Annotated in this window: 49 protein-coding genes, 1 tRNA gene and 1 pseudogene (1 of these 51 running past the window's edge); 30 read left to right on the forward strand and 21 right to left on the reverse strand. The window is 65.8% G+C overall.

What is annotated here, in order from left to right:
- From AWC31_RS23640 to AWC31_RS23700, 13 genes and pseudogenes are all read left to right on the forward strand, one after another.
- Nucleotides 1-214: pseudogene (locus tag AWC31_RS23640) on the forward strand (mammalian cell entry protein); the annotation flags it as partial.
- Nucleotides 211-1266 carry an MCE family protein gene (locus AWC31_RS23645; protein ID WP_085146393.1) on the forward strand — a complete coding sequence of 352 codons (1056 nt, stop codon included), beginning with the start codon at nt 211-213 and terminating at the stop codon, nt 1264-1266. The pseudogene AWC31_RS23640 and the gene AWC31_RS23645, both read left to right, overlap by 4 nt.
- The gene (locus AWC31_RS23650) at nt 1259-2305 is read left to right on the forward strand and encodes an MCE family protein (protein ID WP_085146394.1); all 1047 of its coding nucleotides are present in this window, start codon (nt 1259-1261) and stop codon (nt 2303-2305) included. Before AWC31_RS23645 ends, AWC31_RS23650 begins: the two co-directional genes overlap by 8 nt.
- Nucleotides 2302-3420, forward strand: coding sequence for an MCE family protein (locus AWC31_RS23655; protein WP_085146395.1), 1119 nt, complete (start codon nt 2302-2304; stop codon nt 3418-3420). Before AWC31_RS23650 ends, AWC31_RS23655 begins: the two co-directional genes overlap by 4 nt.
- Nucleotides 3420-4682, forward strand: a complete 1263-nt coding sequence (locus AWC31_RS23660; protein ID WP_110775237.1) for an MCE family protein — start codon at nt 3420-3422, stop codon at nt 4680-4682. The genes AWC31_RS23655 and AWC31_RS23660 overlap by 1 nt, the downstream gene beginning before the upstream one ends.
- Nucleotides 4679-5929, forward strand: coding sequence for an MlaD family protein (locus AWC31_RS23665; RefSeq protein ID WP_085146397.1), 1251 nt, complete (start codon nt 4679-4681; stop codon nt 5927-5929). Before AWC31_RS23660 ends, AWC31_RS23665 begins: the two co-directional genes overlap by 4 nt.
- 14 nt (nt 5930-5943) lie before the next feature.
- A complete protein-coding gene (locus AWC31_RS23670) occupies nt 5944-6588 on the forward strand; it encodes an Rv1363c family protein (RefSeq protein ID WP_085147251.1) in 645 nt (214 codons plus the stop codon).
- Between the two features lie 11 nt (nt 6589-6599).
- Complete coding sequence (locus AWC31_RS23675) at nt 6600-7394, forward strand: RsiV family protein (RefSeq protein ID WP_085147249.1); 795 nt, start codon at nt 6600-6602, stop codon at nt 7392-7394.
- Nucleotides 7395-7431: 37 nt separating this feature from the next.
- On the forward strand, nt 7432-7764 hold the full coding sequence (locus tag AWC31_RS23680) for a type II toxin-antitoxin system Phd/YefM family antitoxin (protein WP_085146398.1): 333 nt from the start codon (nt 7432-7434) through the stop codon (nt 7762-7764).
- A 116-nt stretch (nt 7765-7880) separates the two neighbouring features.
- Complete coding sequence (locus AWC31_RS23685) at nt 7881-8924, forward strand: ABC transporter substrate-binding protein (protein ID WP_207626418.1); 1044 nt, start codon at nt 7881-7883, stop codon at nt 8922-8924.
- The gene (locus tag AWC31_RS23690; RefSeq protein WP_085146399.1) at nt 8921-9724 is read left to right on the forward strand and encodes an ABC transporter ATP-binding protein; all 804 of its coding nucleotides are present in this window, start codon (nt 8921-8923) and stop codon (nt 9722-9724) included. Before AWC31_RS23685 ends, AWC31_RS23690 begins: the two co-directional genes overlap by 4 nt.
- Complete coding sequence (locus tag AWC31_RS23695) at nt 9717-10556, forward strand: ABC transporter permease (RefSeq protein WP_085146400.1); 840 nt, start codon at nt 9717-9719, stop codon at nt 10554-10556. The genes AWC31_RS23690 and AWC31_RS23695 overlap by 8 nt, the downstream gene beginning before the upstream one ends.
- An 8-nt stretch (nt 10557-10564) precedes the next feature.
- Nucleotides 10565-11902, forward strand: a complete 1338-nt coding sequence (locus tag AWC31_RS23700) for an LLM class flavin-dependent oxidoreductase (RefSeq protein ID WP_085146401.1) — start codon at nt 10565-10567, stop codon at nt 11900-11902.
- Between the two features lie 102 nt (nt 11903-12004).
- On the opposite strand, the gene AWC31_RS23705 is transcribed toward AWC31_RS23700, so the two are convergent.
- Nucleotides 12005-12496, reverse strand: a complete 492-nt coding sequence (locus AWC31_RS23705; RefSeq protein WP_067858972.1) for a YajQ family cyclic di-GMP-binding protein — start codon at nt 12494-12496, stop codon at nt 12005-12007.
- 109 nt (nt 12497-12605) lie between these two features.
- Here AWC31_RS23705 and AWC31_RS23710 point away from each other — a divergent pair.
- From AWC31_RS23710 to AWC31_RS23725, 4 genes are all read left to right on the forward strand, one after another.
- Nucleotides 12606-12688 (forward strand) — tRNA-Tyr (locus tag AWC31_RS23710).
- 113 nt (nt 12689-12801) lie between these two features.
- Nucleotides 12802-15018, forward strand: a complete 2217-nt coding sequence (locus tag AWC31_RS23715; RefSeq protein ID WP_085146402.1) for a 6-phosphofructokinase — start codon at nt 12802-12804, stop codon at nt 15016-15018.
- A 60-nt stretch (nt 15019-15078) separates the two neighbouring features.
- Nucleotides 15079-17790: a cation-translocating P-type ATPase gene (locus AWC31_RS23720; RefSeq protein WP_085146403.1), complete on the forward strand. Its 2712-nt coding sequence runs from the start codon at nt 15079-15081 to the stop codon at nt 17788-17790.
- Between the two features lie 18 nt (nt 17791-17808).
- A complete protein-coding gene (locus AWC31_RS23725; protein WP_085147255.1) occupies nt 17809-19095 on the forward strand; it encodes an acyltransferase family protein in 1287 nt (428 codons plus the stop codon).
- Here AWC31_RS23725 and AWC31_RS23730 read toward each other — a convergent pair.
- The 3 genes from AWC31_RS23730 to AWC31_RS23740 all read right to left on the reverse strand — a co-directional run bounded on the left by AWC31_RS23730 (nt 19055) and on the right by AWC31_RS23740 (nt 23049).
- Nucleotides 19055-20215, reverse strand: coding sequence for an acyltransferase family protein (locus AWC31_RS23730; RefSeq protein WP_085146404.1), 1161 nt, complete (start codon nt 20213-20215; stop codon nt 19055-19057). The genes AWC31_RS23725 and AWC31_RS23730 overlap by 41 nt on opposite strands.
- 12 nt (nt 20216-20227) lie before the next feature.
- Nucleotides 20228-21190: an L-lactate dehydrogenase gene (locus AWC31_RS23735; protein WP_085146405.1), complete on the reverse strand. Its 963-nt coding sequence runs from the start codon at nt 21188-21190 to the stop codon at nt 20228-20230.
- 65 nt (nt 21191-21255) lie between these two features.
- Entirely contained in the window at nt 21256-23049 is a 1794-nt protein-coding gene (locus AWC31_RS23740; RefSeq protein ID WP_085146406.1) for an SLC13 family permease, read from the reverse strand.
- A 162-nt stretch (nt 23050-23211) separates the two neighbouring features.
- Between AWC31_RS23740 and AWC31_RS23745 the strand changes: the two genes are divergently transcribed.
- Nucleotides 23212-25554, forward strand: a complete 2343-nt coding sequence (locus tag AWC31_RS23745; protein ID WP_085146407.1) for a glycoside hydrolase family 65 protein — start codon at nt 23212-23214, stop codon at nt 25552-25554.
- A 26-nt stretch (nt 25555-25580) separates the two neighbouring features.
- Here AWC31_RS23745 and AWC31_RS23750 read toward each other — a convergent pair whose 3' ends face one another.
- The gene (locus AWC31_RS23750) at nt 25581-25859 is read right to left on the reverse strand and encodes a hypothetical protein (RefSeq protein ID WP_085146408.1); all 279 of its coding nucleotides are present in this window, start codon (nt 25857-25859) and stop codon (nt 25581-25583) included.
- A 16-nt stretch (nt 25860-25875) separates the two neighbouring features.
- A complete protein-coding gene (locus AWC31_RS23755; RefSeq protein ID WP_085146409.1) occupies nt 25876-27030 on the reverse strand; it encodes an inorganic phosphate transporter in 1155 nt (384 codons plus the stop codon).
- A gap of 483 nt (nt 27031-27513) precedes the next feature.
- Between AWC31_RS23755 and AWC31_RS23760 the strand changes: the two genes are divergently transcribed.
- Complete coding sequence (locus AWC31_RS23760) at nt 27514-28329, forward strand: cutinase family protein (RefSeq protein WP_085146410.1); 816 nt, start codon at nt 27514-27516, stop codon at nt 28327-28329.
- A 17-nt stretch (nt 28330-28346) separates the two neighbouring features.
- Here AWC31_RS23760 and AWC31_RS23765 read toward each other — a convergent pair whose 3' ends face one another.
- Entirely contained in the window at nt 28347-30095 is a 1749-nt protein-coding gene (locus AWC31_RS23765; RefSeq protein WP_085147257.1) for a DUF7159 family protein, read from the reverse strand.
- Nucleotides 30096-30240: 145 nt separating this feature from the next.
- Here AWC31_RS23765 and AWC31_RS23770 point away from each other — a divergent pair, with 145 nt between their 5' ends.
- Nucleotides 30241-31896 (forward strand): DUF7937 domain-containing protein, encoded by a 1656-nt coding sequence (locus AWC31_RS23770; RefSeq protein ID WP_085146411.1) that lies wholly within the window; start codon nt 30241-30243, stop codon nt 31894-31896.
- Between the two features lie 127 nt (nt 31897-32023).
- On the forward strand, nt 32024-33895 hold the full coding sequence (locus AWC31_RS23775) for a serine/threonine-protein kinase (RefSeq protein WP_085147259.1): 1872 nt from the start codon (nt 32024-32026) through the stop codon (nt 33893-33895).
- 3 nt (nt 33896-33898) lie between these two features.
- On the opposite strand, the gene AWC31_RS23780 is transcribed toward AWC31_RS23775, so the two are convergent.
- Nucleotides 33899-34123 carry a hypothetical protein gene (locus AWC31_RS23780; RefSeq protein ID WP_085146412.1) on the reverse strand — a complete coding sequence of 75 codons (225 nt, stop codon included), beginning with the start codon at nt 34121-34123 and terminating at the stop codon, nt 33899-33901.
- Nucleotides 34124-34600: 477 nt separating this feature from the next.
- Between AWC31_RS23780 and AWC31_RS23785 the strand changes: the two genes are divergently transcribed.
- Nucleotides 34601-36295: a TROVE domain-containing protein gene (locus AWC31_RS23785; RefSeq protein ID WP_085146413.1), complete on the forward strand. Its 1695-nt coding sequence runs from the start codon at nt 34601-34603 to the stop codon at nt 36293-36295.
- 52 nt (nt 36296-36347) lie between these two features.
- Here the strand turns inward: AWC31_RS23785 and AWC31_RS23790 are convergent, their stop codons facing one another.
- The 3 genes from AWC31_RS23790 to AWC31_RS23800 are packed head-to-tail and all read right to left on the reverse strand — an operon-like array spanning nt 36348 to nt 38519.
- Nucleotides 36348-36896, reverse strand: coding sequence for an Rv0361 family membrane protein (locus AWC31_RS23790; RefSeq protein WP_085146414.1), 549 nt, complete (start codon nt 36894-36896; stop codon nt 36348-36350).
- Nucleotides 36897-36905: 9 nt separating this feature from the next.
- A complete protein-coding gene (locus AWC31_RS23795) occupies nt 36906-37622 on the reverse strand; it encodes a hypothetical protein (RefSeq protein WP_133060219.1) in 717 nt (238 codons plus the stop codon).
- A gap of 15 nt (nt 37623-37637) precedes the next feature.
- Nucleotides 37638-38519, reverse strand: a complete 882-nt coding sequence (locus tag AWC31_RS23800) for a hypothetical protein (RefSeq protein ID WP_085146416.1) — start codon at nt 38517-38519, stop codon at nt 37638-37640.
- Between the two features lie 212 nt (nt 38520-38731).
- Between AWC31_RS23800 and AWC31_RS23805 the strand changes: the two genes are divergently transcribed.
- Nucleotides 38732-39949 carry a DUF7159 family protein gene (locus AWC31_RS23805; protein WP_085146417.1) on the forward strand — a complete coding sequence of 406 codons (1218 nt, stop codon included), beginning with the start codon at nt 38732-38734 and terminating at the stop codon, nt 39947-39949.
- A 95-nt stretch (nt 39950-40044) separates the two neighbouring features.
- On the opposite strand, the gene AWC31_RS23810 is transcribed toward AWC31_RS23805, so the two are convergent.
- On the reverse strand, nt 40045-42009 hold the full coding sequence (locus AWC31_RS23810) for an SNF2-related protein (RefSeq protein WP_085146418.1): 1965 nt from the start codon (nt 42007-42009) through the stop codon (nt 40045-40047).
- A gap of 121 nt (nt 42010-42130) precedes the next feature.
- Between AWC31_RS23810 and AWC31_RS23815 the strand changes: the two genes are divergently transcribed.
- Nucleotides 42131-42499 (forward strand): DUF1801 domain-containing protein, encoded by a 369-nt coding sequence (locus AWC31_RS23815; RefSeq protein WP_133060220.1) that lies wholly within the window; start codon nt 42131-42133, stop codon nt 42497-42499.
- A gap of 73 nt (nt 42500-42572) precedes the next feature.
- On the opposite strand, the gene AWC31_RS23820 is transcribed toward AWC31_RS23815, so the two are convergent.
- Nucleotides 42573-44948 carry a lysylphosphatidylglycerol synthase transmembrane domain-containing protein gene (locus AWC31_RS23820; protein ID WP_085146420.1) on the reverse strand — a complete coding sequence of 792 codons (2376 nt, stop codon included), beginning with the start codon at nt 44946-44948 and terminating at the stop codon, nt 42573-42575.
- A gap of 246 nt (nt 44949-45194) precedes the next feature.
- Here AWC31_RS23820 and stpK7 point away from each other — a divergent pair, with 246 nt between their 5' ends.
- The gene (gene stpK7, locus AWC31_RS23825) at nt 45195-46994 is read left to right on the forward strand and encodes a serine/threonine protein kinase StpK7 (protein ID WP_085146421.1); all 1800 of its coding nucleotides are present in this window, start codon (nt 45195-45197) and stop codon (nt 46992-46994) included.
- Here stpK7 and AWC31_RS23830 read toward each other — a convergent pair whose 3' ends face one another.
- The gene (locus tag AWC31_RS23830) at nt 46995-47663 is read right to left on the reverse strand and encodes a sensor domain-containing protein (RefSeq protein ID WP_085146422.1); all 669 of its coding nucleotides are present in this window, start codon (nt 47661-47663) and stop codon (nt 46995-46997) included. It lies immediately after the preceding gene.
- Nucleotides 47664-47879: 216 nt separating this feature from the next.
- Here AWC31_RS23830 and AWC31_RS23835 point away from each other — a divergent pair, with 216 nt between their 5' ends.
- Nucleotides 47880-48089, forward strand: coding sequence for a hypothetical protein (locus AWC31_RS23835; RefSeq protein ID WP_085146423.1), 210 nt, complete (start codon nt 47880-47882; stop codon nt 48087-48089).
- 152 nt (nt 48090-48241) lie between these two features.
- Here AWC31_RS23835 and AWC31_RS23840 read toward each other — a convergent pair whose 3' ends face one another.
- Entirely contained in the window at nt 48242-49087 is an 846-nt protein-coding gene (locus AWC31_RS23840; RefSeq protein ID WP_085147261.1) for an NYN domain-containing protein, read from the reverse strand.
- Between the two features lie 119 nt (nt 49088-49206).
- Here AWC31_RS23840 and AWC31_RS23845 point away from each other — a divergent pair, with 119 nt between their 5' ends.
- Nucleotides 49207-50331, forward strand: a complete 1125-nt coding sequence (locus AWC31_RS23845; protein ID WP_085146424.1) for a fatty acid desaturase family protein — start codon at nt 49207-49209, stop codon at nt 50329-50331.
- Here the strand turns inward: AWC31_RS23845 and AWC31_RS23850 are convergent.
- The gene (locus AWC31_RS23850; RefSeq protein WP_085146425.1) at nt 50249-50674 is read right to left on the reverse strand and encodes a DUF6194 family protein; all 426 of its coding nucleotides are present in this window, start codon (nt 50672-50674) and stop codon (nt 50249-50251) included. The two genes, AWC31_RS23845 and AWC31_RS23850, sit on opposite strands and share 83 nt — an antisense overlap.
- Nucleotides 50675-50736: 62 nt before the next feature.
- On the opposite strand from AWC31_RS23850, the gene AWC31_RS23855 reads away from it, so the two are divergent.
- Both AWC31_RS23855 and AWC31_RS23860 read left to right on the forward strand, forming a co-directional pair.
- On the forward strand, nt 50737-51474 hold the full coding sequence (locus AWC31_RS23855; protein ID WP_110775239.1) for a MerR family transcriptional regulator: 738 nt from the start codon (nt 50737-50739) through the stop codon (nt 51472-51474).
- A 57-nt stretch (nt 51475-51531) separates the two neighbouring features.
- The gene (locus AWC31_RS23860) at nt 51532-52782 is read left to right on the forward strand and encodes a KasA/KasB family beta-ketoacyl-ACP synthase (protein WP_085146426.1); all 1251 of its coding nucleotides are present in this window, start codon (nt 51532-51534) and stop codon (nt 52780-52782) included.
- On the opposite strand, the gene AWC31_RS23865 is transcribed toward AWC31_RS23860, so the two are convergent.
- The 5 genes from AWC31_RS23865 to AWC31_RS23885 all read right to left on the reverse strand — a co-directional run bounded on the left by AWC31_RS23865 (nt 52776) and on the right by AWC31_RS23885 (nt 57224).
- A complete protein-coding gene (locus AWC31_RS23865; protein WP_085146427.1) occupies nt 52776-53660 on the reverse strand; it encodes a cyclopropane mycolic acid synthase family methyltransferase in 885 nt (294 codons plus the stop codon). The two genes, AWC31_RS23860 and AWC31_RS23865, sit on opposite strands and share 7 nt — an antisense overlap.
- Nucleotides 53661-53681: 21 nt before the next feature.
- A complete protein-coding gene (locus AWC31_RS23870) occupies nt 53682-54563 on the reverse strand; it encodes a cyclopropane mycolic acid synthase family methyltransferase (protein WP_110775272.1) in 882 nt (293 codons plus the stop codon).
- Between the two features lie 221 nt (nt 54564-54784).
- Nucleotides 54785-55141 (reverse strand): hypothetical protein, encoded by a 357-nt coding sequence (locus AWC31_RS23875; RefSeq protein WP_133060221.1) that lies wholly within the window; start codon nt 55139-55141, stop codon nt 54785-54787.
- A 53-nt stretch (nt 55142-55194) separates the two neighbouring features.
- On the reverse strand, nt 55195-55689 hold the full coding sequence (locus AWC31_RS23880; protein ID WP_133060222.1) for a hypothetical protein: 495 nt from the start codon (nt 55687-55689) through the stop codon (nt 55195-55197).
- Between the two features lie 98 nt (nt 55690-55787).
- Nucleotides 55788-57224, reverse strand: coding sequence for a BamB-related PQQ repeat family beta-propellar protein (locus tag AWC31_RS23885; RefSeq protein WP_165766052.1), 1437 nt, complete (start codon nt 57222-57224; stop codon nt 55788-55790).
- A gap of 372 nt (nt 57225-57596) precedes the next feature.
- On the opposite strand from AWC31_RS23885, the gene AWC31_RS23890 reads away from it, so the two are divergent.
- Nucleotides 57597-57671, forward strand: partial view of a hypothetical protein gene (locus AWC31_RS23890; protein WP_110775273.1) — the beginning only. The gene runs 255 nt beyond the window's last position; only the first 75 of its 330 coding nucleotides appear in the window; it begins with the start codon at nt 57597-57599; the stop codon falls past the right edge of the window.

A 57671-nucleotide genomic window follows, 5' to 3' on the forward strand; every position in this document is an offset into this window, starting at 1 on the left:
ACCCGCACCCGCGCCGCCACCCGGTCCACCGCCCCTACTTCCGGCGGAGGCCGCACCCGCTTCGTTCGGCGGCAACGTCGGGCCGGTCGGCAGTGTGCAGGAACGTGCGCAACTCAGCGTCATCACCGGTCAGCCAGCCTCGACGGCCACCCAGTTGCTGCTCGGCCCGGTGGCGCGGGGCATGACCGTGTCCATTTCTGAGGAGCCCCGATGAGGTACCGCGGCGCACTGATCGGCCTGTCGCTGTTCATGGTGGTGGCGGTGGCATTGACCTGGCTGGTCTACGTCACGCTGCGCCGTGACGTGGCCGGTAAGACGGTGCCGTACGCCGCGATGTTCACCGACGTGTTCGGCTTGCGCGAAGGCGACGACGTCCGGATGGCGGGCGTGCGGGTCGGCCGGGTGGAAAGCGTTGAGCTCCAAGGCGATCTGGCCAAGGTGTCGTTCGTCGTGCAGAGCGACCAGCAGGTGCTGGGCACCACCGTCGCCTCGGTCACCTACCAGAACATCGTCGGGCAGCGCTACCTCGGACTGTCGTTGGGCAAGCTCGGCGACCCGGGACACCTGCCGCCGGGCAGTGTGATTCCCGTCGAGCGCACCGATCCGTCCTTCGACGTCGATACGCTCCTCAACGGCTACGAGCCGTTGTTCAGCGTGCTCGACCCGCAGAACGCCGACAACCTCACCAAAGGCGTCATCCAATCACTGCAGGGCGACGAGGGCTCCATCACCGCGCTGGTCGACCAGACCAGCAAGCTCACCGAATCGTTCGCGGGGCAGGACGAACAACTCGGCGAGGTGATCACCGATCTGAACGTCGTGACGGCCAACCTGGCCCGCCACAACGACGACCTGGACCACATCATCGGTGAAGCCCGAACGGTGGTGTCCACGTTCGACGCCCGGCGCCCGCAGTTGGTGGATTCGATGGGCTCGATCGCCAAGGTGGTGCGCCAACTGTCGACGATCTCCGACGAGGTCTACCCGTCGCTGAACGAACTCGTCACGCGCGAGCCGGGGTTCGCCGCGCACATGGTGGGCCTCGAGCCGCAGCTGGCGTTCACCGGCGCCAACCTTCCGCTGCTGCTCAAGGGATTCGCGCGCATCACCAGTGAGGGCACCTACGCCAACGCCTACGCGTGTGACCTCAACATCCAGGGTTTCTTCCCTGGCCTCAACGACGTCGTGCCGATCATCGTCGATGCCGCAACGCCCGGCAACAAGGCGCAGTACACCCCCAAGTGCAGGAACATGGCCAATGGCTGATCAAACACCCAAGCCGCGGCGCAGGCGCCCGCCCCTGGAGAACCGCAACCGGACGTTGTTGGGAGTCATTGCGGTAGCGGTCGTTTCGGTGCTCGTGGCGACACTGCTGTTGATCAAGGTCGCCAACATCGGCTATCGCGAGTACACCGCGCAGTTCCTTCAGGCGGCGGCCCTGCGGCCGGGCAACCCCATCACCGTCGCCGGAATCCCGGTCGGCGAGGTGATGAGCATGAAGCTCGCGGGCGATCATGTCGAAGCCGCTCTCAAGGTCCGCAATGACGTTGCGCTCGGCGAGGACTCGCGGGCCTCCATCAAGATCACCACGATCCTGGGATCACGCTACCTGGCGCTCTACCCCGAAGGATCGGGGTCGTTGCCGGACAACACCTTTGGCCTCACTCATACCGAGGTGCCCTACGACCTGCAGGAAGCCCTGGCCGACGTGACCAGAACATACGAACAGGTCGACACCGACAAGTTCGCCCAGTCGCTGGCCATCCTGGGTGAGCAGATGAAGACTCTGCCGCCAGTGGTACCGCAGGCGCTGGAGAACACCCACACGCTGTCGACGATCATCGCGCAGCGCCGCGACCAACTCGGTGAACTGCTCAAGACCACGGAGCTCATCAGCACCACGCTCCGCCGCCAGCAGGCGACGATCGGAAACCTGGTGAACCAAGGCAATTCGCTGCTCGGCGAGTTCGTCGCACGGCGTGCTACGTTCCACGCGATGATGGACGCGCTCACCAATCTCGTCCAGACGTTGAGCAACATCGTCATCGACGACCGCCCCGAGCTGGAGGAACTGCTGCGCAATCTGCGTGAGCTGTCCGGCATGCTCGGCCAACACGACGATCTGCTGCGCAGCATCCTGCAATCCGCCCCGATCGCATTGCGCGGCCTTGCCAACGCGACCGGCACCGGCAACGCCGTCGACTTCAACGCCACCAACGGCCTGCTGATCGACTCGTGGATGTGCGCGATCAGCGGTCGGGCCAAGCAGTTCAACATGCTCCAGTACTTCAAGGACTGCAAATGAGAATCGGAAAGTCCCGGCTCGTGGTCCTGGGTATCGCCGCACTCACCGCGGCGGCAGTGGCCGTCACGGCGGCAGTGATCTACACCAAGGATCAGCTCGACACCATCTCTGTGACCGCCCAGTTCGACAGCGCGGCAGGCCTTTACGAAGGCAACACCGTGGCGGTGCTCGGGATGCCCGTGGGCAAGGTCACCAAGATCACCCCGAAGGGTGGCTACGTCGAAGTCGACTTCACCGTCGACCGGGACGTCAAGATCCCGGCCGACGCGCAGGCGGTCACCATCTCGAATTCGATCCTGACCGACCGGCAGATCGAACTGACCCCGCCCTATCGCGGCGGCGACGTCTTGGCCGATCACGCCACCATCGGATTGCACCGTACCCAGACCCCGGTCGAATTCGCCCGGGTGCTGGACGTTCTCGACAAGCTCTCGGTTTCGCTGCGGGGCGACGGCAAGGGCGACGGCCCGGTGGCAGACGTCGTCAACGCCAGCGCCGCGATCGCCGACGGGAACGGCCAGCGGATGAAGGACGCCCTCGGCGAGCTGTCGAATGCGTTGCGGCTGAGCGCCGACAAGGGCACCGTGACCAGAGACCAGCTCACCACGATCATCCGTAATCTCAGTTCGTTGTCGGAGGCAACCGCCCGTAACGACGCGACGATGCGCGAATTCGGTTCGTCGGTGCGTGCGCTCAGCCAGATCCTGGCCGATGAGGATCTGGGCACCGGGACCACCGGTAAGAAGATCAACGAAGTGCTCACGCATACGGCCGAAGTCCTCAACACCCACCGGGATGCGATCAAGGACATCGTCGCCAACGGCGACACCGTCCTGACGACCGCGGTCGATCACGAGCGTGATCTCGCCGAGTTCCTCGATGTCGCGCCGATGACGCTGGACAACCTGTACAACGTCGTCGACCAGAAGAACGGCGCGCTGCGGGTCAAGGTGCTCACCGATCGGGTGTTGTTCGACAACCAGTTCATCAAAGAGATCTGCAACGTCATGGGGCTGCGGCAGTTGGGCTGCAGCACCGGCACATTGCAGGACTTCGGGCCGGACTTCGGAATCTCCAACATGCTCGACGGGCTTGCGGCGATGGGACAGAGGTGATGGGTAGAGATCGGATGCGACGGGCGCCCGTGGTGCTCGCACTGACCGCATGCCTCGTGGTCTCAGGGTGTGCCACGGAAGGTTTGGCGAGCCTGCCACTGCCCGCACCGGGTGTCGGGTCGGGCGGCTATCGGGTGACGGCGGTGTTCTCCAATGCGCTCAACCTGCCCGCCAACGCGAAAGTGAAACTGGCCGGCGCGGACGTCGGCCAGATGGAGTCGATGGTGGCGCGCAACTACACCGCGGTGACCACCCTGCGGATCATGGACGGGGTTCGGTTGCCGCAGGGCAGCACCGCCGAACTGCGTTCTGCCACACCGTTGGGCGATGTCTTCGTCGCCATCAAGCCACCGAGCCCGGCCGACCCGGATGCGCCGTTGCTGAAGGACGGCGACACCATCCCACTCGAATCGACCGCGGCGGCCGCCACTGTCGAATCGGTGCTGAGCTCGGCGGCGGTTCTGGTGAACGGCGGTGCGGTGCGCAACTTCACCAACATCATCAACGGTTTGGGCAAGGCGACCGGCGACCAGGGCCAGGCGTTCGGCAATCTCATCCGCAAGACCAACCAGACCCTCGGCACGCTCAACGGCAGATCCGAACAGATTTCGACGGCGATCACCGAGACTTCGCTGCTGGTCGAACAGCTCGAGGCCAAGAACCAGACGATCAGTGAGGTGATGGCGCAAGCCCGTCCGGCCACCGACACCCTGGCCGCCCACACCACGCAGATCGCCGATCTGGTGGAACAGGTCGGCGATGTGTCCGACCAGCTGCGCGAGTTCCCGTCGATCGCCGGTACCGACACCAGTGGCCGCAGTGTGATCGCCGATGCGAACACGGTCGCGGCGGCATGGAACGACGTCGTGCTGACCCCCGACGCCACCCTGTATGCGCTCAACCGGCTGATGCCCCCGCTCGTCAAGGGCACGACCAGCAACGCGATCGCGGTGAACGCGAGTATCGATCGGTTGATCCTCGGGCATATCCCGGACATCGGTTTCGCCGGAGACCCGGGCCTGCACGGCCCCAAGTGGCACAACTGGCATCAGCTGGTTGGCGCATTCAGGTACACGCTGTTGCGCCTGCAGGAAAAGGTCGTCGGCAGGGGGCCCGCCGTTCCGCAGGTGCCGGTCATACCCAGCCCGACCGAGCCGGGCCAACTCGAGGTCGCACCGCATGCGGGGGGACCGGTTCCGGCGGCGCCGCCACCGGAACCGGTCCCGGTGCCCGGCCCGCTTCCTGCCGAGGCGCCGCGATGATCGGCACCGCGGCCGACCGACTCGTCGGCCTCGTCCGGTACGGCTACCGGCGCCGGGCGTGGCTGTCTGCGGCCGGCCTCGTCATGGTCCTGGTGGTGGCGACCGGCTATCTGCTGTTCGGTGCGCTTCGGGTCAACCCGTTCGCGTCGCAGTACAAGGTGACCGTCCAACTGCCCGAGTCGGCCGGCCTGCTGCCCAATCAGGACGTGACGTTGCGCGGTGTGCCGGTCGGGCGCGTGCAACAACTCGACATCACCCCGTCCGGCGTCAACGCTCTGGTCAATGTCAAATCGACCGTGAAGATCCCAGAGTCAAGCGCCGTCCGGGTTTCCGGCCTGTCGCCGGCCGGCGAGCAGTACATCGACTTCGTGCCCGAGTCGGATCGGGGGCCGTTCCTCGCCGACGGCAGTGTGATCGCACTCGGTAAGGCCACCGTGCCGGTCAGTCTCGCGGAGCTGCTGGCCAACGCCGACGGGGCACTCGCTCAAACCGATACGGACAAGCTCGAACTCATCAGACGGGAGCTGAGTCTCAGCGACGCCGGTCCCCAGAAACTTGCGGACATCATCGACGGCGGCACGTTCCTGCTTTCCACGCTCGACTCGGTGTTGCCGGAGACCAGCAGCCTGCTGCGCAGCAGCCGTTCGGTGTTCACGCTCATCGCCGACAAGAACGCCGGAATCGACGTTGCGTCAGACAATCTCACCGAGTCGTTCGTGGGTATCAACAAGATGCGCGACGGCTACCGCAGGCTCACCGACCAGGCGCCGGGAACACTGACCTCGGTCGACAATCTGTTCATCGACAACTCCGACACCATGGTGCAGCTGCTGGGCAACCTGACCACGACGTCGCGGCTGCTCTATCTGCGGGTGCCTGCGCTCAACGCGTTGTTCCCGAGCTACCGCACGTCGCTGCTCGACGCGCTCGGCACGACGATGCACGACCACGGGCTGTGGGCGACCGGCGACATCTACCCGCGTTATTCCTGCGACTACGGAACACCGCGCCTCCCACCGTCTTCGGCCGACTACCCCGAACCGTTCATGTACACGTACTGCCGCGACGACCACCCCGGGATCCTGATCCGCGGGGCCAAGAACGCGCCGCGGCCGGCCGGCGACGACACCGCCGGACCGCCGGCGGGCGCCGACCTCGGCAGGCAGACTGATCCGACCCCGAAGGGCCGGTACACGATTCCCACCCCGTACGGCGGCCCGACGCTGCCGATCGAGCCGCCCCGCTGAACGAGGAGATGACGTTGTCTGTGACGACTGACAAAGACACCGACAAGGACACCGAACTCGACGACAAAGAGGTCGAGGAAACGGCCGACGATGTCGACGAGACGCCCGAAGAGGTCGATTCGACTGACGAGAAAACCGACCCTGCAGAGGAACCCGACGACAAGCAGGTGATCGAGCGCCGGTCACCACGCAGGGTTCTGATCGGAGCGGTTGCCGCCGTGCTGATTGCCGCGTTGGCCGGTGCAGGGTACCTCGGCTGGCAGTTGTGGCAACAACAACAGGTCGAGCGTGCCGGGCAGGCCGCGCAGCAGGCCGCCGTCGCGTATGCGGCGGTACTCACCAGCATCGACACCGCGAAGGTCGACGAGAACTTCACGCAGGTGCTCGACGGTGCGACGGGTGAGTTCAAGGACATGTACTCGAAGTCCGCCACGGAACTGCGCCAGTTGCTGATCGACAACAAGGCATCCGCGCACGGCGTGGTGCTGGAATCGGCTGTGCAGTCAGCGACCAAGGATAAGGTCGTGGTGCTGCTGTTCGTCGACCAGTCGGTGTCGAACACGCATGTGCCCGATCCGCGCATCGACCGCAGCCGGATCAAGATGACGATGGAGAACGTCGACGGCCGCTGGCGGGCGAGCAAAGTCGAGTTGCCTTGATGGACTCAGCCATGCGTCGCACGATGGTGGGGGCGGTGGCGGTGGCGGTGGCACTCGCGACCGCGCCGTCCGCGGCCGCGTCGGCTCCGACATTCTGTGATGAGCTGGGCGGCAACTGGGATGGGCAGTTCTGCACCACGTCGGTGGTGTCGGAGCGAAAAGCGGTCCGAAACATCAAGATGGCGCTGCCCGGCGATCTGGTGGACAACCCCGTCATCCGGGAGTATCTGACCAACCTGATGAACAACTGGCGCAACGCCGCGAAGAAGATGGTCCAGGACAGCTTCGGCGAGCAGCACTTCCAGGTGTTCCATCGCGGTGACGCGATGAGCGTCGTCTTCCATGAGATCTACTCGGGTACTTTCGGTACCGACGCCCTCGCGCACCCGAACGCGCCGATCCTCAGTGACGCCTACCGCACCTTCACCTTTGCGGGCGGGCGGCAGTTGCAGTTGGCCGATCTGTTCAAGCCGGATGTCGATCACCGGGCCGAAATCCCGCGCCTGGGTGCGCCGTTCATCGTCGCCGCGCTCGATGCCGCACCGCCGCCGCACCAGCCGGGCACGTATCCGTTCACCCCGGATCGTTGGACGCCCGACAAGGTGTATTCCGGCGGCTACAAGGCCTGGGCGCTGACGCCCGACGAACTCATCCTCTACATGCCGGACTATCCGGTAGGGCGTGACAGCCCGATCGATTTCACGCCTGGACTCATGCAGTGGTCGATGGACGGTGGCACTGTGCAAGCGCACATTCCGCTCAGTGCGCTGAGCCCCATCCTGCGCCCCGAGTTCGGCGGCGTCTGAGTATGCCCTCCGATCTGGTCGCGTAACGAGTATCGACATGGTGCGCACCATCGGGATCGGCCAACTACGCGGTGATACCCGCAACTACGTCGAACGGGTCGCGGCCGGCGAGACGTTCGAGGTGCTGCGCCGCGGGCGACGCATCGCTCGACTGCAGGCCGCGCACGGCTGTCACGACATGCTCATCGCCGTGCCGCTCAACGAATTGCGTACGCGCGCCGCCCGCGTGTTCGACCGGGTCGCGGCAGGGGAGACGATCGCCGTGGAATACCACGGCCGGACGGTCGCCGCGTTACGGCCGTGCACCGGCGATGTCCGCGCGAAGCCATCCCGGATACCGGCCGCCGCGCGACAGACGCCGGTGGCCTAGCGAGGCGCATCGCATTCGACTCGGCCCGATGTTAAAGGGTTACGGGACATCGCTTCGCTGCCAACATGAGGCGCGTCATCAAGCGATTCCACAGGGGGTGGGCCGTCGTGCGCCCAATGAGATCGATCATCGCGGTGCTCGGTGCGCTGGTATTGGTGCTGACCGCGTGCTCCGGAGGTGAGGCGCCGAGCGTCGACGGCAAGACCGTCGTGCGGTACCAAGGCTGGGCCGGTGAAGTCGAGTTCCCCGAACTCGCCGAAGAACTCGGCTACTACCAGAAGATCAAGTTGAACTGGGTCGGCAACACCACGAGCGGGCCGCAGGACATCCAGTCGGTCGCGACCGGCGACATCGACGTGGGCTCCGCATTCAACGGCGCGGTGGTCAAGCTCAACGCCGCAGGCGCGCCGATCACGTCGGTGCTCAGCTCCTACGGTGCCGACGACGCCGAATACACCGGGTACTACGTGCTGGAGGACAGCCCCATTCGGACCGCGCGCGATCTGATCGGCAAGAAGGTCGGGATGAACACACTGGGTGCCCACCACGAGTTCCTCACGCGCGAGTGGCTGGCGAAAGAGGGGCTGACCAACGAGGAGATCAAGACGGTAACCCTCACCGTGGTCCCACCGGTCAACACCGAGCAGGCCCTGCGGGAAAAGCAGATCGACGTCGCGGCACTCAACACCATCTGGCGTGAGACGGCCACCGAGCGTGGCGGTATCCGGCCGTTGTTCACCGACAAGTCGCTGTTCGGTGCCTTCAGCTACGGCACGTACGTCATGCGCGACGACTTCATCGCCAAGAACCGCGAAGCCGCAGCGGATTTCGTCCAGGGCACCGCACGCGCGATCCGCTGGACACAAGTGACGCCGCGCGATGAGGTCGTGGCCAAGTTCCGCGAGATCATCGACAAGCGCAACCGCAACGAGGACACCAAGACCATCGAATATTGGCGCAGCCCGGGTATCCCGGTGCCCGGCGCGGTGATCGCCGAACGCGAACTACAAACGTGGATCGATTGGCTCGTGCGCAACGGCGAACTCGAATCGGGAAAGCTCAAGGCGACAGATCTTTACACCAACGAGTTCAATCCCTACGCCAACGGCACATACCCCGAGGGCAGCGGTCCCGATGGCCAGGCATTGGCGAAGAAATGAGCACCACGCCCAAGTTGCGCCTGCGCAACGTCACCAAGCAGTTCGAGATCCGCGGTGAGAAGACGAGTTTCACCGCCCTGCAGGACATCAGCATCGACCTCGCCGACGGCGAGTTCCTGGTACTGGTCGGTCCGAGCGGCTGCGGCAAGTCGACGCTCCTCGACCTGCTCGGCGGATTGAGCACGCCGACATCAGGCGAGATTCTGCTCGACGGCACGCCGGTCACCGGCCCGGGGCTCGATCGCGGCATCGTCTTCCAGCAGTACGCCTTGCTGCCGTGGCGAACCGCACGCAAGAACATCGAATTCGGGCTGGAGGCCAAGGGCTTACCGGGTTCAGAACGGCGAGAACGCGCCGAGCACTACCTCGAGTTGGTCGGCCTGCAGGCGTTCGCCGACCGCTACCCGCATGAATTGTCGGGCGGGATGAAGCAGCGCGTCGCGATCGCGCGCAGTCTCGCGTTCGACCCAGGGGTACTGCTGATGGACGAGCCCTTCGCCGCGCTCGACGCGCAGACCAGGGAGTCGCTGCAGGACGAGCTTCTGCGGATATGGCAGGCGACGGGCAAGACCATCCTGTTCATCACGCACGGCATCGACGAGGCGCTGTATCTCGGGCAGCGGGTCGCGGTGCTGACGTCGCGTCCCGGGCGAATCAAGAAGATCGTCGACGTCGCCATCGACCGCACCGGCGAGGACATCCGCTCCAGCGCCGGCTTCCGCGAACAACGTCATCACATCTGGACCTTGCTGCGCGACGAGGTCGAACGGGCACGATCACAGGAGGTTTCGCATGTCTAGTGCGCTCGCGGTCGCCGACATCGACACCCCCGTAACCACGGTTCCGGAACCCGCTGCGCCCCGGCGTGTCAATGCATTGGCGTGGCGGGTGCTGCGCTCCACGAGCGTCATCGCCGCGTTGCTGGCGGTGTGGGAGCTGGCACCCCGGATCGGATTGGTGGACAAGGTCTTCCTCCCGCCGTTCAGTGAGGTGGTGACCGCCTGGCTCACGATCGCGGGCAACGGGCAGTTGTGGGAACACGTTTCGGCAAGCCTGTCGCGTGCACTGGCCGGGCTCGCCGTGGCAGTCGTCGCAAGTATCCCGCTTGGCATCGCGATCGCGTGGTACCGGCCGGTCGCGGAGTTTCTCAACCCGCTGCTCGAACTGTTCCGCAACACCGCGGCGCTGGCGTTGCTGCCGGTGTTCATCCTCATCCTCGGGATCGGCGAAACCTCCAAGGTCGCGCTCGTCATCTACGCGTCGTCGTTCCCGATTCTGCTCAACACGATCTCCGGCGTGCGCACGGTCGACCCGCTGCTGATCAAATCCGCACGCTCTCTGGGGCTGTCCCCGATCCGGCTGTTCCAGAAGGTGATCCTGCCCGCCGCGGTGCCGACCATATTCACGGGTCTGCGAATGGCGGCCGCATCGTCGATCCTCGTGCTCATCGCCGCCGAGATGGTCGGCGCCAAAGCGGGGCTCGGTTATCTGATCACCGCATCGCAGCTCAACTTCCAGATCCCGAACATGTACGCCGGCATCGTCACGATCGCCCTTGTGGGTGTTGTCTTCAACGGCATCCTCGTCGCGATCGAAGGGCGGTTGTCCGGCTGGCGGGCCACGGCTCAGTAAAGGACGACATGTCGCGACAACTGCATCTCAACGCGTTCCTCATGGGTGTCGGCCACCACGAAGCGGCGTGGCGGCATCGTCGTACCGATGCGCGAAACCTGACCGATGTCAAACACTTCCAGCGATTGGCGCAGCTCGCCGAACGCGGCCGGCTCGACTCCGTGTTCTTCGCCGACGGACTCGCGGTCGGGGCCAGGATCAAGCACAACACGCAGGCGATCTTCGAACCCATCACACTGCTGACCGCGATGGCGGTGGTCACCGAGCACGTCGGGTTGATCGCGACTGCCAGCACCGGTTACCTCAACCCGTACACGCTGGCGCGTAGCTTCGCGTCACTCGACCACATCAGCAACGGTCGCGCCGGGTGGAACATCGTGACCTCGGCCGGTGCGGACGAGGCCGCGAATTTCGGGCTCGACGGCATCCCGGACCACGCCGGCCGATACCGCCGCGCGACCGAATTCGTGGACGTCGCAACGGCGTTGTGGGACAGCTGGGAGGACGACGCGCTCGTCCTCGACGCCACCACGGGCATATTCGCCGCCCCCGACAAGGTGCATTCGATCAATCACTCGGGTGAGCATTTCAAGGTTGCGGGCCCGCTGAACTCGCCGCGCTCGGTGCAGGGCAGGCCGCTGCTGGTGCAGGCCGGCTCCTCGGAAGCCGGCAAGGACTTCGCGGCCCGGTATGCCGAGGCGATCTTCACCGCGCAGCGGTCGGTCGGGGAGGGCGTGGCGTTCTATCGCGACGTCAAGGCCCGCGCGGCGAAGTTCGGCCGTAGCCCCGACGAGGTGAAGATCCTGCCCGGAATCGTGCCCTATCTCGCACCGACGGCGGAGGCGGCCCGCGAGTTGGAGCAGCAGTTCACCGATCTCATCTCTCCGGAGTACTCACTGCGCCAGCTGTCGCAGATGCTCGGCGTCGATCTCACCTCACACGCCCTCGACGCGCCGTTGCCACCGTTGCCGCCCATCGAGCAGATTCAGGGCAACAAGAGCCGCTACCAACTGGTCAAGGACCTGGCCGGCCGGGAGTCGTTGACGGTCCGGGAACTGATCGCCAAGCTCGGTGGCGGGCGCGGCCACCGCACGTTCGCCGGAACTCCCGAGCAGGTTGCCGACAATCTCCAGGAGTGGTTCGAGGCCGGTGCCGCCGACGGATTCAACGTCATGCCGCCGTACCTGCCCGGCGGCCTGGAGGACTTCGTCGACCAGGTGGTGCCGATCCTGCAGAAGCGTGGCCTGTTCCGCACCGAGTACACCGCGACCACGCTGCGCGGCCACTACGGCCTCGCGCACCGGCCGAGCCGATACACGCCCTCAGCGGCGGAATCGAGCGCCTGACCCGCTGAGCAGTCGACTAGCGCCGCATCGAGTCTGCGGTGAGGGCGGGGTGTTCTCGAACTCTTGCGCCCTCAGCGCAGACTCGACGCGGCCCCAGGGGTACTAGCGATAGTTGACGAACTGCAGCGCCACGTCGAGGTCGGATCCCTTCAGCAGCGCGATCACGGCCTGCAGGTCATCGCGCTTCTTCGAGCTCACCCGGATCTCGTCACCCTGGATCTGGGCTTTGACGCCCTTGGGACCCTCGTCGCGGATGATCTTGGTGATCTTCTTGGCCTGCTCGCTGCTGATGCCCTGCTTGATGGTTCCGGTGACCTTGTAGGTCTTGCCGCTGGGCTGCGGGTCTTCGGCGTCGAACGCCTTCATCGAGATGTCACGACGCACCAATTTCTCCTTGAATACGTCGACCGCGGCCTTGACCCGCTCCTCGGTGCTGGAGGTGAGTTCGATCACCTCCTCGCCCTTCCACGCGATCGTGGTGTCGGTACCACGGAAGTCGAACCGAGTGGACAGCTCCTTGGCGGCCTGGTTGAGCGCGTTGTCGACCTCCTGGCGGTCGACCTTGCTGACGACATCGAAGCTGGAATCCGCCATTGGATGCCTCTCCTCTCCTCGCTGTGGTGCTGCCGGTTTGTAACTTAGGTACATCCTCGTTGTACCCTGCTATTCGCACCAAACCGGGAACGGGGCGGAGCGCCAACCCGGCAGGTTGCCCGAGTGGCCAATGGGAGCGGACTGTAAATCCGTCGGCTTACGCCTACGCAGGTTCGAATCCTGCACCTGCCACGCTGGAAAACCGCGGACCTACAGGTCCGCGGTTTTTTCCGTTTCCGGCCCTTCATGACGCCGCTGCGAGGTCATCGGCCATGCAAGAGTGGGGTAGGAGGGAGGCCGGTGATATGTCTGATGCCAAGTCCGCACCATCGAGCGTCGCTGTCCTGACGAGCGGCGGTGACGCAGCCGGTATGAACGCGGCGGTGCGCGCCGTCATCCGCACCGCCGCGCACCACGGCATCGACGTGTATGCGGTCCACGAGGGATACCACGGCCTCGTCACCGGCGGCGACCTCATCCGGCGCATGGAACCAGCCGAGGCCGATGGCATTCTGCACCTGGGCGGCACAGTCATCGGAACCGCCCGATCAAACCAATTCAGAACTCGCGAAGGCCGTCGCGCGGCGGCCCGCAACCTGGTTGAACACAATATCGACGCGCTCGTTGTGATCGGCGGCGACGGCAGTCTTGCCGGAGCCAATCTGTTCCGCGAGGAGTGGCCCGGCTTACTCGCGGAACTCGTTGCCAGCGAATCGCTTTCGTCAGACGTCGCGGAATCGCACTCGTTTCTGCGTCTGGTCGGCCTGGTTGGATCGATCGACAACGACATGTCCGGTACCGACATGACGATCGGCGCCGACACGGCGTTGCACCGGATCGTCGAGGCACTCGACGCGCTTCACAGCACCGCGGCCAGCCACCAACGGACATTCGTGGTGGAGGTGATGGGAAGGAATTGCGGTTACCTCGCCCTGATGTCGTCGTTGGCCACCGCGGCGAGCTGGGTTCTCATCCCGGAGCAGCCGCCGGCCGAGGACTGGCCGCAGCAGATGTGCCAGGACATCAAGGCGGGGCGTGACATCGGCCGTCGGCACAGCGTGGTCGTCCTCGCCGAAGGAGCGCACGACCGCGACGGCAATCGGATCACCGCCGAGCACGTCAAAACGCTGCTGGAGGACGAGCTGGGGGAGGACACCAGGATCACTGTCCTCGGGCACGTTCAGCGCGGGGGCGCGCCGAGTGCGTTCGACCGGTACTTCGCCACGCTCCTCGGTCATGCCGCTGTCCAACGACTGCTCGCCGACGAGCCGGGGGCACCGGCCCAAATGGTCGGTCTGCGCGGAGACCGTGTGGTCACCTCGCCCCTGATGGAATGCGTGGCGAACACGCAGCAAGTCGCCGAACGCATCAAGACGCATGACTACGTCGGGGCGATGGAGCTACGCGGCGGGAACTTCCGCCAGGCCTACGAGATCCTGCAGACCGTCCAGCAAGCCGCGCCGCGACCGGTACCCGCTCAGCGACGATTCCGGATCGCCGTTGTCCACGGCGGCGGACCGGCACCCGGTATGAACACCGTGGTGCGGGCCGCGGTCCGGCTCGGCCTGGACCGCGGCTACACCGTCCTTGCGGTCAAGAACGGGTTCCGTGGATTGCGCGAGGGTGACATCTCGGAGATGGGCTGGATGGATGTCAGCAGCTGGGTGTCCGAGGGAGGTGCGGAGATCGGCACCAATCGCGACGTGCCAGGAGCCGCGGCGATCGCCCAGATCGCCGACCAGATCGCCGCCCATCAGATCGATGCACTGCTGATGGCAGGCGGATGGTCCGGTTACCAGGCGGCCTACGAGCTACACCGGCATCGGGACAGGTACGCCGCCCTCGACATCCCGATCGTCTGCATGCCGGTGACCATCAACAACGACGTCCCGGCAACCGAATTGAGCATCGGCAGCGACACCGCGCTCAACAGCATCGTCGCCGACGTCGACAAGATCCGGCGGTCTGCTGTCGCGACGCGACGGGTTTTCGTCGTCGAGGTGATGGGCCACGACTGTGGCTATCTCGCCCTGCTCAGTGGTTTGGCGACCGGAGCCGAACGCATCTACCTGCCCGAGCAGGGGATCACGCTGGACGGTCTCACCGCCGATGTCCACGCGCTAGCCGACGGCTTCCGGGCTGGCAAGAGAGTCGGCCTCGTCGTCCGTAGCGAAGGCTCCGACCGCGTGTACACCACCGGATTCATCACCTCGCTGTTCCAGAAGGAGGGCGGGGAGTTGTTCGACGCCAGGGAGGAGGTCCTCGGGCATGTGCAGGAAGGCGGCAACCCATCGCCGTTCGACCGGGTACAGGCGACCATCCTGACCGCTCGCTGCCTGGAATTCCTGTCGCAGGAGCTTGAGTCCGGCGGCCGGGCCGGCGCGATGATCGGATTTCGATCCGGCGAACTGCAATTCGCCGACCTGACCGAATACCCGGCGCTCATCGAAGAAAACGTTCAGCGACCCACCGAACAGCGCTGGATGGAACACCGCAACCTCGCGGTCGTCATGCGCGACTGAAATCGTTCGCGACGGCGAATGGCAATTGCGCTATGTCGCGCGGCCGTGCAGTATCCGATTATGGCGGAAATTACCGCCTCGGCAGATGACGCGTTGGGCAGCGCGCTGGCGCATTCCCGCAGTGTCACCGAAGTGCTTGAAGTATTGGGCAGTTCGGGGGACGGCTTGGACAGTGACAGTGCGCGTGACCGGCTGGCCACTTACGGTCCGAACAAACTCCCCGAAAAGCGACCCCGGCCCGCACTTCTCCGGTTCTTCGCGCACTTCAACAACGTATTGATCTATATCCTGATCGCCGCCGGTGTGCTCAAAGCCATTCTCAACGAATGGGTGGATTGCGCCGTGATCATTTCCGTCGCGGTGATCAACGCCGCGGTGGGTTTTCTCCAGGAAGGCAGGGCCCAGCGGGCGCTCGACAGCATCCGGGGCATGCTGTCGGTGACCGCACGGGTGCGCCGTGACGGTCACTGGCGACAGGTGGACGCGCAGACTTTGGTACCCGGCGATGTCGTGCGCATCGCGTCGGGCGACCGGGTCCCGGCTGACATGCGGCTGCTCGACGTCGCGAACCTGCGCGTGGAGGAATCGGCGCTCACGGGCGAATCCCTGCCCGCCAAGAAAGACGTCGCGCAGGTCGGCCCGGATGCCGGCCTCGGCGACCGGATGTCGATGGTCTACTCGGGCACCATCGTGGCGGCGGGCTCCGGTACCGGCGTGGTGACCGCCACCGGCACGAGCACCGAGATCGGCCGCATCCAGTCGCTCATCGCCGACGTGGAAACCATCGACACCCCGTTGACGCGCAAACTGGCTCGGTTCGGCCGTCAACTGTCGGTCGGCATCCTGGGCATGGCCGCGCTGATGCTCGTGATCGGCAAACTGCTGCATCAATTCTCGGTGAACGAACTGATCACGGCGGCAATAGGTTTCGCCGTGGCGGCGATACCGGAGGGGTTGCCCGCCGTCGTCACCATCACCCTCGCCCTTGGTGTGCAGCAGATGGCGCGCCGGAGGGCGATCACCCGCAAGCTGCCCGCCGTCGAGGCGCTCGGCGCCGTCAGCGTCATCTGTTCGGACAAGACCGGCACGTTGACCCAGAACGAGATGACCGCTCGGACCGTGGTCACCGCGCACAACCGGTTCGATGTCACCGGCACCGGCTACCGGCCCGAAGGTGGCATCGAACTCGACGGCGCACTGATCACGCCTGCCGACCATCCCGACCTTGCCGCACTGTTGACGACGATGGCCGTCTGCAACGACGCACGGCTGCATGAGGCCGACGGCCAATGGCGGGTGGTCGGTGAGCCGACCGAGGGTGCGCTGCGCACGCTGACGCAGAAGGCTGGAATCGACGACGCGGAGTGGCCTCGGCTGGGTGTCGTGCCGTTCGAGTCGGCCAATAAGTTCATGGTGACGCTCAACGACGGCCCCGGTGGTGAGCGCTACCTCTACGTGAAGGGGGCACCGGACCGGCTGCTCGACCGCTCCACCACGCAGGCGTCATCGCAGCCGCTCGACCGCGCGGCATGGGAGGCGCGGATCGACGACCTGAGCGGACAGGGACTGCGGGTGCTCGCGGCCGCACGGCGGCCCGCGATCGGCGCGGAGAAGGTCGACATCGACGACATCGACGACGGGCTGGAGTTCCTCGGTGTCGTCGGCATCGTCGACCCGCCCCGGCCGGAGGCCATCACAGCCATCGAGACGTGCCGTAACGCCGGCATTCAGGTCACGATGATCACCGGTGACCATGCTGGTACCGCGGCCGCCATCGCGCGCGAGATGGGCATCACCCCGGCCGATGAGAAGCCGCGCGTGGTCACCGGAGCCGAGCTGGAGGCGATGAGCCAGACCCGGCTGCGGCAGGTGGCCGACGAAGTCGACGTCTACGCACGCACCAGCCCGGAGCACAAGCTACGCATCGTCAGTGCCCTGCAGGCCCAGGGCAAAGTAGTCGCGATGACCGGTGACGGTGTCAACGACGCACCGGCGCTGACCCGGGCCGACATCGGCGTCGCGATGGGTATCAAGGGGACCGAGGCGACCAAGGAGGCCGCCGGGATCGTCCTCGCCGACGACAATTTCGCGACCATCGAGCGTGCGGTCGAAGAGGGCAGGCGCATCTACGACAACATCCGCAAATCGGTGCTGTTCATGCTGCCCACCAACGGCGCGCAATCGTTGATCATCCTCGTCGCGATTCTGCTCGGGTTCGCGTTGCCGCTGCAGCCAGTGCAGATCCTGTGGGTCAACATGGTCACCTCGGTCACGTTGTCGCTGGCGTTGGTCTTCGAGAAGGCCGAAGACGGCCTGATGCAGCGCCCACCCCGCACCCCGAGCCAGGCACTGGTCAACCGGGCCGACGTCGCGATGATCGCCCTGGTGTCGATCCTCGTCGCAGGCGCCACCCTCACCGAGTTCTTCGTCGCACGGGCAGGCGGATATTCACTGGCCGTTGCCCAGACCGCCGCCGTGAACATGTTGGCGCTCGGCCAGCTGGCCTATCTGCTGAACTGCCGCTTCGTCACCGCATCGAGCCTGCGGCCCAAGGTATTTCGCGGCAATCCGTGGGTGTGGCGGATGGCCGGCGCCATGATCGTCCTGCAACTCCTCTTCACCTACGCACCGTTCATGCACACGTGGTTTCACTCGGCACCGATCACGTTCCGCGGGTGGGCGGTCGCGATCGCATTGTCCGCCGTGATCTTTCTCGTCATCGAATTGGCCAAGTGGGTGGGCCGCAGATTCATGCCGTCCGCGAGCAGGTAGCGAGTCCCGGGGGTGGACATGCCAGAGCGTGATCTGTCGGTGGACTTCTACCGTGTGTCGGCGATCGGACTCGTCGTGGTTGGCCATTGGCTCGCGGCGTCGGCGACCTATCGAGACGGCGAGTTCGGCATGCAGAACGTGCTCGAGGAGATGCCGTGGACCCAATGGCTGACGCTGGCCTTCCAGGTGATCCCGGCGTTCTTCCTGATGGCCGGATACGCAAGCTCGGTGTCATGGACGCGGCGGCAGGGTACCGGCTCGGCCCAGACCTGGTTGCGCTACCGGTTGTCGCGGACGCTGGGGCCGACCGGGGCCTACATCGCGATCGTGCTGGCCGTGGTCGTGGTTCTGCTGTTGGTCGGGGTGGACAGCGCGAAACTGGCTTTCGGCGGCTGGGCGGTCGCCTACCACCTGTGGTTTCTGGTCACGTTCGTCCTGTTGGTCTTGGCGACTCCCTTGGCAGTGGCCGCGGACAGGCGGTGGGGTCTTGCCGTGCCCGCGGCTCTGGCGGTCGCCGTTGGTGTCATCGACGTGGCCTACATCGGCGGCGACGTGCCCTACGTCGGATACGTCAATTACGTGCTGGCCTGGGGCGCGGTATACCAACTCGGAATCGCTTGGCGCAGCGGACGGTTGGCGGGCCACCGGCCGTTGCTGCTGGCACTGGTCTCAGCGCTTCTTCTCGCGGTGCTTCTCATATGGGGTCCGTACCCGGTCAGCATGATCGGGGTGCCGGGTGAGGAACTGCAGAACACCGGTCCGCCGTCGCTCGCGCTGATCGCGTTCGCCGCGGCCCAGGCCGGACTGCTGATGGCTGTCGCGCCCGCCGTCAACCGGGTACTCACCGCTGCCCGCGCGCAGCGCCCGCTGACGGTGGCCAACAGCGCCGTGATGGGCCTGTACCTGTGGCATATGGTCCCGGTCGTCATCGTGGCGCTGCTCGGCTATCCGACCGGTCTGATGCCTCAACCGCCGATCGGCTCGGGCGACTGGTGGCTTCTCCGGATCGTCTGGGTCTCGGCGATCTCGGTGGTGATGGTTGTGCTGATGGCGTTGTTGCGGTGGTTGAGAACATGGGTGGCCGCGCCGCTGCCCTCGGTCACGGTGTCAGTGCCCGAGGGGTGGGGGCTCGCGGGGTTGGTACTCGGGGCGTCGGTCACAGCGGCCGCAACCTTGATGTTCACGATCGGCGGGTTCGCCCCCGACGGACGTTTTCCGCTGCCGGCCACGCTGTTGTTCGTCGCGGGCGCGGCTCTCGTCGCCCTCACTCCGCGCGCAAGCGACGCAACCATCGACCGGCGATGAGCCGAGCGCCCGCGAGCACCGCCAGGATGGCCGCGAGCACCAGGCCGGGGCCCACGATCCACACGGGTCTGCTGAGCCACCAGGCCGCCGTCGGCTCGCTGGACAGTGTGAATCCAGCCCGCTCGTACAGCCACAAGAACACCACGAGTGCGGTCATGTGCCAGGTGAACACGGGCATCGTCACGCCGTTCGCGGCCACCACCGCCCGCCACGGCCCGCGGTGCTGCAGCCAGGCGTTGAGCCTGGGCCGGGCCAGCATCACCAGCCCGAGCTGGAACGTAGCGAGCGCCGCGATGGGGGCCGTGGTCGGGAACATGTTGCTGGTGTCGTCGCCCTGCACCGCGACCATCGAGCGCGAATACGGCCCGAACGTCGTCAAGACGACCAGTCCGGCAAAGCCCGCCGCAGCCACTGCGGCGGCCATTGCCCGCCCGCCCCCGGGCAGCGTGCCGTCTCTCCAGAAATAGCCCAGTTGGTGGCAGAACAGCCACACACACGCCGAACCGACCAGACCCGGAACCGGCCCACCCCACCCGAGCCCCAGCCGAAGGACGTCGGCGGTGAGGACCGCCGCGGCCAGCAGGGCGGGAACCCGCCAGCCCCAGAGTCGGTGAAGGCGGGCCGTGAGCGGCACCGCGGCGACGACCGCGGCGTAGACCCCGATGAACCACAGCGGGACGAACACGACGATGCCCCACTCGAGCACACCGCGGCGGCCGGTGGCCTGCACGATCAGGTCGAAGACCAACCAGACCGCGACAAAGGGCACGAGCGGCAACAGCAGTCGGCGCATACGTACGCCGAGGAAGCTCGCCGCGCCGCGTCCACCCCGCCTGACGGCCTCCCAACCCGCGAGGTTGGCGTAGCCACCGACGATGAAGAACACCGGCATCACCTGCAGCACCCACGTCAGGGCCCATTTGCCCGGTACATAGCCGATAGGGTTCGGCATCACGAGCGAGTAGTCGCCGTCCCAGTGGGTGATCGACAGCGACCAGTGCCACAGGACAACGACGCAGATGCTCGCTGCCCGCAGGAAGTCGACGACCCGATCGCGGCTCGGAGGTGTCGAGTCGACCAGGGCGTCCAGATCCGGCAGAGCGCTTCGTCGTTTGCCGATGTCGCCTCCCGATTACAGGCCCAACGAATCCTGCGCCTGCTTCAGGGTCGCGGCGGACGCCTGCAGGCTCAGCAGTTCAGACACCGACAGCGGCACTTCGAGCACCCGGCCGGCACCCGAGGCGGTCACGACGGTCGGCAATGACAAGCACACATCGCTGATCTCGTACGCACCGTGCTGCACCGTCGACACCGGCAGCACACGGTGCTGGTCGCCGAGAACGGCCTCGACGATCCGGGCGGTCGACAGCCCGATGGCCAGGCTTGTGGCGCCCTTGCCCGCGATGACCTCGTAGGCGGCGTTGACGACGCCCGCCGAGATCTCGTTGCGGGTCGTTTCGTCGAACACCAACGCGCCGTCGATGCGGAAACTGTCGGCGGGCCCCCCGCCGATCGACACACTCGACCAAAGTGAGATCTGCGAGTCGCCGTGCTCGCCGATGATGTACCCGTGCACGTTGGCCACGGCAAGGTCGGCGCGCTCGGCGATGAGATAGCGAAACCTGCTGGAGTCCAACACCGTTCCGGATCCGAAGACCCGACCCCCGTCGGCGCCGACCGACTGGGCGGCGGCGAAGGTGACGACGTCGACCGGGTTGGTGACGAAGACGATGATCGCCCCGGGCGACTGTTCGAGCAGCTGAGGCGTCAACGATTGAGCCATCGCCACATTGGTGGTTGCCAAGTCCAACCGGGTTTGGCCCTCATCCTGTTTGGCGCCGGCGGTGACGATGACGATCGCCGAACCCGCCGTGACCGCGATGTCGTCGGAACCGATGATCGGGCAGTGCGGAACGAACTGGCTGCCGTGGTTGAGGTCGAGCAGTTCGGCGCGGACCTTCTTGGCGTTGATGTCGTAGAGCGCCAGCGATCCCGCTGACCCGCGGATCAGGCAGGCGTAGGCGATTGCCGTGCCGACGCTGCCCATCCCGACGATGCTGACCTTGTTCAGTAACTCCCTCGTTGCCCCCGTCATACCTCCATAGTCGACCTTGCAGCGTCACAGGGGACGGATCGGGCGAAAAAGGCGAAGAAAACCTGCTACCGAAGCGGCCAACACACCGGGATCACCACCATGGCGACCGCGAACCAGGCGGCCATGGTGACGATGCCGAGCGGCCAGTAATCGCCGAAGCGGTAGCCGCCCGGATTCAGCACGATCATGTTGGCGGGTGTGGCAATCGGCGTCAGTAACGATGCCGCGCCCGCAAGCGCCACCAGCATCAGCGTCGCCTGCACCGAGATGCCGCTTTCGGTTGCGGCCGCCACTGCGATCGGTATCACCACCAACACCGTCGCGACGTTGGAGATGAACTGCCCGAGCACCGCGGTGATGACGAAGAGCACGGCGAGTAGCAGGTACGGGCTGCGGTCTCGCACCAGATCGACGATCGGCGCGGCGATCTCGTCTGCTGCCCCACTCGTCGTTATCGCCGTGGACAACGGGATCAGCGCACCGATGAGAATGATCGTCTGCCAGGGGATCGCGCGGTACACCTGCTGTGGCTGCACGACCCGCAACGCCACCATCGCCAGTGCGGCCAGCAACGCTGCGACGGCCGGCGGCACCACGCCCGATACGAGTAAACCGACCATGACCGCAAGTACAGCTAGTGCTCGCGGTGCCGAGCGGTCGAGCGCAACCGTCTGTCGCCGAACGTCTTCGGTCGAATCGACGATGAGGACGCCAGAGCCGCTCAACCGTTCGATCGCGGGCCATGGGCCATGGACAAGAACGGTGTCGCCCTGTGCGAGTTCGACGATGCGGGTGCCCACGTCGGCGTTCATCCGGTGCACCGACACCACGGTGAGCCCGTTCCAGGCGAACCCGGGAAACACCTTCTCGCCCAACCAGTTCGATCGGGGCGGGATCACGAGTTCGGCCAGCCCGGCGTCCCGGTCGATCAGTTTTCCGTGCCAGCGGCTCGCCACATTCTCGACCGAACACCCCGCGTGGGCCGCGAATGCAGTCACGGCGGGCTCGTCGCCTTCCACGACGATCACGTCGCCGACCGCCAGGCGGTGTCCGCCGTCGGCAGTGCTGCCGCCGCGGGTTTGGATTGCCACCACGGCCGGACCGTCGTTGCCGACAACGTCGTGCGCCGCCATACCGGCGGCTGTCGCTCCCTCCTCGACGGTCAGCCGGAACAGGAGGCGGTCCAGACCCCAATGCTCGACGATGCGCGGGAGGTAGTCACCGAAGTCGTTCGGGAGTGTCGTCGACTCCCGAACGGGCAGAAGGCGCCGCCCGAACAACACGGCCACCGCAATCGTCACCAGCACCAGCGGGACACCGACGAGTGCGAACTCGAAGTAACCGAAACCCGATTCACCACTGTCGCGCGAGGCGTCGTAGATCAGGACATTGACCGGACTGCCACCGAGGGTGAGCAGTGCGCCCGCACTGCAGCCAAAGGCCAATGGAATCAATACTTTCGACGGCGAGAGTCGACCATGGCGAGCCACCGCAACGGTGACCGGGACCAGCGCCGCCGCCGCCCCGTTCACCGTGATCACGGCGCTGATCACGGCACCGAGCCCCAGCACGGTGACTAATACCCGGGGATAAGTTCGCCCCGACAGCCGGGCCAGTATCTGGCTGACCCAGGCGGTCACCCCCGATGCCTCCAAGCCTTCGCTGACCACGAAGAGCGACGCGATGAAGACGATCACCGCATCACCGAACCCGCCGAACAGCGTCCGCGTGTCGATCAGACCGGTGAAATACAGCAACAACGCGACGCCGATCGCCACCACCTCGACCGGAAGCCGATTCCAGATGAACAACACGACGGCAACGCCGACGATGATCAGACTCAATGTTGCATCGGACATTGCGGTTCGCGGCCCCCGGTGACCTTGGTGGCGATCAGTTCGGCGTGCTGTGGCCGATTATCCCGTCGGGTCGGCGAACCCGCCGGGATTTCTCGAGTCGCCAGGCAGGTATCAACAACAGAACAGGCCATCCGCCCGCCACTATTTGGCGATAATGGCGCCATGACGGACCATCCGGAATTTCAGATCGCCCCTTGGGAACTGCGGTGGTGCGGATTTGATCTTGACGCGTTGCCGGACATCGAATCTATTTTCGCTCTTTCGAACGGTCACGTCGGCCTGCGTGGCAACCTCGACGAGGGAGAGCCGGTCGGAACGCCGGGAACGTACTTGAACGGGGTTTACGAACACCACGAATTGCCCTATGCCGAAGGCGGATACGGCTATCCGGAGGACGGCCAGACCATCGTCAACGTGACCGACGGCAAGACCATTCAGCTGTTCGTCCAGGACGCGCCGATGGACATGCGCTACGGCCGAGTGATCGAACACGAACATGTCCTGGATTTCCGCACCGGAACACTGCGTCGCAACACCGTGTGGTCGTCGCAGACCGGACGGTGTGTGCGAATTCGATCGGAACGCTTTGTCTCGTTCACCCAACGTGCCGTTGCCGCCATTCGCTACGAGGTCGAACCGCTGGACTCCAGTCTGGATTTGGTGGTGCAGTCCGACCTGCTGGCCAATGAGGAGGTGGCCGCTCCCGGAAGCGATCCGCGGCTCGCGGCGGCGCTGGATCACCCACTCGTCGCGGACTTCGCTGTGGCGAAAGGTAATTCGGCAGTGCTGGTGCACCAGACGAGAAATTCCGGACTTCGGGTCGCGGCGGGCATGGATCACCAGATCGACGACGGGCCGGGAACTGTCTGCGACATTCAGGCCGAACATGACCTGGCGCGCTTGACCATCGCCGCCGACCTCGCCAAGGGTGAGGTGCTGAGGCTGACGAAGTTCATCGCATACGGATGGTCGAGCAGACGCTCGACGCCGGCGCTACGGGCGCAGGTGGATGCCGCACTGGCACAGGCAAAGCAGTCCGGCTGGGACAGTCTGTTGGCACGGCAACGCGACTACCTCGACGCGTTCTGGTCGCACGCCGACATCGAGATCGAAGGGGATCCTGAACTCCAGCAGGCGATTCGTTTCGCACTCTTCCAGGTGCTTCAGGCCGGGGCCCGCGGCGAGAGCCGCCCCATATCGGCCAAGGGCCTCACCGGAACCGGATACGGCGGGCACGCATTCTGGGATACCGAGATCTTCGTCTTGCCCGTGCTCACCCACACCATGCCGGAGGCGGCGGCCGCCGCTCTGCGCTGGCGGCACTCCACCCTGCCGAGAGCCAAACGGCGGGCTCGGGAACTCGGCCATGACGGAGCGATGTTCGCGTGGCGGACGATCAACGGCGACGAATGCTCCGGTTACTGGCCGGCCGGCACCGCGGCGGTTCACGTGTCGGCGGACATCGCCTACGCCACAGCGCAGTACGTCGCGGCAACCGGAGACCGGCAATTCGAGGACGACTGCGGGCTCGAGCTGCTGGTGGAAACCGCACGCCTGTGGGTGCGCCTCGGTCATCACGATTCCACCGGGCTCTTCCGCATCGACGGTGTCACCGGCCCGGACGAATACACCGCACTCGTCGACAACAATCTGTTCACCAACTTGATGGCGCAGACCAATCTGACCGAGGCCGCCGACGCCTGCGAGCGGCGTCCGGAGGTGGCTCAGCAGCTCGGCGTGACTGCCGAAGAGGCCGAGAGATGGCGCGCCGCCGCATCGCACATGGTGGTGCCGTACAACGCCGACTTGCAGGTGCACGAGCAGTCGGAGAGCTTCACCCGATTGGCCCACTGGGATTTCGCCGCCATGACGCCTGCCGACTATCCACTGCTGTTGAACTACCCGTATTTCGAGCTGTATCGCACCCAAGTGGTCAAGCAGTCCGATCTGACCCTGGCGATGCACTTGAGAGGTGACGCATTCACCGCGGACGAGAAGGCCCGCAATTTCGCATACTACGAAGCGTTGACGGTTCGGGACTCATCGCTGTCGGCGTGTACGCAAGGCGTACTGGCTGCCGAAGTCGGCCACCTGCAACTCGCCTACGACTACCTCGCCGAGACCGCGTTCATCGATTTGCACAACTTGCATGACAACGTGTCCAGCGGTCTGCACATCGCCGCGCTCGCAGGCACCTGGACCGTGTGCGTGGCGGGTTTCGGCGGGATGCGTCATCGGGGCAGCGAACTGGCCTTCGCGCCTGCGCTTCCCGATGCGCTGAGCCGGCTGAAGTTCAGAATCCTGTGGCGCGACAGCTGCTTGGAGGTGGATGTGACCGCCGATGAGACCACGTATCGCCGCGAAGTGGGCGATCCGATTCCGATCACACACCATGGCCGGCCGGTCACGCTCGACGCGGATCCCGTCACGTTGCCGAATCCGAAGCCGGCCCCGGTGGGCAAGATCGAGTTCCCGGAGCATCGCGCGCCCTACCGCAGAGCCTGATCTTCGGAGTTGGCGGCGCGGTCGCCCTAGTGCGATTTCGCGCCCAGGATGTGCCAGCCGGTGTGGTGGCCGATGAAGTCACGGGCGATGAACACCACGCCCACGACCACGACGGCGAGCACGAGCGCGACGAGCACCCAGCTGACGCCGATCAACACGCGATTGCGTGGCGATCCCGAGGGTGAGCCCGCGCCGATGGCGTTGAGGCGGACACCCGCGGCGAATACGGCGGGCACCGCGGCGCCGACGAGAAGGCCGAACAGCAAGATCTTGGCGACCGCGGCGAGGTTGATCCAGGCATTCATGGTGGTTCTCCCGTTCCTACACGCGGTCCATGGCAGTGCCCGCGCCGGCGGTGAGGCTGCCTTGCCATTCGTCGTTGACGTTGGTGTGGTCGATCGGTGGTTTGCGTGACTTGAGCCAGATCGGCACTGCCGCCCCGAGAAGCAGCACGAAGCCGGTGACGGTGCCGGCGAAGCCGCCGATGCCGTGCACGACGAAATAGGTGAGGGCTCCGACGAGGCCCGCGGCGGGCAGCGTGATCAGCCAGGCGGTGACCATGCTGCGGGCGACTCCCCAGCGAACCTCGGCGCCGCGGCCGACGCCGCTGCCGAGGATCGAACCGGTGGCGACGTGCGTGGTCGACAGTGAGTACCCGAAGCTGCTGGAAAGCAGAATGATTGCGGCGGACGAGCATTCGGCGGCCATGCCCTGCGGCGCCTCGGTGTCGACCAGGCCTTTGCCCAGAGTGCGGATGACGCGCCAACCGCCCGAGTACGTGCCGAGCGCGATCGCGACGGCACACGCCACGACGACCCAGAAGGGCGGCATGGTGTCGGACGAGCTTGCGGCGCCGTAGGAGATCAGTGCCAGAAAGATCACGCCCATTGTCTTCTGGGCGTCGTTGGTGCCGTGTGCGAGGGAGATCAGCGATGCCGATCCGATCTGGCCGTACCGGAATCCGGTCTCGGTACGGGCGCCGGGGATGCCGCGCACCATGCGGTAGACGAGCCAGCTACCGAGTCCCGCGACCAGTCCGGCGATGAGCGGGGCCAGCACGGCAGGCACGATCACCGTCGATACCACGCCCTGCCAGATCACGCCGTGGCCGCCCGCCGCGGCGAGCATCGCGCCGATGATCCCGCCGATCAGCGCGTGCGATGAGCTTGACGGGATGCCGAGGAGCCAGGTCAGCAGGTTCCACGTGATGCCGCCGACGAGTCCGGCGAATACCAGCTCCAGCGTGACGAGGTTGGCGTCGACGAGGCCTTTCGCGATCGTGGCCGCCACCGCGGTGGAGAGGAACGCGCCCACCAGGTTGAGCACCGCCGACAACGCGACCGCCGTCCGCGGCTTGAGTGCACCGCTCGCGATCGACGTCGCCATGGCGTTGCCGGTGTCATGGAACCCGTTCGTGAAGTCGAACACGAGCGCGGTGATGACGACGATACAAAGCAGGAGAAACTGGACATCCACGGGCAATTAGTATGACTTTTAACACTACGAGAACCTAATTAACTCGGTGCGTTCTTCGTCACGTCTCGTGGATGGATGCCGTGCGGGCGTTCCAGCGGAAGGCGGACCGTGAGGTGCTTTCCGCGGCAATGTTCGCCAATTCCGGTAGGGCCCACGGCCATCCGTGAATTTCGCTGTGCTGCACGGTATCCGGCAGCTCATCGCGTGGGGTGACCCCCAGCGGGACGAATGGGGTTAGCAAAGGCCGAGGGCGCCTCGTGGTGCCCGGTGTCGTGTCACAACGTGCCGCACTCGCCACGCTGGCGAATGGCACGCCCAACCCTCAAAGGCATTGCAATATTGAAGGTTTTCTTTGGATCTTGTGAAAGCTCTGTGCCTCCACTTTCTCAAGGAGCGCTCAATGGGGCGGTGTGTCAGCATGAGTCGGTGGGGAGACTGAGAATCGCAGGGGTGGTTGCCGTTGCGGCAGCGGCGACTTCCCTGATGCCAAACGCAATGATGCCGTCTGCGAATGCGGCGCCCTGCCCGGACGCCGAGGTGATCTTCGCTCGCGGTACCACCGAATTGCCAGGCGTCGGACCGACTGGCGACGCGTTCGTCGAATCGCTGCGCTCGCAGCTCGGCGCGAAGACGGTCAATGTCTATGCCGTCAATTACCCTGCGACAACCGATTTCCCCACTGCCGTCCAAGGAATCTCCGACGCGCGGGCCCGCATCGTCTCCACTGCCGCCAACTGCCCCGACACCAAGATGGTGCTCGGCGGCTTCTCCCAGGGCGCGGCGGTAATGGGATTCGTCACGGCAAGCGTTGTGCCCGACGGGGTTTCGCCGGTGGACGTGCCGACGCCGATGCCGCCCGAGATCGCCGACCACGTCGCGGCCGTCGCGTTGTTCGGCAAACCGTCCAACCGCTTCATGCGGGTGCTCAACGACCCGCCGGTCGTCGTCGGCCCGCACTACGAGGCCAAGGCCATCGATCTGTGCGTCCAGAACGACTTGGTGTGCGACCCGCAGGGCAGGAGCTTCGCCGCGCACAACCAGTATTCCGAGGCCGGTCTCGTGGCCGAAGGAGCCGCGTTCGTCGCACGGAAACTTGAAGCCAGCTGGGCCGAGGATCCCGCGGCGACCCCGGCACCCGCCGCGCCGCAGGCACCGGCAGCACCCACGCCCGCACCGCTTTCCGGGCCTGCCGCCACGCCGCCGCCCGCACAGCACATCGTCACGACTCCGCTGCCGAGGGGTCCGCTGCCCGGTCCCGCGGCTCCGGCTGAACCGCAGCCGGTCGCACCGCTCGCGTGATCGCCGGATACCTCGATCTACGGGCTGAGCGGCACAGTCGTCACGGGCGAATCTCCGTAGTCGCCGCCGCCTGAGTCTCCGCCGCTCGACGAATCGCCACCCGACGGCGCCTCCGGGTACACCGGCGAGGCCGGGACCTGGGGTGCCGGCTCCACCGGTTGCTCGACCGGCGGCGTGTAGGCCGGGGGCGGCGTATAGGACGGTTCCTCCACCGGTGGCACCGAAGGCTCCGAGGACGGCGGGGTCTGCGGCGCCGAGGTGGTCGGGTCGACCGTGGTCGGCGGCGCGGTCGTCGTCGGCGGCTTCGTCGTGGTCGGTGGAGTGGTGGGCGGTGTAGTCGTCGGCGGGGTGGTTGTGGGTGGTGTTGTGGTCGGCGGAGTCGTCGTCGGTGGCGTCGTGGTCGGCGGTGTCGGTGGAGTTGTCGGTGTCACCCACGGCGGCGTCCACGGGGTCAGCGGCGGCAACACGATCACCGGAGGGACCGGAACCGGCACGGGAACCGGCGCCGGAGCCTGCACCGGCGGGGGAGCCGGCGCGGCCGGCGGCGCGGCAGGTGCCGGCGCTTGCACGCGTGGTGCTTGGTTGGCCGGGCGATCGCCGGTGCCCGAGCGCACGCTCGGTGCGGCAGGAGCGGCAGGCGGCGGCGTCAGTACGGCAACGGGCAACGCCACCGGATCCGGCTCATGCGGAACGGGCGGGAGGTAATTGCCCGGCACGGTGTTCGCCTGCGTCGCGGTCACGGGCTGCGCGCTGACGTCGGCCGCGGGCCGGACGTTGGTCACGACCGTGACGGCCAGCGTGGCGAAACTCACCACGACGAACATCACGGCGCTGCCCATGAGCAGCATCCGGGGCGGTGGCGGCGCGATGGCGGTCGTGTACTCCGCCTCGTCGGCCTGTTCGGGGACGAACTCGCTGAGCGGGTCCATCGGCATCTCGTCGGGCCAGGGCTCGCTCTCGGTCTCCTGCGAATACGCGAGGTCCGGGCCCACCGCGCCCTCGGTGGCCGCCTCGCTTGCGGGGGCCATCTGGGTTGCGTCTGCCGCCGCAGCGGCGGGGGCCATTTGTGTTGCTTCCGCGGCCGGGGCGAGCTGTGTCGCGTCGGCCGCGGGTGCCATCTGCGTGGCCGCACCGGCGGGTGCGAAACCGTCGGCCGCCTGAGCCGCGCCGCGCGCGATCGCATACCCTGCGTCGGCGGGCACCTCGACCGGCGCGGTCGAACGAAGCTCTGCGGCAACGGAATCAAGATCGAGTCGCTGCCCGACGAGCATCACGCGCATCGGTGCATCAGCCGCGGGCACCTGCTGCAGCACGGCCACGCAGGCGGCAGCCGCCCCGGCGGCACCGACCGGCACCGTCGCCAGAATCGAGGTCGCCTCGTCGTTCTCGCCGACCACGGTCAACGATGCGGTGTCGTCGTCGGACAGGAGCAACGCCGCATCGGCGCCCGCACTGCGGGCCAGGGCCGCGGCGGCCTCGGCCTCGGCGACCACCTCGACGTTCGGCACACCCGCGCTCTGCACGGTCTGGCGCAGCGTGTCGGCTTCGGACGCGTCGGGCAGGCACAGCCGAGTCGCCGCGACCTGGTTGCCCGATTCGGTCACCGCGCGGAATGTGCCGATGATGGTGTCGGCGAGCTCGGTCAATCCGTCGTCGGACAGGTCCAGCGCGTACTGGTCAAGTAGCTGCCCGCCGCTGGCGGGCGAGCCGATCATCGCCAGGCGCGCCACCCGCCCGGTGACCGCTACCCCGAGGACAACGTCCACGGTTTCCACACTCCTTGCCTCACGCATGTTGTCCGCGCTCCGACGGTTCAGTCCAAGCTACCGCCGACGCTGCTTGTGCGTCGGAGCAAAAATGAGCACGCTGGTTGAGACGTCTCGCGACATCACTCATGAGAGGAATCGGTAGGTGACCGACCAGCGTTACGACGCGCCCGCCACTGTCCAGGTGGCGACCATGGCTGCGCCCGCCGTGGCGAAGTCGCCGCGGGTCGGCTACGTGCCCACCCGGACGAACCGGGTACGCGACGGCATCGCGGTCGCGTTGCTCGTCCTGGCGCTGCTGCTCCCGTGGAACCTCGAGTTCGGTGTCGGCGTCCCCTCAAGTGACGGGTCACTGTTCGCCGTCCTGGCCGTGGTCACCCTCTTGGCAATCGTCGCCGCGCTGACGCCGCACCTCGGACCGTTCCGGCTCACGGCTGCCAACCCCGATGTGCGGCGCACCGGCCGGATCCGGCTTGTCCTGAGCTTGGCCTACCTCGTCGTGGTGATCGGCTTCGTCGGCTTCCATCTGGTGCAGACCGCCGGTGACGGCGGTACGGGAGCGGTCGCGCCGGGTGTCGGGCCGGGCATGCTGCTCGGCATCGCGGGTGCACTGCTGGCAGCGCAGCCGCCCATCACGTCGATCACGATCGAGGACAACAAGTTTCGCCGCTGGTATGCGGTCTCGCGGGTGATCGGCTTCGTCTCGATCGCGCTTGCGACGCTGTCGGTTGCGTTCAACCTTTACTGGCGCCTGCGCTACCTGTTCGTGACGCAGGTCGAGTTCGGCGGTCATGACCTCGCGGTGATCGTCACGACGCTGCTCTACGGCGCGGAGGCGATGATCGCGCTGGTCATCGCATCGCGCTGGCTCACCGAACGGACCGCTGCCGCCCGGCTCGCGACGACGGCGATCGGCATCTCGGGTGCGCTCGCGGCGGCCGTGGTGTGGGTTTTCGGCATCGGCCGCGACATCGACGCGTTCCGCGGTATCGCCCAGAACACGTCGACCGCCGCCGTCGGCTACGAGGGTTACCTCGCATGGGCAGCCGCCGCGGCGATCGTCGCGCCGACGACGCTGTACGCGGTCTTCCTGATCAAGCCGCCGACCATCGGCGCGTACCGGGGCGCCGCGCAGAAGTGCCTGACGCTCATCGCCTTCTGGTCGTTCGCTGCCGCCGCCCTACGCGTCGTGGACTATCTGATCGCCCTGTCGCTCGACCTGCCGAGAGCGTTGTACGACAGCGTCGCGATGACGGTGTTCAGCCTCATCACGGCCGTCATCGCCCGGTGGCTGCACCGCCAACTCAGCAACGGGGCGATGGCGACGAGCGTCACCGCGGCGTTCAGCGCGGTGTTGTTCGTGTTCGCCGTCGCCGATGTGGCCATCGGTGTCGCCCTCGCGCCTCGCTACGCCGCGCCTGCGCCCGACGCGATCTACGGCAACAACCTCGCCCAGCAGATCACCAGCACCTTCGACGTCACCGTGTGCGCGCTGAGCCTCATCGTCCTGGTCGTCATGTTGTTCACCGGCCCGCTGGCGGGGTATCTGGTTCGTCGTGACACGCGCGCCGCCAAGCCTGCGCCGGTGCCGCCCCCGCCGCCCGAACCCACCGAGGACATCTCTGCGCCGCCGACCATCGTGCGCCGGCCGCAAGCCACGGCGGTGCCGAGAATCGTTCGGCTCAAAGAGGATTCGACGACGGTCCTGCCGGCACCACCGACGACGGAGCTTCAGGTGCCCACACTGCGGATCCAACGCAGGCCCACCTCTGGCCCGCTTGGACCGTCGTCAGAGGGTTAGTGCTTGCGCCCGATTGGGCTATAGGTATGGCGTCGGACGCCAGCCTGCCGCGGTCGGCATCACCGTTAGACGGTGGCAAATAAATCAAACGTGAGTTTGCGGGCCGTCTACCGTGGTAAACACGGGCATGCCGTTGTCGAACGGTACGAAGATCGCGGGATACACGATCGAGAGGATGCTCGGTTCGGGTGGAATGGGGGAGGTTTACCTCGCTCAGCATCCGAGGCTGCCCCGACACGACGCGCTCAAGGTGTTGCGAACCGGTATCTCGGCTGATTCTGACTACGTAGAGCGGTTCAACCGCGAAGCTGACCTAGCAGCAAAGCTCTGGCACCAGCACATCGTTGGGATTCACGACCGAGGAAAGCACCGCGGTCGCCTCTGGATTTCGATGGACTTCGTTGATGGCACCGACGTCAGCCGATTGATGCGCGATGACTACCCAGATGGCATGCCGCTCGAGGAAGCACTCGAGATCGTCAAGGCGGTCGCTTCTGCGCTCGACTATGCGCATGGGCGAGGTCTACTCCATCGCGACGTCAAGCCGGCCAACATTCTCGTGTCCGACGGTGACGATGGCGAACGACGAATTCTTCTCGGCGATTTCGGTGTCGCCCGAGAGCTAGCCGACAACGCCGAAGGAGGCTTGACCGCAACGAACATGACCGTTGGCACGGCGGCGTATGCAGCGCCTGAACAGCTGATGGGCCTGGTGCTGGACGGCAGAGCGGATCAGTATTCCTTGGCGGCGACCACTTATCACCTGCTCACCGGATCCCCGCTGTTCCTGAACTCCAACCCAGCAGTCGTTATCGGGCAACATTTGAACGCCGTACCACCTGCGCTGTCAGACATTCGGCCCGAACTTGGCCCGCTCGATCCAGTGTTGGCGCGTGCCCTTGCCAAAGAGCCTGACGACCGGTTCGCGACATGTATGGATTTTGCGCGGGATCTCGAGCAGCAGCAGACTCCCACGGCAGCGGCGGTGTCGGTGACGCAGAATACTGAGGAAACCATGCTGCGTCCGGTGGCCGTTCATGCTGCCGAATTGGCTTCTGAGAGTTCAGCTCTACCTGCCAAGGTCTCTCGTCGCGGTCGCTTCGGCCTGGCTGCAGCAATCGCGGCGGTGTTGATCACGGCCGCTGTGGTGACTGCTTTCGTGCTCCTGCCTTCTGATGAATCGCCTCCCTCCGATCCTTTCACGCTCGCGGGGACGCTTCAGCTCCCAAACCCTTTAGCCAAGACCACCGGTCTTCCAAGCGGTTTCATGTGTGCGGGAACGCGCGACTACGGCGATATTGCGCCTAATGCGCCAATAACAGTCGAGGACGAAGCCGGGAAGTTGTTGGCTAAGGGCACCATCCAGAGCAGTAGCAAGGACGGTGCCGGCTGCTATCTGAAGTTTCGCGTCGACGATGTTCCCAGCGGCGCGCGTTTCTATCGAGTACACGTTGGGCAGCATCCGGAGATGAGCTACACCGAATCGGAAGCCAAGGCAGGTGTGGAGTTTCTGATCGGTGCTACCGATGCGGAACCGACGGCCACTTCCGCACCTCCGGCGCCGAAACCGCCACCGCCGCCGTCAACGCGGACAGTGACGGTGACGCCAGAAGTCGACGAGGTCAGTCTGCAGCGGCTCGAGTCTTTAGCCAGCAGTGACCGGCCCTACGTGACTTCGTTGCTCGCCGACCGGTGGGTGCCCCAAATCAGTTCCAAGCGAGTAGGTATGGAGATCGATGGAGTCACTTGGGACAGCGCCAGAATCCTTGACCAACATATGCGCATGCGAGCTACATATCCGTATGTCCGGTTGCTACGGTCCGGCGATTGGTCGACGTACGACGGACCGGGCTTTTGGGTAACCGTCGTCGGCCTTCACTCCGACAATCCTTACGAAGTTCTCACGTGGTGTACCCAGAATGGCTTCGATAGGGATAACTGCGCAGCGAAAATGGTCAGTACCTGGCGACCGGTCGCGGGCAGTACGAAGTACAACTAGCTTCTACGACTTGCGCCCGACCACCAAATAGGCGGCAGGAATCACGCCCGGCGTGCTCAACACGCCCAGTGCACCGGCCCACAGCCACTTGGGCCCGTTCACCTGATCCGCTTTGCGGCCGGCGAGGTCGCGCAGTGCCCAGGCGCGCAGGCCGGCGTCTGCCGCGGCCATACCGATGATCGCCGCTTTGGCGGTGGTGGACAGCTCGCTCCAGCGCTTCTTGGCCACTGCAGACTTCCTTTCGATCCGATGGCAGGTGCCTTACACGGTACCGACCAACGCAGTCCCGCTGAGACTGCGCACACGGTCGCTGAGAGCGCGAGATAGCAGCCCTGGGTGCAGTCTCACGACGTGGCAGCGAATAATCAATGGCGCGACCACGTTTGCCCGCGTACCGTTCTGCGGGCCGGTGATGTGAGCCGGATGTTGATCGGTTACCACTACGGATGGAGAGGTCGCAGGTTCGAATCCTGCCCGCCCTACATGGGGCGGTAGCTCAGTCGGCAGAGCTCTTATTTCCGGTCGATGACTCACACGCCCACATCGCTTGGCCCACAACTTCAATGCCGCGGGCCGGCAGTCGATCGGTTATCCGGTGCAATTCAGGTTCGACTCCTGGCGTGACAGCTCGTCTGTTGCGTTTCCGGTCGACGTCTCACACGCTCGCGGCCCCGCAAGACCCACGACAACGAAAGGAGTAGCCCCATGGACATTCTGAAGACGATCAGCCTGCGCCGGACGCCACAGGCGCTGGCCGCCAAGCCGGAGCAGGTGCTCAATGCCGCTGGCGGCTACACCTTCTCGGTCGACGACTGGGCGCGGGTGCACCGCTTCCTGACGATCGGTACCGACGGTGGGACGTATTACACCGCGGACCGCGAACTGACGCGCGACAACGCCGACGTGGTGTTGCGCGCGGCCGCGATCGATCCGATCGGGCTCGTGAGCCGCATCGTCGAGGTTTCCGAAGCGGGCCGTGCGCCCAAGCAGAACCCGGCGCTGTTCGCGTTGGCCATCGCGGCCTCGGCGGGCGACGTCGACGGTCGGCGTGCGGCGCTGGCGGCACTGCCGCGGGTCGCGCGCACCGGTACCCACCTGTTTCTGTTCGCGGGTTACGTCGAGCAGTTCCGTGGCTGGGGTCCGACGCTGCGTCGCGCGGTCAGCCAGTGGTACACCGAGCGGCCGGTCGACGCGCTGGCCTACCAGCTCGTCAAGTACCGGCAGCGCGGCGGGTGGAGCCACCGCGACATGTTGCGGCTGGCCAGCCCGTCGGGCGTGGTCGATCCGGCCCGGCGCATGGCGTTCAACTGGGCGGCAGGTAAGGGTCTCGGTGACTACACGGAGACGCCGGTCCGGCTGACCGGCGAGCAGCTGAAGGCCGGGCAGCGCACCGTGGTCCGGCCGGTTCTGCGTGCCGACGTCGTGCCCGACGAGCTGGCGATCATCGCCGACTTCGAGGATGCGCAGGCGGCGTCGACGGCGGCCCAGTGGGTCGAGATCGTCGGCCGCGGCCACGGTCTGTCGTGGGAGATGCTGCCCGACGCAGCGCTGGCCGAGCCGGCGGTGTGGGAGGCGCTGATCGCGCGCGGTATGCCGCAGACGGCACTGATGCGTCAGCTGCCGCGGCTCACCCGGCTCGGGCTGCTGTCCGGTGCGGTCGGCGAGACCGTGGCCGGCCAGCTGGCCGACGCCGAGCGCCTCAAGAAGGCTCGGGTGCACCCGGTGAATGTGCTTGTGGCGCAGCGTACCTACGCCTCCGGCCAGGGTGCGCGCGGGCAGGCCACGTGGACGCCCGTCGCGCGGATCTCCGATGCGCTCGACGCCGCGTTCTACGCGGCCTACGGCGCGGTGCGACCGGCGAACAAGCGCACGCTGCTGGCGCTCGACATCTCAGGCTCGATGAGCTCGCGGGTGTCGGGTCTACCGGTGACGTGCCGTGAGGCGTCGGCGGCGCTCGCGATGGTGACCGCGGCGACCGAGCGCCAGCACCGGATCGTCGGCTTCACCGCCGGTGCCGGCGGTTGGTCCAGCACGGCGATCACCGAGCTGGACATCAGCCCGCGTCGTCGTCTCGACGATGTGTGCGCGTACACCCAGGCGCTCCCGATGGGGGCAACGGACTGCGCGCAGCCGATGATCTGGGCGCTCAAGAATCGGGTGAAGGTGGATACGTTCCACATCTACACCGATAACGAGACCTGGTACGGGAGCATCCACCCGCACCAGGCGCTGGAGCGGTACCGCCAGAAGATGGGTATCGACGCACGGCTCGTGGTTGTGGCAATGACCGCGACCCGCAACTCGATCGCCGATCCGGCCGACCCGCGCCAGCTCGACATCTCCGGGTTCGACTCGGCGGTGCCGACGCTGCTCGCGGATTTCTCGCGCGGCGACATCTGACGGCGGAGGCCGGGGGTGATGGTCATTCGACCGTCAGCCCCGGCCTTCCTGGTTATTCGGGATTACACAGTTTCCAGGACTCGTCTTCACGCTTGAGCTTGAAGGTCTTCGTCGGTGCCGGCGGCCGCGTCACTTCGACCGTGGCTTCGTCGCCGGACACGGTGATCGATTCGATGTTCACCGGGCGGCGGCTGGCCGGTTCGATCGGCCCGCCGTTGTCGAGATCGCCCTCGAATCCCTCGGTGAACTCGGCAGCTTCCGCCCGGCACATCAACGTCACCATCTTCTCGGTATCGGCAGTGTCGGAGGCTTCGGCGAATTCGTTGACCGCGGCACGGATCTGGGCGAGTCGCTGCTCACTCTGGTGGTGGCGGAAACCGAGGAATCCGCCGACGCCCGCGACGAGCATCACCACCACCACTGCGGTCAAAATCCATTTGCGCCGTGAGCGTTTCGGTGGCTGCCATCCGTACGGTGGACCCGGCGGTGGCCCCCATTGAGGCGGTTGCGGTGGCTGCGGCGGCGGGCCCCACCCGGGTGGAGAGCCCCAGCCGGGTTGCGGGGACTGGGGGACGGGCGGCCAGGGTCCGGGATAGCTCACTGCGCACCCCTAGAGCGGTAGGTTCATGAACTGGTCGAGCGCTTCTCCGAACGGCTTCACCTCGAAGTCGGGCTCGAAATATGTGATGGCAAGGCCGGCAGGCAGATCCGGTGAGGTGCACAGGCTCGCATCCGACCCGCCCTCGGTCACGAACAGCAGCCGCTGCGTGCCGGGGAACACGTAATCGTCCTCTTCCCATTCCAGGATGTCGTTGCTGTCTGGGTCACCCCATCGCGCGGCCAGGGTCGTCATGTGGCGTGGTGCGATCAACCCGCACGACTCGCCGTCCCACGTCGTGAAGCCGGCGTGGGTCTGCCGCAAGAATTCGCGCGCCGGCTCCGGCAGCGACTCGAAGTACGGCGGTGCGGTGGCGCCGAACGTTCGTGGGTCTTCACCGACCCACACCGCGAGCTCGCCTTCCTCGGTGCGCAGTACGTAGTCGAGTGAGGGCGCATCCAGCCAATCGTGTTTGGCCGCCCGAACGTCGACCAGCTGGCTGTGCAACGCGTCGGCGAATCGCGGGATGAGATCGAGGAACTCGGCGTCCCATCGCTGCACCGCGATGCGTTTGCGTTCGTCGGGATCGGCCGCTTCGACAACAGGCCACCACGATTCGGGTACCGCCGTGCGGGTCTGCGCGCTCGGCGTCAGGATGCTGATGGGCTTGGTGTCCCAACTCGCTGCGGCGGCAAGGGCCGCCTCGTCGATACCGGCCATCTCAGGCAAAACCGTCCTCGTCGCTCATGGGTTGGGCAATTGACTGTCGGCCAATTGGGCGATCATGTCCGTCAGTTCGCGGCGTTTGCGGTCCTGCAGCGCGACCTGCTCTTTCTGCCAGTCCGGGTCGACGTCCTGCATGTCCGCGGCTGATTTGGAGTTCTTGTTCCTGGTGTTGACCTCCGACGGTAACCACTGCAGGTTCGACGCGGCGTTGAGCACTTCCCACATGTTCTCGGGTGTCAGTTCCAAGAACCTGGGCAGGTAGAGGATTTCCACCTTGGGAACGATGTGGTCGGCCGATACGGCCGGGGCACCGTTGGGTTTCGAGCCGACGGTGTATCCGGACGGATGGCTGTCGCCGACGCTGGGACGCCGCTCGCCCTGTAGCGGCACGTTGGGGTACGGCTTCAGCGGCGTGACCTGGTTCTTGACGACGTCCCACACCGGCCGCAGCGCGTGGTCTTTCGGAACGGTGACCCGGCCGTCGCCGAGCTTGACCGGCGGCGTGGGTGACGTCCACTGCGGACGGGCGGCGGCCGCGGCCTTGCCGAGGTCGCTGAGGACCGTGGGTTTGAGGGCCTTCGGCGCGGGGCCGTTGTCGCGGAGTTTGCCGATGGCGAGCTGACAGGCCTGCAGGCTCGCGACCAGGGCGTCCTTCTCGGCGTTGAGCTGATCGGCCTCGCGGTTGTACGGGATGACGATCTCGGGCGGCCCGGGCCCGCCGCCGCGCGCGTTGTGCTCGGCGATCCTGGCTTGATTGTCGTCCAGGGCGGCGACCTGGGCGGGGCACCCTTGGCCGTCGGCGCGAGCGAGCGCCGGCTGACCGAGGCCGGATACCAGCGCTATGAGGAGTACGAGGACCGCAAGGACTGCGGGGCAGCGTCGGCGTGTCATCACCGTCATGTCTGTCTCCCACCAGGGGCGCCGAGACGTCGGATTCGGACGTAGAAACCGATCGTAAGACCGCTCAGGAAGCCGCTGATGCACCAAATTCGGAGGGCAGATATAGGGCTCGAAATCGTGAGATTCCGCATCAAGACGAGCCACAATCGAGAGTAAGCGCCGTCACACCGGTAACCTCGGCTCTGGAGTATCAGCCAGAACGGGGGATCGATATGGACCTCGTGCTCGGCCTCGCGATGACGTCGAGAGCCGTCCGGTGGGTGCTCGTCGACGGAACGACGGGCGAGGGCGATCCCGTCGACCGCGGTGCGATCACGATCGACGATGTCGCGACGTACGACCCAGCGGGTCTGCTGAAGGGCTTGGTCGAAGACACCGAAGCCGCGGGCAACCGCATCCACGCAATCGGTGTCACCTGGACCGCTGACGCCGCGCCGCTGGCCGGCCATGTCCTGCAGTCGCTGGAGGACCGCGGGTTCGGCAACGTCGTCGCAGTCTCGGAGGTCGAGGCCGCAGGCGTCCTGGCCGGCGGTATCGCCGAGATCGCGGGCTACGACGAGATCGCGGTGTGCATCATCGAATCGGATGCCGCAGTCGCGGCAACCGTCACACCCGACGCGGTCTCGGCGGACCGGATTGACCGGTCTCCGCAGGACACAACAGCCGCCGAGCTGATCGAAAACATCAAGGCCGTACTCGAAGAGTCCACCGGCGGGCACACCGACGCGATCTTCGTGCTCGGCTCCGATTGCGACGAGGCGATCGTCGCGGCGCTCACCGACATGGCGACCGTTCCCGTCATCTCCGCCGCCGAATCCGATCTGGCCTATGCGCGTGGCGCGGGCCTGGCCGCGGCGCTCGCGGTGAACACGCCTGCCGATACGACGCGGTCCAGGTGGGGCCTGCACCTGACGAAGGTCGGCGCGCTGACCTCGGTCCTCGCCGCCGCCGTGGTGACCTTCGTCGTCGCCACGTCGGCCGCGGTCGGCATCAAGCTGCATCCCGGCGCGGTGGCGCCGTCGGCCGAGGTCGCCAACATCAGCGAACCCGCGCCCGCTGCGCGCCCGGCGCCGGCTCCGAAGGCCGTCCCCAAACCCGCGCCGCCTGCCGCGAAGCCACCTGCCCGGCCCGCGGCGAAACCGCCCGCGCCCGAGCCCGCGGCACCGGCGCCCGCTGCTGAGCCGGCGGCACCGGCGCCCGCTCCTGCCCCGGTGGCCGAGGTCGACAATGCGCCCGCCTACTCGCCGCCCGAGTACGTGCCGCCCGCACCAGCGCCGGAACCGGTGTACGTGCCACCGCCACCCCCACCGGCGTTCGTGCCGCCGCCTGCCCCACCGCCGGTGACCTACCCGCAACCACGGTTGCGCGACCGCATCATCGAGCGCATCCCGATCATCAACCGGTTCCACGAGCCGAAGCCGTGGGGTTGAGCATCCGACTGTGCGCTCACGCACTCGACCGTGCGCTGAGGTCGGCGAAATCGCGCCGGTGTCGCCCCCACCGCACACTCGCGAAGGGGTGACACCTACCTCGCCAACCGAGCCTGCTCGGCGCGCACCATCTCATCCTGATGCGGCGGCGCCTCGTCAGGGCGTTGTGCGAGCCGGCGAATCGGCTCGTCGATACTGCCGCGTGCCAGCAGCCGGTGCACCCGCACCGTGTGGAGTTCACTGATGCGCTGTGTTCGCCCGATCACTCGCTGCTCGGCTCGCGGCTCCCACTGCGGCTCGGCGATCACGAACACCGCGGGTACCGTCAACCGCCGCAGATCGAGAGGCCCGGCGTCGATGTGCGCCAGCAGCGTCGCGGGACCGCGATCGACCGCGAACGCGTCGACCGTGGCCTGGCGATCCGGCACGGAATCGTCGAGCGGCCCGAACATATTGCCCGGCAACGCCTTCCGGATCACATCGAGCACCGCCGGGAAGTGCGAGAAGAGCACGACGTGTGCTCCGTCGATGTGTGCCTCGTTGGTGAGCTCGATCAGCCGGTCCAGTTTGGCGCCCGGCGCCGGCGCCCCGGACGGCCAGGCGGCCTGGCGGATCGCGGTGAAATTCCCGCTCGACACCGCACGCCGGTAGCGGTCCCGGTCGGCGCTGGTGAGGCGCACCCACTCCTCGGTCGAAATACGCTGTGGCAGTTCGTCGATCACGTCGTGGAAGTCGCGGCGCAGATACACCCGGTCCACTGCCCGCCGGAACGCCACCGAGCCCTGCGCACCCGTCGCCGGCGTCACCTCGCCGGCGACGTCGGGCTGTAGAAAGTCGGCGAGGTGGCGGAATCCCTCGATCCGGTTGTGCATCGCGACGCCGGACAGGAACAGAACCCGGTCGTCGGAGGTCAAGACATTGCGCACGGCGCGGGCACGGTCGGATTTGGGGTCACGCAGTAGATGCGCTTCGTCGACGATCACCAGCCCGGGCCGTTCTGGCAGGGTGATCCGTCTCAGCATGTCGAAAGTGACGATGGCCAAGCCGCCCTTGTCTTTCCATTCGGCCAAGCGGGCTTCGCGCTGGCTGCCGCGAATTTCGATCGGGGTCAGTGCGGTGTGCTTCGCAGTCTCGTCGGCCCAGTGGATGCTCGCGTTGGCCGGGCAGATCACGAGCGTGTGGCGCATCTTGTCGGCGGCCGCCAGATGCGCGGCGACGGCGAGGGCCTGAATGCTCTTGCCGAGACCCAGCTCATCACAGAGCAGAACCCGCCGGCGTGCCACCGCGTACTGGGCGCCGAACAACTGGTAGTCGCGCAGCTCGGTCCGCAGCAGTGACCGGTCCAGGCCCGTTCGTTCGACTTGCACGGCGACGCTCGCACCGACGAAACCTTGTGACGCGTCCACATCAGTTGTCCCCGACGAGAATTCACCGAGAAGCCGGTCGACGGTCGCGGCGTCGCGTCGGTACGCGATCCAGCTGTCGGGCTCGGGCCTGCGGGCGTCCTCGATCCGGTCGATGAGCTCTGCGACCTTGTTGACCAGTGGATCGGGCGCGACCGGTGGGGCGTCGTCGCGTCGGCGCCGTCCGGATCCGTTCTGCATTCCGACGCGTGCCCGCAACCGGGGGAGTAGCCGCCGGAGCTGTTTGACGGGTGTATCCGCGCGGATGAGGACCATCAGGTTGGTCAGCAGCGCGGTGTCGGCCTCAGATTCCCGGTCCAGCCTGGGTCGGGTGGTCGAGCGGATGTGGTCGGCCTTGGCCTGGGCCGCGGACTGAACGGCCTGCGCGGTCGCGATGTCGACACCGGGAACCTGGGTCAGGATGTGCGGCGCGACGCCGTAGATGTCAGCGACCGTGCGGTACTGCGAATTGATCAGCGCGCTGATACGGGCCCCGCGCGGAAGATAGGGGCGCAGGCTCTCGACCGGCGCCGATTTCAGCGCCTGGTCGACGACGACATCGGTGTTGGACCGGACGCTCGCGGCGATCTCCGCGCGGAGCTTGCCCATGTCGGCGAGCAGGCCATCGGCTCGCCGCACGAGGTCTGCGCGGTCCATGACTGTCGATCATCTCATCTCGCGGTGATCGCCGGGGCCGCGAATTCCGCCGGGACGGGCTGCTCAGGAACTGTTGCACAGCGACCTCGTGTTTGCGGTGCACGCTGAGTAGCGTGGTGTGATGAGTGACAGCCGGTCAGCTGAGTTCTTGGCCGGCCTGCCCGCTGACACTCGCCCGATCGCCGAGCGTCTCATATCCACAATTGCCGGACACGCGCCGTTCGACGTTGCCGTCAAGTGGCGGCAGTTGACGTTCACGGTCGATGGGGACTTCGACCACTGGGTGTGCGCTGTCGCCGCCACCAAGCGGCAGGTGCATCTGGCGTTTCATTTCGGCAGCCTGTTGCGCGAGCCCAGCACCGGGTTCGAACCGTCGGAATCGAAGTACGTGAGAAAACTACGGTATCGCTCGGTCGAGGACGTGGACGAAGCCGTTGTGCGCGAGCTGATCAGCCAAGCGCTTGAGGAATTGCCCCGATTCAAGGGTTGACGTGCCTCGAGGTCAACGAAAAGGTCGATGCGCCAGCTGAATTCCGACCATTGTGTCGGTCTCGGCGCGCGGCTCAGATCATGTCGTTCATGGTGAGCCAGCGCATCACCGGCCAGCCGATGAACACGGGCAGCCAGCACGTCAGCACGCGGTAGAGCAGCACCGCGGGCACACCGATCGCGGCGGGCACGCCGAACGCCGCGAGGCCACCGATCAGCGCAGCCTCCACCGCGCCGACGCCGCCGGGGGTTGGTGCGGCAGAGGCCAGCGTGCCGCCGATCATCGTGACAACCGTGACGGTGACGAACGACGTGTTTCCGCCGAACGCCTCGACGCTGGCCCACAGTGCCAGGGCCGCACCGAGAGTCGTGCCTGCCGCGCCGAGGACGATCAACGCGAGCCGGTGCGGTTCGCGTGCGAGCTTCACGAGGTCGTCGGTGACTTCTTGAAGCCTGGGTCGTACGGCCGAGGCCAACCACCGGCGCAGGTTGGGCACCGCGAGGAACACACCGGTGAGGCCCAGTGCGACGCCGGCGATCAGATACAGCACCGTCGAGCTCGGGACGAAATGCGACAGGTCGGCCGAGGCGCCGGCCACGGTGCTGAAGAAGATCAGCAGCAGCACGTGCACGATCACCTGCACCGACTGCTGCAAGGCCACGGCAGCGGTGGCGCGCGCGGTGCTCAAGCCACCCTTCTGCAGGAATCGGGTACTCAGCGCAAGGCCGCCCACGCCTGCCGGGGTGGTGGTCGCGGCAAAAGTGTTGGCGATCTGCATGATTGACAGGTTGCGGAGGCTCACCAGCCGGTCGGCGCAGGCCCACAGGGCGGCGGCCGCGCCCACATAGCGCAACGCCGACACCGCAAGTCCCAGTAACGCCCACCACCAGTTCGCAGTGAGCAGCTCGGAGAAGAAGGTCGGCACCGCGCTGATGAACGGATACGCGACATAGACCAGCGCCACGAGCAGAACCAGCTGGATCACCTGATTGCGGGTGAACCGCGTGATCGTCTCGGCCTTGATCTGGTCGGCCCCTGTCTGGCGCATCACCTCGTCGCGGGCGCGGGCTATGACCTCTTTGGCGTCGGCCACCGAATCCCGAACCGGTGCCGGCACGGCGGTTTTGGTGAGCCGGCGGGACGCGGTGAGCACGGCTTCGCGACCGAACGCTTCGATGGCCGCGGTGACCGCAGATGGTGCGTCGTACAGGGCTGTGGTGGTGACGAGCAGTTGAGCGATGTCCGATTGCAGCTGGGCGTCGGTGGCGCCGTACTCGGCGCTGCCGAAACCGCCGAACAGCACCGCGCCGTCGTCGACGGTGATTTCCTTGCTGCGCAGATCGCCGTGCGAGATCTGGTGATCGTGCAGCATGCGCAACGCATTCCACACGCGGCCGACCGTGGTCTCGGTGGTGCACTGGTCCAGCGGGGTCCCGCGTTTGTGGTTGTGGGCGTACAGCGTCCAGCCGCGGTCCAGCGCGGCGACCGACATCGTCGACGTGCTCGCCAGGCCGAGGTCGCCGATCGCGATCGCCATCAGGGCGCGGTGCTCGACGGCGCGCCGCATCGAGGTCTGCAGCGGCGCGGTTTCGTTCGCGCGCAGCCGGAACTTGCGCCACAGCTGGCGGACCGCGCCGCCGCTGCGCTGATTGGGGCCGTACAGCTCGACCACGGCGGTGGCGTCGGGATCGTGCGATGCGGCGTCGAGCAGCAGCGGTCCGGCGCCGGCGGGCCGGACCACCGTGAACGCCGAGACCTGGAAACCGCGCCGCGCGAGTGCGCGCACCGCGCCGTCGAGCGGCACCTCGAGGGCCGGGGTGCCGACGACCCAGACCACCAGCGCGCCGACGAACCAGCCCACCGCCAGCCCCAGCAGCGACCGGGCCGGCACGACGGCGCTCACGACGAGGTGGATCGGGACGAACGCGAGCAGCAGCGTCCACCACCACCGGCGCAGACGTCGCGACAGCCAGGGCCCCGACACCGTCAGCACGGCAGCGAGCATGCCGATCCACCGTGGATCGTCGAGGAATTGCGAGAACTGGGTATCGAGCCGGTCGTCGAGGTCGAAATGCCAGCGCGGTGCGGCGATGCCGTTGGCCGTGATCGACAGCGAGAGAATCGCGATGGCCCCGGCAGCCGCATAGGCGCCGAGCAATTTCCACTGGCGGCCCAGGATCAGGCTGACGAGGATCACGAACGGCAGCGCGACGATCGCGATGCCGTAGGCCAGGTAGACGAGGTTGGACTGCGTGGGCGTCAGCACGCCGACGATCTCGGAGATCGACCGTTCCAGCGCCACCCACTCGTAGCGTGTGATCAGCGAGCTCGTGATGACCGTCGCGAGGAACAGGGTCGCCAACGCCAGCCGAAGGATGTCGTTGGTGCGGCGGGTCAACGGTTGCAGCAATCTGCCGGTGACAGTGATGTCCCGTCCGTCGACGCGCATGTTCCCCCTTTCGCTGCTCGCGACAAAGGTAGCCGGGCAGATGTGCTCTGTCGGTCATTGGCGGCGATCTGGGCAGTTACGAAATCACATCGGTCCCATCAGCCACAGCGTGTGCGAATCAGTTCTTACGGAGAACCAGCGAATTTTGCGAACAGATGTGATCGAGACCTACACACATAAGAAAAGTGATGTAACTTCGATCGACACAATTGACGTGCCGGATAGGCCGCCCCCGAGGAGTTAACGGTGGACGCGACACCATTCGGGCACTATCAGCTGCAGAAGCTGATCGGCCGCGGCGGGATGGGCGAGGTCTATCAGGCCTACGACACCAAAACCGACCGCATCGTCGCGCTCAAAGTCCTTCCGCCGCACCTTGCGCAGGACATCTCGTTCCAGGACCGATTCAAGCGGGAATCGCACGCCGCGGCCGGCGTCAACGATCCACATGTGGTGCCCATCCACGGCTTCGGCGAAATCGACGGCAGGCTCTACCTCGACATGCGGCTCATCGAGGGCCGCAATCTCGGGGCGATGCTGACCAAGACCGACAAGCCGCTCGAACCGGCGTTCGCAGTAAACATGGTCGAGCAGGTCGCGATGGCCCTCGACGCCGCGCATCACGCCGGGCTGATCCACCGCGACGTGAAGCCGTCGAACATCCTCATCACCGACAACGACTTCGTGTACCTCATCGACTTCGGCCTGGCCCGTACGGCGGGCGAGGCCGGCATGACCACCGCGGGCAGCACACTCGGCACGCTCGCCTACATGGCGCCCGAGCGGTTCGACGCAGGCAAGGTCGACCCTCGTTCCGACGTCTACGCGCTGGCATGCGTGTTGTACGAATGCCTCACGGGTGCAAGGCCTTATCCTGCCGACAGTCTTGAGCAGCAGATCGCCGGGCACATGGTGTCGCCGCCCCCGCGGCCGTCCGATAAGGATGCGCGGCTCGCGGCGTTCGACGACGTGATCGCCAAGGGCATGGCGAAGAAGCCGTCCAAGCGTTATCAGTCCGCGGGCGAGTTGGCGGCTGCCGCGCGTGCGGCGCTCTCGGTGCCCGTGCGTACGACCGGACGGTCTGGCCGGCATTCGGCGGCGCGTCCTCGGGTGCGGGCGCCACGACGCGTGGCCGCGATTGCGGGGGCGACGGTTCTGGTGGCGGCGGTGCTCGCGGTCGGGGTGTGGCAGTTGCGGGACGGCGGTGGTCCCGGCCGCGATCCGAGCTTGGCCGATTCGGCGTCGACGACGGGGCCCGTCGAGGCGCCGACGGGTGCGGTGCCCGAGATCGCGGCGACCGTGCCCGCCGAGATCCGCGAGACCGGGCGTCTGGTGATCGGCGTGAATGTGCCGTACGCGCCCAACGAGTTCAAGAACTCCGACGGTGAGATCGTCGGGTTCGACGTCGATTTGATGAAAGCCGTCGCGCGCACGCTCGGGCTGGTGCCCGACTTCCGCGAGACCGGCTTCGAAGGCATCCTGCCGTCGGTGCAGGACGGCAATTTCAATGTCGGGATGTCGTCGATCACCGACACCGCCGACCGCGAAGCCGTCGTCGACTTCGTCACCTACTTCCAGGCCGGCACGCTGTGGGCGCAAAAGACCGGGTCGGCCGTCGACCCCACCGCGGCGTGCGGTCTGCGAGTCGGCGTGGCGTACAGCACGATTCAGGAAACCGAGGAAGTCCCGGCGAAGTCAGATGCGTGCGTCGCGGCCGGGCTGCCGCCGATCGACAAGGTCGTGCGCACCCACCAGGATGAGGTGACCGCGGCGCTCATCGCCGGGGAAGTCGATGCCATGACGGCCGATTCGCCCGTGACCGGGTTCGCGATCAAGCTGAGCGGCGGGGCGCTGCAGCCCGCAGGCGAGGTGTTCGATTCCGCGCCGTACGGGTGGCCGGTTGCGAAGGGCTCCGGGCTGGCCGAGTCCTTGCGGCTGGCGCTCGAACACGTGATGGGCACCGGTGAGTACCGCACGATCGCGACCATGTGGGGCGTCGAGAAAGGCATGATCACCCAGCCGGTGATCAACGGGGCGTTCCGGTAGTCAGAGCGAGTTGCGGCCTGCGATGGTCTTGACGAGCTGCACGGCTTTGCCGTCGTCGAGGTCGTATCCGGTGAGCCGCACATCGACGACCATGTCGTCGACCGCGAGGATCGCGCGCCGGCTGCCGTAACCCGGTAGGTCCGGTGAGACATCGTGCGTCACGTCGATGCCGTCGACGACGTCCGGGGCCGCGAGCTCGAACAGATCGGGCGTCTTGTCGCCGTCCTCGGTGATGGTCAAGGTGTCGTTCGCGCATTGCTGCCACACCGACACCGTGCGAGCGACGACCGCCCGCGCCGCGGCCGGGTTGTCGAATTTGATGACGGCCTGATCGACCTCGAGGTTGCCTTCCTCGTCGGCGAGCAGCGTTTCGCGGAACTGCCGGTAGTCGCTGTCGCGGTACACCCAGTCCATCGCATTGCCGATGACGACGACGCATTCGGGGCGCGACGCGTGCTCGCCCGGGTCGAGTTTCGCGGGGACCCGTAACGCGGTCTTGGGGCGCAGGGAGTCGGTGCCGAGGATGATGTTGACCTCGGACTCGCTCGCGAGCATGCTGCCCAGGACGTCGACCTCTGGACTGCCGTCGGGCTCCTCGGCTTGGCGCGTGCAGCCGCCGAGGGCGAGCACCGCAACCGCGAGCCCGGCGACGGCCTTCTTGACGGCCATGGCACCCCTTTCGAACTGTGTGCCAATCCTATTTCGCGTTGGGGGTCGGCCTCGACACGAGTTTTTCCGGGTGCGTTCCCCCGATCGGGGGACACGCGGTTCGACCGGTGGATGGGCCGGTCGCCCGATACTGGCCGGGCCCGTGGCGCGGCATTCTTATTTCAACGCCGGAACACACCGGACAAATGAAAAGCCTTACCCGACAAAGGAGTCGACATGACCATCACCCGCCGCGTTGCCGCCGGTTTCACGCTCGCCGCCGCCCCCGCGCTGATCTTCCTGGGCGCCGCCACCGCCAACGCCGAAACCTCGCCGACCACCACCGGCCCGAAGGTCACCCACCACGAGGCCTTCCCGCACCAGTCCCACATGCCCGAGCCCGGCACCTCCGCGCATCACCACCACCAGCGCAACCACGCCAAGTAACCGAGGGAAGAGCCCGGACGCCATCGTGCTCCGGGCTCTTTCCGTTTTGGTTCGGGCTTGGGAAGTCACACAGGCCACACCAGTACCGCCGGGGCATCGGGCAGACGGTTCTGAAACGCGCTATCACCGGTGATAGCGCCGTTGCGAACGGGCTATTCCGGACTTCGCAGCTTGACCATCCGCGTCGTCGAACTTTCATCGAGTTCGACGATGTCGGAGCGGGACCGCAGGAAATCACTGAAAGACTTGAACCCCAACGACTTCTCGTTGAACGACGGGTCCATCCGCTTCATCTGCGCCTTGACCGCCGAGTTGTGCAGCCACTCGACGTCGTCTTTCTCCAGGCCGATCTGCAGCGCGCGGCGCAGGAGCGCGGTGGCCTCGTGTTGAGGATCGGGCTCGGCTTTCTTGCGGGTGCGCTTGGGTTGTTTCGGTTCGGGCTCAGGGGTGGCGGTGGGAATGCCTGGCAGTGAGTCGTACACGACGAACTCGTCGCACGCGGCCGCCAGCGCGCGGCTCGACGCCCCCGCGACACCGATGCCCACCACATAACGACCCAGCCGTTTGCAGCGTTGGGCGAGCGGTATGTAGTCGGAGTCGCCGGCGACGATCACCACGTGGGTCAGGTCGGGGAGACGGAACATGTCTTCGACGGCGTCGACCGCGAGCCGGATGTCGGCACCGTTCTTGCCGTAGGCCGCCGCCGGGAACAACTGCACCAAGTCGACGGCCCTGCCCACCAACTGCTGGCGGTACCCCGCATTAACATCTGCTGACCAGTCGGCGTACGCACGGGTGAGAACCAGCGTTCCGAACGACGATGCGAAGTCCAGGATGGCGGCCACGTCGACCGTCGAGCGCTCCAGCTTGTCCGGTTCGAGCCCCTTGGCCTTGTCGCGCTGAAACGAGTTGCGGCCGTTGACCTGGTCATACCGGGAGATCACGATGTTGTCGAAGTCGAGGTAAACCGCGACACGGGTCGGCGTGGGCTCGGTCATCAGACCAGTGTTGCCCATCGTCGTCGCGTTGTGGCACTGATCCGGGTTCGCACCTACGCTGGGGGACTCACGCCGAGGTGGCCCCGACCTGCCGACGCACATCGACAGACGGAAACCACGTGGCAATCAGCGACATCGCGGCTTACGCGCAACTGAGTCCTACCGAGATCGAGGCGTTCGGCGCCGAACTCGACACCATCCGCAGCGACATCGAGGAAACTCTCGGCGAGCGCGACGCGGCTTACATCCGGCGCACCATCCTGTTCCAGCGGACGCTCGACGTGGTGGCGCGGCTTGTGCTCGCCGGCACGAAGTCGAAAACCGGCTGGGTGGTGGGTACCGCGGCGTTGGCCTACGCGAAATCCGTTGAGAACATGGAGATCGGGCACAACGTCGGCCACGGCCAGTGGGATTGGATGAACGATCCCGAGATCCACTCCACCACCTGGGAATGGGACATGGTGGGCCCGTCCGCGCAGTGGCGCTACTCGCACAACTACCACCATCACGTGTTCAGCAATGTGATCGGCGTGGACGACGATCTCGGCTTCGGCATACTGCGCATGACCCGCGATCAACAGTGGGAGCCGCAGCATCTTGTGCAGCCGCTGCGAAATATGTTGTTGGCACTGGTGTTCGAGTGGGGCATCGCCCTGCACGACTTCTACTCCGCGCGTGATCGAGCGGACACCGAGGAAGGCAAGAATGCGGCGCGTCGGACGCTGCGCGCGAAGATCGGCCGACAACTCGCCAAGGACTACGTGATTCTTCCCGCGCTGAGCGGGCGGCGCTGGCGGCGAACGCTCGTCGCGAACCTGACCGCCAATCTGTTGCGCAATCTCTGGGCGTACGTGGTGATCTTCTGCGGACATTTTCCTGACGGCGCCGAGAAGTTCACTCCCGATACGTTGCAGCAGGAGACCAAGGCTGAGTGGTACTTACGCCAGATGGTCGGCGCGGCGAACTTCAAAGCCGGTCCGATACTTGCGTTTTCAAGCGGCAATTTGTGCTACCAGATCGAGCACCACCTGTTTCCGGACTTGCCCAGCAACCGCCTGGCACAGATCAGCGAACGCGTCAGCGCGCTCTGCGAGAAATACGGCGTGCCGTACACCAGCGGGACGCTGCCCCGGCAGTACCTGCAGACCGTCCGAATCGTCTTCAAGCTCGCCCTGCCTGATTCCGGGTGGCGTGGCGTGTTTGCGCGCGCCGGTGCGCCGTCCGGAGCAGTTCGATCACCGTAGTGCTCGTGCGAGGTCCGGGGTTGACGATGGCGACCCAGCCCTGCCGGCCGTAGACAGGGTGGACGATGACGGCGTCGTCTTGGGGCTCCGCCGTCTCGGCTGACCCAGTGGCGATGTTCAGCCGGAATGCGCCGGGCCGGTTGAGGTGGCACGAGTCGTCGTCCGGATAGTCCTTGGTGATGATGGTGGCGAATGGTTGCGTCCGCGGGACGACGCCGTCGGGCGCGTAGTAGAAGAAGACATCGCCCCACGCGATCTCGGGGGAGCCGTCACCCGCGCGCGGCTGAAGGACCAGGACGCCGTCCATCGCGCTGATCAGGTCGATGAGTTCTTGGATCGTCATAGGCTCAAGCGTCACATTCATGTGCTTATGTGGGGTTAGACGTCGTTGTACTGGAGCTTCAGGTGAAAAGTCTCAACTCGGGTTTGCGGACCACCGATGTCTCACGGCTGACCGGTTACTCGGTGCAGCAGATCCGCAATCTGGAGCGCGACGGTGTACTGCCTGCCGCACGACGCACCGCGTCGGGGTATCGGGTGTACGGAGACGTGCACGTGCAGGCGGCTGCCGCGTACCGGGCGTTCGCCGTGGCGGTCGGACCGGTCGACGCCAAGCGGCTCCTTCGGGCCGTTCACCATGAGCCCGCTACCGCGCTCGAGCTGGTAGACGAGGCCCATGCGCGGTTGCACGGCGAGCGCCAGGATCTGCGCCTGGCACAGGAGGCGGTTGGCGTCATCACGGACGAGCCGGTCGACGATGCCGTGGCTGCCGATTCGATGTCGATCTCAGAGCTGGCCCGGGCGTTGGGGATTCGAGTGTCGACGTTGCGGCACTGGGAGTTCGAGGGGCTTGTCCGTCCGGGCCGCGCCGCGGGCGGCGTCCGGCGGTACGCGCCGGTGGATGTGCGCGACGTACGGATCGTCCACCAGCTGCGGCAGGCGGGGTATCGGATTGCCCCGCTACGTGCGCTGATGCCCCAGCTACGCGCCGGTCGGGACTGGGACTCGGTCCGCGCCACATTGGTTTCACGCGATGCCGATCTGGGTAGACGATCACGCGAACTCGTGGTCGGTGCGGCATCGCTGCACCGGCTGCTGTTCTCGGCTGACGAATCCGACCTAAGCCGGGCTGTGCAGTCCTAAAGTGGAAACTGTCACCGCAACAGATGGCTCATGAACGGAGAGACGAGAGCACAAATCATGGTTGCGAAGACCACCGGCGATGGATTGGCCGACGTCGTCGTTACCGCGGTCACCTCGACCACTTCGCTTGCGCCGCAGGCGGAGGAGACGTGGCAGCTGCTGCTCGAGGGGCGGAGCGGTATCCGCACCCTCGACAAGTCATTCGTGACGGAGTTCGAATCGCCGGTGCGGATCGGCGGCCAGCTCACCGAGAGCTTCGATCAGACGTTGAGCCGCGTTGAGCGCCGCAGGCTTTCGTATATGGAGCAGATGTCGACGGTGCTCGGCCGGCGGCTCTGGGAAAGCGCCGGATCTCCCGACATCGATACCACGCGGTTGCTCGTCTCGATCGGGCTGGCGCTGGGCACAACCGAGGAGATCGTTCTTCAGTACGACACCTGGCAGGAGAAGGGCCTGCGCGCGGTACCGCCGACCGCGATCCAGAAGTACATGCCCAACGCGCCGGCCGCCGCGGTCGGATTGGAACGTAAGGCCAAGGCGGGCATCATCTCTCCGCTGATGGCCGACGCTTCGGGCGCTGCGGCCATCGCGCATGCGTGGCGCGAGATCATCCTCGGCGACGCCGATATCGCGATCTGCGGTGGCGTCGAGACGTGGATCGAGGCCGTGCCCGTCGCGGCATTCCTGCAGATGGGCATGATGTCGACCTACAACGACGACCCGGCGGCCGCGTGCCGCCCGTTCGACAAGGACCGCGACGGCATGGTGTTCGGCGAAGGCGGCGCGCTGATGCTCATCGAAACCGAGGAGCACGCCAAGGCACGCGGCGCGCCAATACTGGCCCGGCTCATGGGCGTCGGCATCACGTCGGATTGCTATGACCTCGTCGAACCCGACCCGGAGGGGGAGCTGGCCAGCGACGCCATCAGCCGCGCCATCCAGCTCGCCGGAATCACGCCTGCCGACATCGACTACGTCAACGCCCACGCGACCGGGACGCTCGCCGGCGACAAGGCCGAAGCCCGCGCGCTCCACACGGCGCTCGGCAGCCACGCACCCGCGGTGTATGCGCCCAAAGCCGCGTTGGGGCATTCGTTGGGCTCGGCCGGAGCAATCGAGGCTGTGGTGACGGTGCAGTCGCTACGCGATCAGGTCATACCGGCCACACTCAACCTCAAGAACCGCGATCCCGAGATCGACCTGGACGTGGTGGCCGACGAGCCACGCCGCGGCAATTACCGCTATGCGATCAGCAACTCTTTCGGGTTCGGCGGGCACAACGTGGTCTTGGCCTTCGGCGCCTACTGATTTCGCTTGTTGAACGTGAACTGGGCGACTTCGGAGATGCCGCGCCGGAAGAAGTCCGCGCAGCCGGTGAGGTAGTGCATATAGCGGTCAAAGACCTCCTGCGACGTCGTGGCGATCGCCTCGTCGCGGCGGGCCGTCAGGTTTTCCGCCCAGGTGTCGAGCGTGCGGACGTAGTGCTCGTTCATGAGCTGCGTCTCGTCGGTGGAAAAGCCTGCTTTGTCCGAGAATTCGACCATGTCGACGTCGGACGGCAACTGCCCGCCCGGGAAGATCTCTTTGCCGATGAACCGCATGAACTTCATGTCGGTCAACGTCACCGGGATGCCGTGCTCACGCCAGTAGTTGATCGGATGGGTGAAGATCGTCTCGATCACCATGCGCCCATCGGCGGGCATCACCCGATGCGCCATGTCGAAAAACGCCGCATAGCGCGACTTCCCGAAGGCCTCGAACGCCTCGATGCTGACGATACGGTCCACGGGATCGTCGAACTGCTCCCAGCCCTTCAGGTGCACGAGGTGTTGACGGTCTGAGCCGGTTTGCTCCAAAAGGCTTTGGCAGAATTCGTATTGATTGTTGCTCAACGTCAGACCGATGACATTGACGTCGTACTTCTCCATTGCGCGTTTCATCAGCGCACCCCAGCCGCAGCCGACGTCGAGAAGCGTCATACCCGGCTGTAGACCCAGCTTGTCGAGGGCCAGGTCGATCTTGGCCATCTGCGCTTCTTCGAGCGTCATGTCGTCGCGCTCGTAGAACGCGCAACTATAGGTGCGTGACGGATCTTGAAACAGCCCGAAGAACTCGTCGGAGAGGTCGTAGTGGGCTTGCACGTCCTCGAAATACGGCCGCATCTCGGCCGTCCCCCCGTTAGCCATGTGCGGTGACCTCCCTCTGAGCTATACCGTCTTCTCGCAGGTGAACTGGCATACGTCGGTGTAGCCCTTGCGGAACAGGTCCGCGCAACCGGTCAGGTACTTCAAATAGCGCTCGTAGACCTCTTCGGAGGTGATCGCGATGGCCTCGTCCTTCTTGGCTTCCAGGTTGGCTGCCCAGGTGTCGAGCGTTTTCACATAGTGCGGGCGTAGGCGCTGTTTGCGCGTGACGTGGAAGCCCGCGCCGACGGCGGAGTCCTCGACCATCTTGATCAGCGGGATCCGGCCGCCCGGGTAGATCTCGGTGACGATGAACTTGAAGAACCGCATGAGCGACATCGTCGTCGGCAGCCCCATCTCGGCCACTTCTTCTTTGCTCGTGGAGACGATCGTGTGCAGCAGCATCACGCCGTCGTCGGGCATCAGCTCATAGGTCTTCTTGAAGTAATAGTCGTACTTTTCGAAGCCGAAGTGCTCGAACGCGCCGATCGACACGATGCGGTCAACCGGCTCGTCGAACTCCTCCCACGGTTGCAGCCGCACCTCTTTGCTACGCTTGCTGTCAGACTCGGCGAAGCGCTGTTCGATGTGCGCGAGCTGATTGTGCGAAAGCGTCAGCCCGATGACGTTGACGTCGTATTTTTCGACCGCGCGCATGATCGTCGAACCCCAGCCGCAACCGATGTCGAGCAAAGTCATGCCAGGTTGCAGGCCCAGCTTGCCCAGTGCCAGATCGACTTTCGCCATCTGGGCTTCTTCGAGCGTCATGTCGTCGCGCTCGAAGTAGGCACAGCTGTAGGTCTGCGTGGGGTCTTGCCACAGCCGGAAGAACTCGTTCGACAGGTCGTAATGGGAGCGGACCTCATCGGCCGTCGACCCGTGTCGTTCGCCGGGACGGGCTCCGATGAACGTTGTTGCGGTTTTCGTTTCGCGTGAAGTATCAGTCAATTTCCGCCCCGTATGACGTCGGATCGGCTAGCTGAACTGACGTACCGCTTCTTCATACGTCGTTCTCGGACCTTACTCCTCGCACCCATTGTCCGGGTAGTACACGCGCTGATCGGTTTGGCGTGGCTGTGGGGTCGTTGTGAAAGTGCGCGCGATACTTGCGTTTTCAAGGGCTCCGGCTAGGTGAGCCGCTCCATCGCTCGTCGCGCATATGTTCGGGTCGGTGGCCAACTGTTCCTCAGGTGCGGCTCGATCAGGTGGCGCACCCCGGTGGCCTTCATCTTGATGAGCGCGGGGATCACGATCACGGCCCAGTGGTCGAGGTACGGCAGAACGATGTCACGCGACTGCGTGGTCTTGACCTTGCCGAAGTAGGCGGTCAGGAAGAACTTGTCGCTGCTGTCGTCATCGAGTTCGTTGAACAACTCGACAATCTCGTCGAAATGTCGAGCCGTCGCGATGCGGGCCAGCACCTGCCCGGCCATGCCGGCTGACGCGGTGGAGCGCGGCGGTTGGCGCCGGATCTGGGTGGTCACCACATCGATGGCGCGTTGGTTGCCACGGGCCGCCGAATCGTGGAGACGGTGGATCAGCCGACAGCGCAGGACGTCGCGGTGGTGGGTCTCCGGCCCGGGGACTCTTTCTTCCAGGTGCTCGAGCCAGTCGATTGCGATGGGGATGGCTTTCGGGGCGGTGCGATCGGGGATTTGAATGTGTAGCAACGGAATCCGGCGTTTGCGAGGTCTTCCATCAGGCGCCGGTCGAATCCGTTCTCGCCGTGCCGGTATTTGGCCGGTACGTTGCCCATCCAGTCGTCGCCTTCGGGCAATCCCGGGTAGGTCCTCGGAATGAGTTGTGGCGGCGGCAAATCCCTGCGGGCCTTGCGCGCGGCGGCGGCCGCGTCCTTGTCGACTGTGCCGGTGGATTCGATCTCGGATATGCCGCGGCGCAGGCGCGCGATCACGTCGTCATCCATGGCGTCGGTGCACTCCGCGGTCTCCTCAGGTCTGTTTCTGATCCTAGGTGCGCTCGCGGGGTCCTTCGTGCGGTGATTTCGGCTTTGGGTGTTGGTCACATTCGCCACATCAGTCACCTCCGTATCCGCAGGAGAAGTGGTACATGCTTTCGAAACGCGATATCACGGGTGATACGTACACCAACTGTTCGCGTACTGGTGCGCTGCTATTGGAACCCGTCGACGAAGGCGCCGGCGCGGTCAACCCGTAAGACCAGCGTCACGCCAGGTGCCGAGAGCAATCCGATCGTCACGACGCCGGGAAGTTGGTCAGCCCTGGCACAATCGGCGCGATCGAACACCTGGATTTCATTCGGCACTTTTGCGGGGCCGCCAGTGTTATCGAGCACTATCTGGTCCTGCAGGACGACGTACTCGAGATCAGGGCTGTTGGTCAATGGCGCCATAGTCTTGCCAACGTGCGTGTCGGGTGGCAGCCGACATTCCACGCTGCCGTCCATTCGACGCAGCTCGTACCTGAAGGGGTAAGGGCTGAGCGTCACAAGAAAAGCACCGCTCGAGTTCTGCGTGGCCGCTACCTGCTGGCCCGGTTGCAGGGCAGAGACGTTGTGGTTGTCGACGTCGACGACGAAGGTGCTTTCCTCGATGGTCACGGCAACGCCGGTGCCAGCCGGTCTGATCGAGACGCTGTTGCGCTCATCGGCGGCTGGTTGGGGGCCGGGCAGCTCGATGTCCCAGTCCGGTGTACCGGTGACCGGATCGATGCTCATCAGTCGAACGCGGCGGCCTTCGCACGCGTAGACACCGACGGCGTGACGTGCGGATTCACCGTAGGCGGGCTGGCAGCTTTTGTCGGGTTCGTCGAAAGTCCAAAGTTGTTGTCCGGTGCGAGCATCGAAACCGTTCCACCGCCCGTTTCGTGAGTCGCGGGAGATCGGAAACTGCCGGGGTACATAGCTGCCCAAGGCCCACAGGGAGCCCGCATTGACGCTGAGCGGCGGGCTCGCTTCTGCCCAGAGAGTCTGACCGGTCACGGCATCAAGGGCCACAGTCTGATGCTCGGAATAGAGCACCACCGTGCGGCCGCCGTCGAAGACCTCCAAGGCGTTTACTGAATTGTCGCCGGGGCCCGTGCGCTCGTATTTCCATCGGGCTTTCCCGTTCGACGCGTATGCCACAACTTCACCCCTGGTCAGCACTACGAAGCCTGCGCCTGCCGGGCGGAGCATCCAGTCGGTCTGCGAATCGATGACGGGTGAGTCCGATAGCTGGATCGTGAATTGTCTAGCACCGAAACTCGTTGGCATGGCGGGTATCTCGGTGGGATCAGCGGTCGTCAACGCGATATACCGGGCGTCGTTACCTGCCTTGACTGCGATCGATGTCGCGACGAATCCCGTGACGAGGCCCAGGATCAAACCGACCGCTACCAGTGGTTTGCGGGACAACGATTCACCGGACGTGGCGACGGCGGCGATGAGGACCGCGATCGCTCCAAGGCCGGCGAGTGCCCAAGCTGCGACACCGACAGGAACCGCCGAGCTCACGGGGTACTCGGTCATCACGGAGCGATAGAAAGTAGGCAGCCCTCTGCTGCAGAATCCGATGATCAGAACAGCGACGAGTGCGACGGCCGGTACCAACCAACGCCGAGGACGCCGGCCGAACATCGTGAGGCCCAGCAGAATCAGAAGCACCACCGCGATGACCGTGGTGACGACAGCCAGCACAGTGGGCGTCGCATTGCCCCACGTGATGGACCGTGTGGTGTCGTAGAACCAATCGCTGTCCCGCGGAGCTCGGCGTGCGCCCAGTCGACTCCAGGCGGCAAGGGCGATGGCTGCGAGCAGTGTTGCAGCGGCAAATCCACCGCTGATAGCAGAAACCGCGCGCCGTACCCCCGTCACGGGGGTCATCCTCGCACGCCATGTGACCACCTCGAATCACCTATTTCGTCGGTTGTCGGTACCTGATGCGACGATTCGCGGTTCACTCAAACGACGATGGAGGAAATCATGAGAGCCGGCGTGTATGGAGCGGTGGTCGCGGCAGTGGTGAGTGGCTTGACCATGGCAACGAGTCCGATCGCA

Source organism: Mycolicibacterium wolinskyi (assembly GCF_002101965.1).
Classification (GTDB): Bacteria; Actinomycetota; Actinomycetes; order Mycobacteriales; family Mycobacteriaceae; genus Mycobacterium; species Mycobacterium wolinskyi.

Bases quoted from the DNA above. Each gene is read 5' to 3' on its own strand.
- AWC31_RS23840 (WP_085147261.1), bottom strand. From the start codon at position 49,087: ATGACCGAGCCCACGCCGACCCGTGTCGCGGTTTACCTCGACTTCGAC.
- AWC31_RS23830 (WP_085146422.1), bottom strand. From the start codon at position 47,663: ATGGCCGTCAAGAAGGCCGTCGCCGGGCTCGCGGTTGCGGTGCTCGCC.
- AWC31_RS23785 (WP_085146413.1), top strand. From the start codon at position 34,601: ATGGACATTCTGAAGACGATCAGCCTGCGCCGGACGCCACAGGCGCTG.
- AWC31_RS23745 (WP_085146407.1), top strand. From the start codon at position 23,212: ATGACGGACCATCCGGAATTTCAGATCGCCCCTTGGGAACTGCGGTGG.
- AWC31_RS23835 (WP_085146423.1), top strand. From the start codon at position 47,880: ATGACCATCACCCGCCGCGTTGCCGCCGGTTTCACGCTCGCCGCCGCC.
- AWC31_RS23810 (WP_085146418.1), bottom strand. From the start codon at position 42,009: ATGGACCGCGCAGACCTCGTGCGGCGAGCCGATGGCCTGCTCGCCGAC.
- AWC31_RS23715 (WP_085146402.1), top strand. From the start codon at position 12,802: ATGTCTGATGCCAAGTCCGCACCATCGAGCGTCGCTGTCCTGACGAGC.
- AWC31_RS23815 (WP_133060220.1), top strand. From the start codon at position 42,131: ATGAGTGACAGCCGGTCAGCTGAGTTCTTGGCCGGCCTGCCCGCTGAC.
- AWC31_RS23740 (WP_085146406.1), bottom strand. From the start codon at position 23,049: ATGTCCGATGCAACATTGAGTCTGATCATCGTCGGCGTTGCCGTCGTG.
- AWC31_RS23720 (WP_085146403.1), top strand. From the start codon at position 15,079: ATGGCGGAAATTACCGCCTCGGCAGATGACGCGTTGGGCAGCGCGCTG.
- AWC31_RS23695 (WP_085146400.1), top strand. From the start codon at position 9,717: ATGTCTAGTGCGCTCGCGGTCGCCGACATCGACACCCCCGTAACCACG.
- AWC31_RS23650 (WP_085146394.1), top strand. From the start codon at position 1,259: ATGGCTGATCAAACACCCAAGCCGCGGCGCAGGCGCCCGCCCCTGGAG.
- AWC31_RS23700 (WP_085146401.1), top strand. From the start codon at position 10,565: ATGTCGCGACAACTGCATCTCAACGCGTTCCTCATGGGTGTCGGCCAC.
- AWC31_RS23675 (WP_085147249.1), top strand. From the start codon at position 6,600: ATGCGTCGCACGATGGTGGGGGCGGTGGCGGTGGCGGTGGCACTCGCG.
- AWC31_RS23805 (WP_085146417.1), top strand. From the start codon at position 38,732: ATGGACCTCGTGCTCGGCCTCGCGATGACGTCGAGAGCCGTCCGGTGG.
- AWC31_RS23665 (WP_085146397.1), top strand. From the start codon at position 4,679: ATGATCGGCACCGCGGCCGACCGACTCGTCGGCCTCGTCCGGTACGGC.
- AWC31_RS23705 (WP_067858972.1), bottom strand. From the start codon at position 12,496: ATGGCGGATTCCAGCTTCGATGTCGTCAGCAAGGTCGACCGCCAGGAG.
- AWC31_RS23850 (WP_085146425.1), bottom strand. From the start codon at position 50,674: ATGACGATCCAAGAACTCATCGACCTGATCAGCGCGATGGACGGCGTC.
- AWC31_RS23660 (WP_110775237.1), top strand. From the start codon at position 3,420: ATGGGTAGAGATCGGATGCGACGGGCGCCCGTGGTGCTCGCACTGACC.
- AWC31_RS23775 (WP_085147259.1), top strand. From the start codon at position 32,024: ATGCCGTTGTCGAACGGTACGAAGATCGCGGGATACACGATCGAGAGG.
- AWC31_RS23865 (WP_085146427.1), bottom strand. From the start codon at position 53,660: ATGGCTAACGGGGGGACGGCCGAGATGCGGCCGTATTTCGAGGACGTG.
- AWC31_RS23760 (WP_085146410.1), top strand. From the start codon at position 27,514: ATGCCAAACGCAATGATGCCGTCTGCGAATGCGGCGCCCTGCCCGGAC.
- AWC31_RS23735 (WP_085146405.1), bottom strand. From the start codon at position 21,190: ATGACGGGGGCAACGAGGGAGTTACTGAACAAGGTCAGCATCGTCGGG.
- AWC31_RS23750 (WP_085146408.1), bottom strand. From the start codon at position 25,859: ATGAATGCCTGGATCAACCTCGCCGCGGTCGCCAAGATCTTGCTGTTC.
- AWC31_RS23820 (WP_085146420.1), bottom strand. From the start codon at position 44,948: ATGCGCGTCGACGGACGGGACATCACTGTCACCGGCAGATTGCTGCAA.
- AWC31_RS23725 (WP_085147255.1), top strand. From the start codon at position 17,809: ATGCCAGAGCGTGATCTGTCGGTGGACTTCTACCGTGTGTCGGCGATC.
- AWC31_RS23655 (WP_085146395.1), top strand. From the start codon at position 2,302: ATGAGAATCGGAAAGTCCCGGCTCGTGGTCCTGGGTATCGCCGCACTC.
- AWC31_RS23860 (WP_085146426.1), top strand. From the start codon at position 51,532: ATGGTTGCGAAGACCACCGGCGATGGATTGGCCGACGTCGTCGTTACC.
- AWC31_RS23685 (WP_207626418.1), top strand. From the start codon at position 7,881: ATGAGATCGATCATCGCGGTGCTCGGTGCGCTGGTATTGGTGCTGACC.
- AWC31_RS23680 (WP_085146398.1), top strand. From the start codon at position 7,432: ATGGTGCGCACCATCGGGATCGGCCAACTACGCGGTGATACCCGCAAC.
- AWC31_RS23800 (WP_085146416.1), bottom strand. From the start codon at position 38,519: ATGACGGTGATGACACGCCGACGCTGCCCCGCAGTCCTTGCGGTCCTC.
- AWC31_RS23690 (WP_085146399.1), top strand. From the start codon at position 8,921: ATGAGCACCACGCCCAAGTTGCGCCTGCGCAACGTCACCAAGCAGTTC.
- AWC31_RS23645 (WP_085146393.1), top strand. From the start codon at position 211: ATGAGGTACCGCGGCGCACTGATCGGCCTGTCGCTGTTCATGGTGGTG.